61 protein-coding genes and 1 pseudogene (2 of these 62 cut by a window edge) are annotated in these 54167 nt (G+C 70.4%); 24 read left to right on the forward strand and 38 right to left on the reverse strand.

Annotated elements, in window-relative coordinates; translation table 11 throughout:
• Positions 1-316 carry the 5' end (the start) of a dihydrofolate reductase family protein gene (locus tag FE633_RS22290; protein ID WP_138046924.1) on the reverse strand. It extends 332 nt beyond the left edge of the window, so only the first 316 of its 648 coding nucleotides appear in the window; it begins with the start codon at positions 314-316; its stop codon lies off the left edge, out of view.
• 236 nt (positions 317-552) lie between these two features.
• On the opposite strand from FE633_RS22290, the gene FE633_RS49820 reads away from it, so the two are divergent.
• Both FE633_RS49820 and FE633_RS22300 read left to right on the forward strand, forming a co-directional pair.
• Positions 553-864, forward strand: coding sequence for a hypothetical protein (locus FE633_RS49820; protein WP_171060070.1), 312 nt, complete (start codon positions 553-555; stop codon positions 862-864).
• A 32-nt stretch (positions 865-896) separates the two neighbouring features.
• Complete coding sequence (locus FE633_RS22300) at positions 897-1460, forward strand: snapalysin family zinc-dependent metalloprotease (protein ID WP_425473205.1); 564 nt, start codon at positions 897-899, stop codon at positions 1458-1460.
• A gap of 136 nt (positions 1461-1596) precedes the next feature.
• On the opposite strand, the gene FE633_RS22305 is transcribed toward FE633_RS22300, so the two are convergent.
• The 3 genes from FE633_RS22305 to FE633_RS47380 form a co-directional block, all read right to left on the reverse strand.
• Entirely contained in the window at positions 1597-2412 is an 816-nt protein-coding gene (locus FE633_RS22305) for a VOC family protein (protein ID WP_138046925.1), read from the reverse strand.
• A 34-nt stretch (positions 2413-2446) separates the two neighbouring features.
• Positions 2447-2593 (reverse strand): hypothetical protein, encoded by a 147-nt coding sequence (locus FE633_RS47375; RefSeq protein ID WP_171060071.1) that lies wholly within the window; start codon positions 2591-2593, stop codon positions 2447-2449.
• 230 nt (positions 2594-2823) lie between these two features.
• Positions 2824-3000 (reverse strand): hypothetical protein, encoded by a 177-nt coding sequence (locus tag FE633_RS47380; protein ID WP_171060072.1) that lies wholly within the window; start codon positions 2998-3000, stop codon positions 2824-2826.
• Positions 3001-3134: 134 nt separating this feature from the next.
• Between FE633_RS47380 and FE633_RS22310 the strand changes: the two genes are divergently transcribed.
• The gene (locus FE633_RS22310; RefSeq protein WP_138046926.1) at positions 3135-4691 is read left to right on the forward strand and encodes an FAD-dependent oxidoreductase; all 1557 of its coding nucleotides are present in this window, start codon (positions 3135-3137) and stop codon (positions 4689-4691) included.
• Positions 4692-4747: 56 nt separating this feature from the next.
• Here the strand turns inward: FE633_RS22310 and FE633_RS22315 are convergent, their stop codons facing one another.
• Entirely contained in the window at positions 4748-5107 is a 360-nt protein-coding gene (locus FE633_RS22315) for an ArsR/SmtB family transcription factor (RefSeq protein WP_171060073.1), read from the reverse strand.
• Between the two features lie 61 nt (positions 5108-5168).
• Here FE633_RS22315 and FE633_RS22320 point away from each other — a divergent pair, with 61 nt between their 5' ends.
• The gene (locus FE633_RS22320) at positions 5169-6305 is read left to right on the forward strand and encodes a cation diffusion facilitator family transporter (RefSeq protein WP_138046927.1); all 1137 of its coding nucleotides are present in this window, start codon (positions 5169-5171) and stop codon (positions 6303-6305) included.
• A 15-nt stretch (positions 6306-6320) separates the two neighbouring features.
• Here FE633_RS22320 and FE633_RS22325 read toward each other — a convergent pair whose 3' ends face one another.
• Together FE633_RS22325 and FE633_RS22330 are read right to left on the reverse strand one after the other, a co-directional pair.
• The gene (locus FE633_RS22325) at positions 6321-6878 is read right to left on the reverse strand and encodes a YbaK/EbsC family protein (RefSeq protein WP_138046928.1); all 558 of its coding nucleotides are present in this window, start codon (positions 6876-6878) and stop codon (positions 6321-6323) included.
• A 43-nt stretch (positions 6879-6921) separates the two neighbouring features.
• On the reverse strand, positions 6922-7527 hold the full coding sequence (locus tag FE633_RS22330; RefSeq protein ID WP_171060074.1) for a helix-turn-helix domain-containing protein: 606 nt from the start codon (positions 7525-7527) through the stop codon (positions 6922-6924).
• Between the two features lie 59 nt (positions 7528-7586).
• On the opposite strand from FE633_RS22330, the gene FE633_RS22335 reads away from it, so the two are divergent.
• On the forward strand, positions 7587-8438 hold the full coding sequence (locus FE633_RS22335) for a DMT family transporter (protein ID WP_138046930.1): 852 nt from the start codon (positions 7587-7589) through the stop codon (positions 8436-8438).
• Positions 8439-8471: 33 nt separating this feature from the next.
• Here FE633_RS22335 and FE633_RS22340 read toward each other — a convergent pair whose 3' ends face one another.
• The gene (locus FE633_RS22340) at positions 8472-9296 is read right to left on the reverse strand and encodes an acyltransferase (protein ID WP_138046931.1); all 825 of its coding nucleotides are present in this window, start codon (positions 9294-9296) and stop codon (positions 8472-8474) included.
• An 86-nt stretch (positions 9297-9382) separates the two neighbouring features.
• On the opposite strand from FE633_RS22340, the gene FE633_RS22345 reads away from it, so the two are divergent.
• A complete protein-coding gene (locus FE633_RS22345; protein ID WP_119106085.1) occupies positions 9383-9916 on the forward strand; it encodes a gamma carbonic anhydrase family protein in 534 nt (177 codons plus the stop codon).
• A gap of 1 nt (position 9917) precedes the next feature.
• Here the strand turns inward: FE633_RS22345 and FE633_RS22350 are convergent, their stop codons facing one another.
• From FE633_RS22350 to FE633_RS22365, 4 genes are all read right to left on the reverse strand, one after another.
• On the reverse strand, positions 9918-10601 hold the full coding sequence (locus tag FE633_RS22350) for a DedA family protein (protein ID WP_138046932.1): 684 nt from the start codon (positions 10599-10601) through the stop codon (positions 9918-9920).
• 161 nt (positions 10602-10762) lie between these two features.
• Positions 10763-12400, reverse strand: a complete 1638-nt coding sequence (locus FE633_RS22355) for a carboxylesterase/lipase family protein (RefSeq protein ID WP_138046933.1) — start codon at positions 12398-12400, stop codon at positions 10763-10765.
• A gap of 478 nt (positions 12401-12878) precedes the next feature.
• Positions 12879-13100, reverse strand: a complete 222-nt coding sequence (locus FE633_RS22360) for a hypothetical protein (RefSeq protein WP_138046934.1) — start codon at positions 13098-13100, stop codon at positions 12879-12881.
• Positions 13101-13239: 139 nt separating this feature from the next.
• On the reverse strand, positions 13240-13677 hold the full coding sequence (locus FE633_RS22365) for a DUF4442 domain-containing protein (RefSeq protein WP_138047002.1): 438 nt from the start codon (positions 13675-13677) through the stop codon (positions 13240-13242).
• 87 nt (positions 13678-13764) lie between these two features.
• Between FE633_RS22365 and FE633_RS22370 the strand changes: the two genes are divergently transcribed.
• From FE633_RS22370 to FE633_RS22380, 3 genes are all read left to right on the forward strand, one after another.
• Entirely contained in the window at positions 13765-14781 is a 1017-nt protein-coding gene (locus FE633_RS22370; protein ID WP_138046935.1) for a DUF8017 domain-containing protein, read from the forward strand.
• A 65-nt stretch (positions 14782-14846) separates the two neighbouring features.
• Positions 14847-15872, forward strand: coding sequence for a DUF8017 domain-containing protein (locus FE633_RS22375; RefSeq protein ID WP_138046936.1), 1026 nt, complete (start codon positions 14847-14849; stop codon positions 15870-15872).
• Positions 15873-15955: 83 nt separating this feature from the next.
• The gene (locus FE633_RS22380; protein WP_246113768.1) at positions 15956-17260 is read left to right on the forward strand and encodes an MFS transporter; all 1305 of its coding nucleotides are present in this window, start codon (positions 15956-15958) and stop codon (positions 17258-17260) included.
• Between the two features lie 8 nt (positions 17261-17268).
• On the opposite strand, the gene FE633_RS22385 is transcribed toward FE633_RS22380, so the two are convergent.
• The 4 genes from FE633_RS22385 to FE633_RS22400 all read right to left on the reverse strand — a co-directional run bounded on the left by FE633_RS22385 (position 17269) and on the right by FE633_RS22400 (position 21026).
• Positions 17269-18114, reverse strand: coding sequence for a spermidine synthase (locus FE633_RS22385; protein WP_138046938.1), 846 nt, complete (start codon positions 18112-18114; stop codon positions 17269-17271).
• Positions 18115-18204: 90 nt separating this feature from the next.
• Positions 18205-18762: a DinB family protein gene (locus FE633_RS22390; RefSeq protein ID WP_138046939.1), complete on the reverse strand. Its 558-nt coding sequence runs from the start codon at positions 18760-18762 to the stop codon at positions 18205-18207.
• A gap of 104 nt (positions 18763-18866) precedes the next feature.
• Positions 18867-20045 carry an elongation factor Tu gene (gene tuf, locus FE633_RS22395; protein ID WP_138046940.1) on the reverse strand — a complete coding sequence of 393 codons (1179 nt, stop codon included), beginning with the start codon at positions 20043-20045 and terminating at the stop codon, positions 18867-18869.
• A gap of 294 nt (positions 20046-20339) precedes the next feature.
• The gene (locus FE633_RS22400; RefSeq protein WP_246113769.1) at positions 20340-21026 is read right to left on the reverse strand and encodes a DNA alkylation repair protein; all 687 of its coding nucleotides are present in this window, start codon (positions 21024-21026) and stop codon (positions 20340-20342) included.
• A gap of 154 nt (positions 21027-21180) precedes the next feature.
• Between FE633_RS22400 and FE633_RS22405 the strand changes: the two genes are divergently transcribed.
• Entirely contained in the window at positions 21181-21954 is a 774-nt protein-coding gene (locus tag FE633_RS22405) for a TVP38/TMEM64 family protein (protein WP_138046942.1), read from the forward strand.
• Positions 21955-21991: 37 nt separating this feature from the next.
• Here the strand turns inward: FE633_RS22405 and FE633_RS22410 are convergent, their stop codons facing one another.
• Positions 21992-23161 carry a thiolase family protein gene (locus FE633_RS22410; RefSeq protein WP_138046943.1) on the reverse strand — a complete coding sequence of 390 codons (1170 nt, stop codon included), beginning with the start codon at positions 23159-23161 and terminating at the stop codon, positions 21992-21994.
• A gap of 140 nt (positions 23162-23301) precedes the next feature.
• Between FE633_RS22410 and FE633_RS22415 the strand changes: the two genes are divergently transcribed.
• On the forward strand, positions 23302-23796 hold the full coding sequence (locus FE633_RS22415; protein ID WP_138046944.1) for a winged helix-turn-helix transcriptional regulator: 495 nt from the start codon (positions 23302-23304) through the stop codon (positions 23794-23796).
• Here the strand turns inward: FE633_RS22415 and FE633_RS22420 are convergent.
• The 3 genes from FE633_RS22420 to FE633_RS22430 are packed head-to-tail and all read right to left on the reverse strand — an operon-like array spanning position 23778 to position 26703.
• The gene (locus tag FE633_RS22420; protein WP_138046945.1) at positions 23778-24545 is read right to left on the reverse strand and encodes a cupin domain-containing protein; all 768 of its coding nucleotides are present in this window, start codon (positions 24543-24545) and stop codon (positions 23778-23780) included. The genes FE633_RS22415 and FE633_RS22420 overlap by 19 nt on opposite strands.
• Positions 24497-25450, reverse strand: coding sequence for a DUF6807 domain-containing protein (locus tag FE633_RS22425; RefSeq protein WP_138046946.1), 954 nt, complete (start codon positions 25448-25450; stop codon positions 24497-24499). Before FE633_RS22425 ends, FE633_RS22420 begins: the two co-directional genes overlap by 49 nt.
• Positions 25447-26703, reverse strand: a complete 1257-nt coding sequence (locus FE633_RS22430; RefSeq protein WP_138046947.1) for a Gfo/Idh/MocA family protein — start codon at positions 26701-26703, stop codon at positions 25447-25449. The genes FE633_RS22425 and FE633_RS22430 overlap by 4 nt, the downstream gene beginning before the upstream one ends.
• Positions 26704-27023: 320 nt before the next feature.
• Here FE633_RS22430 and FE633_RS22435 point away from each other — a divergent pair, with 320 nt between their 5' ends.
• Positions 27024-27899 carry an undecaprenyl-diphosphate phosphatase gene (locus tag FE633_RS22435; RefSeq protein ID WP_138046948.1) on the forward strand — a complete coding sequence of 292 codons (876 nt, stop codon included), beginning with the start codon at positions 27024-27026 and terminating at the stop codon, positions 27897-27899.
• A gap of 190 nt (positions 27900-28089) precedes the next feature.
• Here the strand turns inward: FE633_RS22435 and FE633_RS22440 are convergent, their stop codons facing one another.
• Positions 28090-28650: a carboxymuconolactone decarboxylase family protein gene (locus FE633_RS22440; protein WP_138047003.1), complete on the reverse strand. Its 561-nt coding sequence runs from the start codon at positions 28648-28650 to the stop codon at positions 28090-28092.
• A 217-nt stretch (positions 28651-28867) separates the two neighbouring features.
• On the opposite strand from FE633_RS22440, the gene FE633_RS22445 reads away from it, so the two are divergent.
• Entirely contained in the window at positions 28868-29047 is a 180-nt protein-coding gene (locus FE633_RS22445; RefSeq protein WP_119105591.1) for a hypothetical protein, read from the forward strand.
• A 125-nt stretch (positions 29048-29172) separates the two neighbouring features.
• On the opposite strand, the gene FE633_RS22450 is transcribed toward FE633_RS22445, so the two are convergent.
• On the reverse strand, positions 29173-29913 hold the full coding sequence (locus FE633_RS22450; protein WP_138046949.1) for an SDR family NAD(P)-dependent oxidoreductase: 741 nt from the start codon (positions 29911-29913) through the stop codon (positions 29173-29175).
• A 181-nt stretch (positions 29914-30094) separates the two neighbouring features.
• On the opposite strand from FE633_RS22450, the gene FE633_RS22455 reads away from it, so the two are divergent.
• The 3 genes from FE633_RS22455 to lnt all read left to right on the forward strand — a co-directional run bounded on the left by FE633_RS22455 (position 30095) and on the right by lnt (position 33620).
• Complete coding sequence (locus FE633_RS22455; RefSeq protein ID WP_246113770.1) at positions 30095-31348, forward strand: MFS transporter; 1254 nt, start codon at positions 30095-30097, stop codon at positions 31346-31348.
• A 52-nt stretch (positions 31349-31400) separates the two neighbouring features.
• Entirely contained in the window at positions 31401-31886 is a 486-nt protein-coding gene (locus FE633_RS22460) for a nuclear transport factor 2 family protein (protein ID WP_138046950.1), read from the forward strand.
• An 81-nt stretch (positions 31887-31967) separates the two neighbouring features.
• Entirely contained in the window at positions 31968-33620 is a 1653-nt protein-coding gene (gene lnt / locus FE633_RS22465; protein WP_138046951.1) for an apolipoprotein N-acyltransferase, read from the forward strand.
• On the opposite strand, the gene FE633_RS22470 is transcribed toward lnt, so the two are convergent.
• Together FE633_RS22470 and FE633_RS48565 are read right to left on the reverse strand one after the other, a co-directional pair.
• Positions 33544-34449 carry a Gfo/Idh/MocA family protein gene (locus tag FE633_RS22470; protein WP_138046952.1) on the reverse strand — a complete coding sequence of 302 codons (906 nt, stop codon included), beginning with the start codon at positions 34447-34449 and terminating at the stop codon, positions 33544-33546. The two genes, lnt and FE633_RS22470, sit on opposite strands and share 77 nt — an antisense overlap.
• A gap of 102 nt (positions 34450-34551) precedes the next feature.
• A pseudogene (locus FE633_RS48565) lies at positions 34552-34925 on the reverse strand (monooxygenase); the annotation flags it as partial.
• 86 nt (positions 34926-35011) lie between these two features.
• Between FE633_RS48565 and FE633_RS22480 the strand changes: the two are divergent.
• Positions 35012-35521, forward strand: a complete 510-nt coding sequence (locus FE633_RS22480) for a DinB family protein (RefSeq protein ID WP_138046953.1) — start codon at positions 35012-35014, stop codon at positions 35519-35521.
• Positions 35522-36134: 613 nt separating this feature from the next.
• Here the strand turns inward: FE633_RS22480 and FE633_RS22490 are convergent.
• The 7 genes from FE633_RS22490 to FE633_RS22520 form a co-directional block, all read right to left on the reverse strand.
• Positions 36135-36635, reverse strand: coding sequence for a hypothetical protein (locus FE633_RS22490; protein WP_138046955.1), 501 nt, complete (start codon positions 36633-36635; stop codon positions 36135-36137).
• 201 nt (positions 36636-36836) lie between these two features.
• Positions 36837-37520, reverse strand: a complete 684-nt coding sequence (locus FE633_RS22495) for a uracil-DNA glycosylase (RefSeq protein ID WP_138046956.1) — start codon at positions 37518-37520, stop codon at positions 36837-36839.
• A 131-nt stretch (positions 37521-37651) separates the two neighbouring features.
• Positions 37652-39229, reverse strand: coding sequence for an ABC transporter substrate-binding protein (locus tag FE633_RS22500; protein WP_138046957.1), 1578 nt, complete (start codon positions 39227-39229; stop codon positions 37652-37654).
• Between the two features lie 214 nt (positions 39230-39443).
• A complete protein-coding gene (locus tag FE633_RS22505) occupies positions 39444-40202 on the reverse strand; it encodes an SDR family oxidoreductase (protein ID WP_138046958.1) in 759 nt (252 codons plus the stop codon).
• A gap of 17 nt (positions 40203-40219) precedes the next feature.
• Positions 40220-40981 carry a 3-oxoacyl-ACP reductase FabG gene (fabG, locus tag FE633_RS22510; RefSeq protein WP_138046959.1) on the reverse strand — a complete coding sequence of 254 codons (762 nt, stop codon included), beginning with the start codon at positions 40979-40981 and terminating at the stop codon, positions 40220-40222.
• Between the two features lie 139 nt (positions 40982-41120).
• Positions 41121-41504 (reverse strand): DUF3037 domain-containing protein, encoded by a 384-nt coding sequence (locus FE633_RS22515; RefSeq protein ID WP_138046960.1) that lies wholly within the window; start codon positions 41502-41504, stop codon positions 41121-41123.
• Positions 41501-42313 carry a HipA family kinase gene (locus FE633_RS22520; protein WP_138046961.1) on the reverse strand — a complete coding sequence of 271 codons (813 nt, stop codon included), beginning with the start codon at positions 42311-42313 and terminating at the stop codon, positions 41501-41503. Before FE633_RS22520 ends, FE633_RS22515 begins: the two co-directional genes overlap by 4 nt.
• A gap of 253 nt (positions 42314-42566) precedes the next feature.
• Here FE633_RS22520 and FE633_RS22525 point away from each other — a divergent pair, with 253 nt between their 5' ends.
• On the forward strand, positions 42567-43037 hold the full coding sequence (locus tag FE633_RS22525; RefSeq protein ID WP_138046962.1) for a Rieske (2Fe-2S) protein: 471 nt from the start codon (positions 42567-42569) through the stop codon (positions 43035-43037).
• Here FE633_RS22525 and FE633_RS22530 read toward each other — a convergent pair.
• Positions 43030-43674 (reverse strand): cysteine hydrolase family protein, encoded by a 645-nt coding sequence (locus tag FE633_RS22530; protein ID WP_138046963.1) that lies wholly within the window; start codon positions 43672-43674, stop codon positions 43030-43032. The two genes, FE633_RS22525 and FE633_RS22530, sit on opposite strands and share 8 nt — an antisense overlap.
• Before the next feature lie 145 nt (positions 43675-43819).
• On the opposite strand from FE633_RS22530, the gene FE633_RS22535 reads away from it, so the two are divergent.
• The gene (locus FE633_RS22535; RefSeq protein WP_138046964.1) at positions 43820-44287 is read left to right on the forward strand and encodes a pyridoxamine 5'-phosphate oxidase family protein; all 468 of its coding nucleotides are present in this window, start codon (positions 43820-43822) and stop codon (positions 44285-44287) included.
• Between the two features lie 14 nt (positions 44288-44301).
• On the opposite strand, the gene FE633_RS22540 is transcribed toward FE633_RS22535, so the two are convergent.
• Complete coding sequence (locus FE633_RS22540; RefSeq protein WP_138046965.1) at positions 44302-45204, reverse strand: LysR family transcriptional regulator; 903 nt, start codon at positions 45202-45204, stop codon at positions 44302-44304.
• 74 nt (positions 45205-45278) lie between these two features.
• Between FE633_RS22540 and FE633_RS22545 the strand changes: the two genes are divergently transcribed.
• On the forward strand, positions 45279-46349 hold the full coding sequence (locus tag FE633_RS22545; RefSeq protein ID WP_246113771.1) for a DMT family transporter: 1071 nt from the start codon (positions 45279-45281) through the stop codon (positions 46347-46349).
• On the opposite strand, the gene FE633_RS22550 is transcribed toward FE633_RS22545, so the two are convergent.
• Entirely contained in the window at positions 46340-47671 is a 1332-nt protein-coding gene (locus FE633_RS22550) for an aminotransferase class I/II-fold pyridoxal phosphate-dependent enzyme (protein WP_138046966.1), read from the reverse strand. The two genes, FE633_RS22545 and FE633_RS22550, sit on opposite strands and share 10 nt — an antisense overlap.
• A 73-nt stretch (positions 47672-47744) precedes the next feature.
• On the opposite strand from FE633_RS22550, the gene FE633_RS22555 reads away from it, so the two are divergent.
• Both FE633_RS22555 and FE633_RS22560 read left to right on the forward strand, forming a co-directional pair.
• Entirely contained in the window at positions 47745-48419 is a 675-nt protein-coding gene (locus FE633_RS22555; RefSeq protein ID WP_138046967.1) for a pyridoxamine 5'-phosphate oxidase family protein, read from the forward strand.
• Positions 48419-49051, forward strand: coding sequence for an FMN-binding negative transcriptional regulator (locus FE633_RS22560; protein WP_138046968.1), 633 nt, complete (start codon positions 48419-48421; stop codon positions 49049-49051). Before FE633_RS22555 ends, FE633_RS22560 begins: the two co-directional genes overlap by 1 nt.
• 106 nt (positions 49052-49157) lie before the next feature.
• Here the strand turns inward: FE633_RS22560 and FE633_RS22565 are convergent, their stop codons facing one another.
• The 3 genes from FE633_RS22565 to FE633_RS22575 form a co-directional block, all read right to left on the reverse strand.
• Entirely contained in the window at positions 49158-50183 is a 1026-nt protein-coding gene (locus FE633_RS22565; protein ID WP_138046969.1) for a DMT family transporter, read from the reverse strand.
• A gap of 254 nt (positions 50184-50437) precedes the next feature.
• On the reverse strand, positions 50438-51448 hold the full coding sequence (locus FE633_RS22570; protein ID WP_138046970.1) for an EamA family transporter: 1011 nt from the start codon (positions 51446-51448) through the stop codon (positions 50438-50440).
• Between the two features lie 154 nt (positions 51449-51602).
• On the reverse strand, positions 51603-52136 hold the full coding sequence (locus tag FE633_RS22575) for a Clp protease N-terminal domain-containing protein (RefSeq protein WP_138046971.1): 534 nt from the start codon (positions 52134-52136) through the stop codon (positions 51603-51605).
• Between the two features lie 319 nt (positions 52137-52455).
• Between FE633_RS22575 and FE633_RS22580 the strand changes: the two genes are divergently transcribed.
• On the forward strand, positions 52456-52884 hold the full coding sequence (locus FE633_RS22580; protein ID WP_138046972.1) for a type II toxin-antitoxin system Rv0910 family toxin: 429 nt from the start codon (positions 52456-52458) through the stop codon (positions 52882-52884).
• A gap of 109 nt (positions 52885-52993) precedes the next feature.
• Here the strand turns inward: FE633_RS22580 and FE633_RS22585 are convergent, their stop codons facing one another.
• The gene (locus FE633_RS22585; protein ID WP_138046973.1) at positions 52994-53617 is read right to left on the reverse strand and encodes a PadR family transcriptional regulator; all 624 of its coding nucleotides are present in this window, start codon (positions 53615-53617) and stop codon (positions 52994-52996) included.
• A gap of 188 nt (positions 53618-53805) precedes the next feature.
• On the opposite strand from FE633_RS22585, the gene FE633_RS22595 reads away from it, so the two are divergent.
• On the forward strand, positions 53806-54167 hold the start of the coding sequence (locus FE633_RS22595) for a PhzF family phenazine biosynthesis protein (protein WP_138046974.1). 448 nt of this gene lie beyond the right edge of the window; the window shows 362 of its 810 coding nt (coding positions 1-362); the start codon lies at positions 53806-53808; the stop codon falls past the right edge of the window.

Below are 54167 nucleotides of genomic sequence, written 5' to 3' on the forward strand. Positions count from 1 at the left end.
AGGTCGGTGTGTGGAACGGCGGGTTGGGCCCCCACCACCCCTTCCACTCCGGGTCCTCGTGCCATCCGGGCGGGCCGAACTTCCCGGCGCCCATGATCTCGGCGCCGATCCCGGGCGTGAACTGCCGCGCGAAAGCGTCGTCGACGCCGCCGGTCCCGCCGGGCCGGCCGATCATCTTGTGCCAAAACCCGGTGGCGAACATCCACTCGTGCAGCCCTTCGCCGGCGTGGCCGAACGGCGCGTCATGGCTCTGACCCTCACCGGTGCCGAAGCCGTCGAGCGAGATGGAGAAGTTGTGGACGCGGGCGAGTGACATGGCTGGCGACTCCTTTTCCTTCTGCTGATCGAGCTTCTTCCTTCTGCTGGTCGAGCTTCGTCGGATCAGCTCGGCCATGAAGCAATGATGGCCGCCCCGACGTCATGAAGGCGAACTCCTGGCGCAGCGGGCCACAGAGATCCTGGGGCGAGTGGACGCCGCATCTGTCGAGCTGGCCGCCCGCGTGTCCTGGCATCACAGCCCCGAGTACCGGTGGCGGCCAGGGCGGGCATGCCGTGACGGCGCAGGATGCGGTGGGCGGTGGAGGCGGCGACGCCGGTGCGGGCGGCCAGCCGCACAGGTCCGATGCGGTGCTCGTGGCTCAGGCGGACGACCTGCTGTCCGATTGGCGACCTCCTCGGTCAGTTCGCCGTGGGCCGTGGAAACTGCGATCAGGCACCATCGCCATTGAGTGCGATGTGCAGGTCGAAGACCTCAAGGTTCTTGCCGTCGGCGGCCTCCAGCCCGACCAGCTGATGTCCAGAACGGCGGACGGATTGGAAGGGGCAGGGGAGGGGCAGATGACGCTCATCATGTCATGGACATGATGAGCACCTCTTCCCCCCACAGGAGGATCATCGTGACACTCAGAAACGCCGCGCGGGCGCTGATCACCATGCTGGTGGTGGCGCTGTCGTGGACCATCGGTCAGGCCACGGCCACGGCCGCGCCCGCGTCTCCGGCCGCCACCGCCGCGGTCGTCTTAACGTACGACACGGAGGGGGCCGCGGAGTTCGTCGACGCGGTCCGCAGCGGTGCGGAGGTCTGGAACGAGAACGTGGCCAACGTCCAACTGGAGCCGGTGGCCGCGGGTGACGAGGCCAACATCGAGATCCTCGCGGACGACGGCTGGCCGCGCGCCCAAACCACCCGCCTGGGCAACGGCACCGTGTGGATGGGGCGGCAGGCGGTGAACGAGGGCCACCACACCATCCGCATCGCCGCGCACGAACTCGGCCACATCCTCGGGTTGCCCGACGTGAAACCGGGCCCGTGCAGCAGCCTCATGTCCGGTTCCTCGGCCGGCGTCGACTGCACCAACCCCGTCCCGGACGCCGCCGAACGGGCCGCCGTCGAAGACAACTTCGCCGCCATCGGCAACAGCCCGGCGTACGCCTACGAGCCGCGGATGTACCGGGACTGACCGTTCCGTTCCTCGCGGTCCCAGCAGGTTCACAGCACTCCAAGGTGCCCTGCCCCCTCGCGCCCGGTGTGCGCCGGGGGCAGGGCATTGTGTGCGCGTGCGGTGCGGGCGGCTGCCGTGCCGCGGGCCGACCGCGTCAGCGGTCCCTGCGCGAGGTCACGGTGAACTGGGCCCCGTCGGAGTCACGGAGTACCGCCTCCGTCGGGGGCTTTTCCGTGGGGGATGTGCCGACCCGGACGACGGTGCCGCCGTGCGCCTCCGCTGCGCGAACGCAGGCCTCGACGTCCGTGACCGCGAAGTGAACCTGCCAGTGCGGTCGGATCGTGGGGTCGGGCGCCGCCCCCACGGCGCCGGAATGTATCCGGGCCACCACGTCTCCGGCGCTGCGCAGGACCACGTCGTCCCCGTCGTAGTGGACCTCGCAGCAGCCGGGACGCGAGGTGGCCCACTCCAGGACCTCGCCGTAGAACATCGCGGCGTCGAAGGCGTCGCGGGTGAGCAGCCGCAAGAAGGCCGGCGCCGCGCGGCGCCAGGTCTCCCAGCCGGCGACGAGCTGCCCCTCCCATATGCCGAAGACGGCCCCGTCGCGGTCGGCCAGGAGAGCCGCCCGTCCCGGCGGGAACGCGATCGGGCCGACCGCTGCCGTGCCCCCGCGTTCCTGCACCCGGGCCACGGCCTCGTCCGCGCTGGACACGGCGAAGTAGGGGGTCCAGGCGACGTCCATCTGCCACATGGAGGCCACGGCCGCGATACCCGCGACCGGCACGTCGTTCGCGTACGCGATCCTGAACCGGTCCCCCATCTTGGCCGGCCGGAATTTCCATCCCAGTACCGCGTGGTAGAAATCCTCCGCCGTCTCCTGGTCGCGTGCCGTCAGACTGACCCAGCACGGGGCTCCGAATACCGAGTGGCTCGAGATGACGTCGTCTTGGACTGTTGTATCGCGGTTCATGACGGTACCGTCCTGGTCTCGCTGACCGACGTGCTCAGCCGCCGGTGCCGCATCGCTCCCAGACGCGGTGCTCGCGCGGCACCCGGGTGAGCTGTTCCAGAGCGGTTTCGGCACTCGCCCAGCCACCGACGACCTTCCCGTATCGGAGGGCCTCCGACCGCATCGACCGCACGAGGAGCACGCGCGGATCCGTGGGTTCCTTCGGTTACAGCATCCCCCGCCTCGGCGTCCCGCGCTCCGCAGGCGTCGTTCACCGGCCCTCGGTCACCGGCCTTCAGTGGGTTCTTCTCGCTCATGAAGAGCTTCCAACCGTGGTCGGGGTGGTGTGCGACGCCTGAGTACCCCCGACGCGATCTTTGAACCGTCGGCACGGCTGGGACGATTGTCAGTACCTTCGTGCTCGGCTACGGCTCAGTCCGTGCCCCGGATGATGTTGCTCTCGGGGTCCATGAACTCCTGCTCGCCACCGTCGTCCCGGCGGGGACCACGCACGAAGGGAACATCGAGCACCCCGTCTCCGGTCCCGCGCTCCTCGATGACCGGCTCGACGACGACCGGCTCGATGTCTGTGCTGGTGCCGGGTTCCATGGGGGCACCTCCTACGTCTTTCCAGATTGCCGTACCGAGTTACCCGAAGGCCGCCACCGAAACGGCCCACGCGTTCCACGGCCCCCCGAGCAGGGCGGATGCTTCGTCCGCCGGTTCCCGGGGACTCGGTGCGCATGACCGAGAACGCAGGCATTCGGGGCTCGTACTGGATGGACACGGCACCGGGCGAGCCGTACCCGGCGCTCGACACGGACCTGACCGTCGACGTGGCCGTGGTCGGCGCGGGTATCGCCGGGATCAGCACGGCCTGGGAACTGGCCCGCGACGGGCGGAGCGTCGCTCTCCTGGAGGCTGATCGCGTCGCCGCGGGCGTCACCGGCCACACGACCGCCAAGCTCTCCGCCCAGCACACGCTGATCTACGACCGGCTGCGCCGCACCCGGGGCGCGGAGGCGGCACACCTGTACGCGCGCTCGCAGACCGATGCCATCGAGCACGCCGCGGCCCTCGTCGACGAGCTGCGCATCGACTGCGACTGGGAGCGGACGAGCGCCTTCACGTACACCCGGGACCCTGTACGGGTCCCCGAGATCCGCGCCGAGGCGGAGGCCGCCCGCGACGCCGGGCTGCCCGCGGAGTTCGTGACCGAGACCGACCTCCCTTACTCCATTGCGGGCGCGGTACGTGTCACCCAGCAGGCCCAGTTCCACCCCCGCAAGTACCTGCTGGCCCTGGTCGAGGAACTGCGGGCCCAAGGCGCGCACATCCACGAGCGCACACGCATCGTCGGCCTCGAACAGCTCGAACAGGTCGACGCGTGCCGTCTGACGGCCGAGACCGGGGCGCGGGTGACCGCCGGCGATGTCGTGATCGCCACGCACTACCCGGTCTTCGACCGGGCACTGCTGTTCACCCGGCTCTCGCCGCGCCGCGAACTCGTCGTCGCGGCGCCCCTTCCGGCCGACCGCGACCCCTCCGGCATGTACATCACGCCGGAGGAGGACACCCGCTCGGTGCGTACGGCCCCCTACCAGGACGGCGAACGGCTGCTGATCGTCACCGGCGAGCACTTCACGCCCGGCACCGGCGACACCGACAAGCGGTTCGCGCGCCTCGCCGACTGGGCCGAGGAACACTTCCCGGGCATCACGCTCACCCACCGGTGGGCCACACAGGACAACGACTCCACCGACACGGTGCCGCTCGTCGGTCATCTCCCTCCGGCCTCGCGCCACGCGTACGTGGCGACGGGGTTCGGCGGATGGGGAATGAGCGGCGGCATCATGGCCGGCCGACTGCTGTCCGGGCTCATCACGGGCGACCGCCCGCCGTGGGCCGAACTGTACGATCCACGGCGCCTGCGTTCCGTGCTCCGGGAGGCTCCGGCCTTCCTCAAGCACCAGGCGAAGGTGGCCCGGCACTTCGTGGGCGACCGGCTGCCGTCGCCGTACGCCGACTCGTTGGCCGACATCGCGCCCGGCACCGGCTCCGTCGTCCGCCACGCCGGACAGCGCTGCGCCGTCTACCGCGACGAGGACGGTCAGGCGCATGCCGTGTCCGCGCGGTGTACGCACATGGGATGTCTGGTCGCCTTCAACTCGGCGGAACACGCCTGGGAGTGCCCGTGCCACGGCTCCCGTTTCGGAACCGACGGTGAGGTGCTGCAGGGCCCGGCGACACGGCCGCTGGAGCGGCGCGAGCTGCGTGAGGGCGAGCCGCTGGAGGACTGACCGGAGCGCGGGCGGACCGCAGCGTGGGCGGCTGGGAACGAGGGCGTATGGACCGCTCAGTCGTGTGGCGGCCGGTCGCTCAGCCGGTGGTCGGCGAGGTTGAGCGCCTCGTCCACGACCCGGCGCAGATGACCGTCCCGCAGGGAGTAGATCACCCGGCGGCCCTCCTTGCGGGTGTTCACGAGCCCCGCGAGACGCAGCCGCGCCAGGTGCTGGCTGACGGCCGGGCGGGCCGCGCCGCACCGCTCCGTGAGGGTCGTGACGTCGGCCTCGTCGTCGGCCAGGGCGTGCAGCAGGACGAGGCGGGTGCGGTCGCCGAGGAGGGCGAGGAGCTCGGCGGCGAGAGCGAACTGCTCCTCGCCCGGGGTACGCGGATGCGCATCGTGCGCAGGTGACAGGTGCATGCGTGCGCTCATACGCACATAATGGCCCTATGGACCTACCGAGTCCACTGCCGCGCACGGAAAGGTGACGCTTGTGAGCACCGAGCACCATGGGCACGCCCACCACCAGCACCAGCCCGGCCACAGCCACAGCCACAGCCACAGCCACGACAGACGCGAGCACAGCCACAACCACAGCCACAGTCACGACCAGCGCGCACACCGCGCGCACCGCGCGCGCCCCTCGCGTCTGCGCCACCGGCTGCGCCACCTCCTCACGCCCCACTCCCACGAAGCCGCCGACAAGGTCGACGCCGCCCTGGAGTCCTCCGCCCGCGGCATCCGGGCCCTGTGGATCTCGCTGGCCGTGCTCGGCGTGACCGCCGCGGCGCAGGCAGGGGTGGTCGTGATCTCCGGTTCGGTCGCACTGCTGGGCGACACCGTGCACAACGCCGCGGACGCGCTCACCGCCGTACCTCTCGGCATCGCCTTCGTCCTGGGTCGGCGCGCGGCGACGCGGCGGTTCACGTACGGCTACGGGCGGGCCGAGGATCTGGCGGGCCTCGTGATCGTGCTGACGATCGCCGCGTCCGCCGTGTTCGCGGGCTGGACGGCGATCGACCGCCTGCTCGATCCGCGCCCGGTGGCCCACATTCCGGTCGTCGCGGCGGCGGCCGTCATCGGATTCGCGGGCAACGAGTCGGTGGCCCGCTATCGCATCCGCGTCGGCCGCGAGATCGGCTCGGCCGCCCTCGTCGCGGACGGTCTGCACGCGCGCACGGACGGGTTCACCTCGCTCGCCGTCCTGCTGGGCGCGGGCGGGGCGGCACTCGGCTGGCAACTCGCCGACCCGATCGTGGGGCTGGCGATCACGGCGGCTCTGCTGCTGGTGCTCCGTGACGCCGCGCGCGAGGTCTTCCGCCGGGTGATGGACGCGATCGACCCGGCGCTGGTGGACACGGCCGAGCGTGCGCTGCGCGAGGTGCCGGGCGTGCAGGGTGTCGGCGAGCTGCGGCTGCGCTGGATCGGCCACCGGCTGCGTGCCGAGGTCGCGCTGGTCGTCGACGGCGAATCGAGCGTGCGGCATGCCCATCGCATCGCGGTCGAGGCCGAACACGCCCTGCTGCACGCCGTTCCCGGGCTCACCGCGGCCCTGGTCCACGCCGACCCGTCACCCGCCCCCGGGGAAACGGACCCCCACCTCGCCCTGGCCCATCACGCGGCGGCCTGACCCGGCCCTACGAGGTCAGGCGACGCCGAGCCCCTCCAGCACCACGGCGTTCGGCAACTCCGCGAACGCCTTCCCCGGGACCAGCAGCTTCCCGCGCCGACGGCCGCTGCCGACCAGGACGTACGGCAGATCGACCACCGCCGAGTCCACCAGCACCGGCCACGTGGCGGGCAGCCCGATCGGCGTGATCCCGCCGTACTCCATGCCGGTCTCGCCGGTTGCCGTGTCCATCGCCGCGAACGACGCCTTGCGGGCGCCGAGTTGGCGCCGGACCACGCCGTTCACATCGACTCGGGTGCCGGAGAGTACGACGCACGCGACCAGAGTGGTCTCCCCGCCGCGCTTGCCCGCGACGACGACACAGTTGGCGGACTGTTCGAGGAGTTCCTCGCCGTAGTGCTGGACGAACGTGGCGGTGTCGGCCCATTGCGGCTCGGTGTCGACGTACACGATCTGCTCTGCGGGGACGCTGCCGCGCCACTGGCGTACCGCGTCGGCGACGGGGCGGGTCAGTGCGTCCAGGCAGTCGGGAGCCGGCGTGGCGTTGTCGAAGTGTCCGATGGGAGCGCGCATGACCGCACGCTAACAGCCCTGCGAGCGCGCCTCGACGTGCGTCTCAGTGCACGGCCGGGACCGACACCGTCATGACCATCTCCAGCCGTACGTCGCCCGAATTGGCGTACGTATGGGGGACGTTGGCCTCGAAGGAGGCACTCGCTCCCGCCGGGACCCGGTGCTCCGTGCCGTCGACGGTGAGCGTCAGCTCACCCGCCGTGACGTGGAGGAGTTCGACCGTGCCGGCCGGGTGCGGGTCCGAGGAGCTGCCCTCGCCCGGCATGAGCAGCCAGTCCCACATCTCCAGCGGTCCGGGGGCCTCGGTCCCCGCGAGGAGCCGGTTGTAGCTGCCGGCGTCGGTGTGCCAGAGCCGGACGGCCTGCCCGGCCGGGATGATCCGCACCTTCGGGCCCTGCTCGTAGTCCAGCAGCGTGGTGATGCTGACGCCGAGTGCGTCGCCGATCTTGACGACGGTGCCCAGGCTGGGGTTGGTCCGGGCCTGCTCGATCTGGATGAGCATGCCGCGGCTGACCCCCGCGCGGGCGGCCAGCGCCTCCAGGGTGAAGCCGCGCTCGGTGCGCCAGCGCTTGACGTTGCGCGCCAGGGACTGGGTCAGCAGGTCGAGGTCCGACACATTCCGTCCAATATTCTGAATGACAGAGTTCATTGCATTGCACTACGGTGTGGTGCACCTGATCGTTCACCGCACTGTACTGCGAGGCCTCCATGACAGCACTCTTCGCCCTGGCCACGAGCCTCCTGTGGGGGCTGGCCGACTTCGGCGGCGGGCTGCTGACACGACGTACGCCGGCGCTGACGGTGGTGGTCGTCTCGCAGTCGATCGCCACTGTCGTGCTCGGTGCGATCGTCGTGGCGACGGGGGCCTGGAGCGAGACGGGCCCACAGCTGTGGTTCGCGGTGGCGGCGGGGCTCGTCGGACCCGTCGCGATGCTCGCCTTCTACAAGGCACTCGCCCTCGGCCCGATGGGCGTCGTCTCGCCGCTGGGCTCCCTCGGCGTCGCCGTCCCGGTGGCGGTGGGCCTCGTCCTCGGCGAGCGCCCGGGGCTGCTGCAGTTCGCGGGGATCGCGGTCGCCGTCGTGGGAGTCGTGCTCGCGGGCGGCCCGCAGTTCAAGGGCGCCCCCGTGCAGCGGCAGGCCGTCCTGCTCACGCTGCTCGCGGCGTTCGGCTTCGGCGCGGTGATGGCCCTGATCGCCGAGGCGTCGACCACCCTCACCGGTCTCTTCCTCGCCCTGTTCGTACAGCGCGTCACGAATGTGGCGGCGGGCGGCGCGGCCCTGCATGTCGCCGTGCGGCGCGGCACCGAGGCTCCGCCGAAGATCGCCTGGGGCTCGCTCCCGGCCCTCGCCTTCGTCGGCCTCGCCGATGTCGCGGCCAACGGCACCTACGCGCTGGCCGCCCAGAACGGCCCGGTCACGGTGGCCGCCGTACTCGCCTCCCTCTACCCGGTGGTCACGGCGCTGGCGGCGCGCGGCTTCCTCAGCGAGCGGCTGCGGGGGCTCCAGGCGGCGGGTGCGGGTCTGGCCCTCGTCGGCACGGTGCTGCTCGCCACGGGCTGAGACACCGGCTCCGAGTGAGACTCGGGCGCCGCGTCAGGACTCGGCGCGTACGTCCTCGGGGGCACGCTCCGTCCCCAGTGCGGCAAGACGGGCGGCGCCCTCGGCGTCGAGCTCGCCCAGCGCCAGCAACTGCTCCGGGGTGACTCCGTCGGGGATCGGCACCGGTGCCGGTGTACGCAGCGGCGGCTGCCAGCCGTCGTCGGGCGACCAGCGCCGCACGACGCGGGCCGGGGCTCCGGCCACCACCGCGTGGTCCGACACCACACCGCGGACCACCGCACCGGCCGCCACCACGACGTTCCGCCCGATCCGCGCCCCCGGCAGGATCACCGCGCCCGTCCCGATCCAGCAGCCCGAGCCGATCTCCACCGCCTCCATCCGCGGCCACTGCTTGCCGATCGGCTCGTGGGGATCGTCGTACGAGTGGTTCGTGGACGTCACGTACGCATACGGACCGAAGTAGCAGTCGCTGCCGATCGTGACTGTCGTGTCGGCGATGACGTGGCTGCCGCGGCCCAGCACGACACCGTCGCCGATGCGCAGGATGGGGTCCGGGCCGAGGTCGAGGTCGGGCATCAACCCGGCGGTCAGGGTGACCTGTTCGGCGATGATGCAGTGCGAGCCGAGGTGGATCCACGGCTCACCGAAGACCGTGCCCTGCGGGAAGGCGAGCCTGGTACCTGTTCCTATCGCGCCGAAGCGCAGCCGCCCGGGATCGTCGGCGGTCACGGCGCCCATCCGTTGCGCCCAGGCCCAGCCCGCGTGCACGACGCGCTGGGACAGCCGGCGCCGCCATGATGAGAACGTGTTCTTGCGCTTGGGCACCCGCTCACCGTACTCAGCGTGAGGTGTGCCCATGAGGTCGTACGGCTGTGATCTTCGCCCCACCCGGGCCTTGCCCGGATGGCTTACGGTGCCGGTACCGACGAGACAAGGAGTAGGCGATGACGCACAAGGCGCTGATCGCGGGCGTGGGCGGCAAGGATCCGAAGGTGGATCAGGAGGCGTTCACCGCCCCGACGTCCGTGGTGCTCGGCGAGGTGACGCTGCACGCGGGCGCGAGCGTCTGGTACGGCGCGGTGCTGCGGGCCGACTGCGGACCGATCGTCATAGGCGCCGACAGCAATGTCCAGGACAATTGCTCACTCCATGTCGACCCGGGCTTCCCGATCACCATCGGCGAGCGCGTCTCGATCGGCCACAACGCCGTCGTGCACGGCGCCACGGTCGAGGACGACTGCCTGATCGGAATGGGTGCCACGGTGCTCAACGGGGCAGTGATCGGCGCCGGTTCGCTGGTCGCCGCGCAGGCGCTGGTGCCGCAGGGCATGCGCGTGCCCCCGGGCTCGCTCGTCGCGGGCGTACCCGCCAAGGTGAAGCGGGAGCTGACCGCCGAGGAGCGCGAGGGCATCTCGCTGAACGGCACGCTGTACGTGGAAATGGCCAGGGCGCACCAGGCCGCCCACGAGGAGCGGTGACTCAGTCGGCGGCCGGGACGGTCTCCGGCTCGGCCCCGGTCGCCGCCTTCTCCGTCGCCGTCTCGGCCGTCGTGGTCTGGGCGGTCGCCTTCTTGGCCTTGCGCTTGAGGACCAGCATGGAGACCAGCCCGATGAGCACGGCCGCCACCAGGCCGAGCCAGGAGAAGCGCTTGAGCCAGGACTCGGCGACGACGCCGACGTAGTAGATGACGGCCGTGGTGCCGCCCGCCCAGAGGATCCCGCCGAAGACGTTGGCGATCAGGAACTTCCAGTACGGCATGCGCAGGACACCGGCGAGCGGGCCCGCGAAGATCCGCAGCAGGGCGACGAAGCGGCCGAAGAACACGGCCCACATGCCCCACTTCTCGAAGGACCGTTCCGCGGTGGCGACATGGCCCTCGCTGAAGTGCTTGGGGAACTTGCCGCCGAGCCAGGCCAGCAGCGGACGTCCGCCCTTGCGGCCGATGGCGTAGCCGATGGAGTCCCCGATGATCGCGCCCGCGCTGGCGCACGCGCCGAGGATGAAGGGGTCGATCTCGCCGTGCTGGGAGGCGAGCAGTGCAGAGGAGACCAGGATGATCTCGCCGGGCAGCGGGATGCCCAGGCTCTCCAGACCGATGACCACGCCCACCAGCGCGTAGATGCTGACCGCAGGCACGGTCTCGAGCCATTCCTGGACGTGCAACGCCGTTTCCTCCCCATCCGACGAACCCGCGTTCCCGGCGCACGCTCTCCGAAGAACGCACGCCGGGGCAGACTACCTGTTCACTGGGACGGCAGCGCAGTCCCAAAGGTTGCACTGGTGCTCACAGTGAACAGTCGTCCTCCGCAGGATCGGCCCCCCGTTCACCGGGTCGAGGGAGCGTCCCAGAGGTCGCACTGGTGCTCACGGCTGACGGTCGCGCTCTGGCTGTTCCCGCCCTGTGAGGGGGTGCGCAGGGAGAGCACCTTCTCCTGCCCGTCCGGCATCGCCGGCTGCCCGTCGGCGCGCGGCACACCGTCCCGGATGAACGACCCCCAGTACTGGATCATCTGCCGCGAGAGCACCCGCTGCTCGGCGTTCAGCGGGGACTCCAGACCGAAGTGCTTGAAGAGGTACTGCACCTCGTTCACATGGGTCGCTCCGAAGTCGAAGTCCGTGCCGAGGTTCCGCAACGAGGCGAAGGGCGGCGACGTGCGGTCGGCGAACTCGTACGCGTAGACCGGGCCGCGGTCCTCGAGCACGTCGTCGAGCCGGAGCGCCGGGCAGGCCATCAGTTGGTCCCCGAAGGCGGTGGCGTACGCGAGGGTCGGCGACGCGTAGTCCGACAGCGGGTACCGCTGGAGTACCCGGTCGGCCCGCTCCGCGCCGAATGCGGATCGCACCACATCGGGATACCGCTCGGCCGTGAGCGGCTTCCCGTTCGCGTCGAACTGGGCGAAGGCGAACATCCGCCCCTCGTCCTGATTGGCTCCGTCGAGTACGGGGACACGGGCGGCCGCACCGTTCGCGTACGCCTCGAAGGGCTGCACGGGCAGGAAGTCGCCGCCGACCACGGGTTCCCAGGGGAAGCCGGCCTGGGCGGCGAGGACTTCCTTGGCGGACTTGCCGCGCAGACAGGCGACGCTCGTGCACCCCAGCTTCTCCATGAAGGCCGCGCCCTGAGTCACCGCCTCCTTGTGCGTGCGGGCCGCGCAGTCCTCATACGCTCCGCTTTGGACGATCCCCGCGCGGTACAGGCCCTGTGACATCGGCGAAGCCATCTGGGTGCAGACCGAACGGCCGCCCGCGGACTCGCCCGCGATGGTGACGCGGCCCGGATCGCCGCCGAAGCGGCCGACGTTGGCACGCACCCAGCGCAGGGCCGCCCGCTGGTCGAGCATTCCGAAGTTGCCCGACACACCGTCGCGCGCCTCGCGGTCGAGCCCGGCCGCGGCGAGGAAACCCATCGCGCCGAGGCGGTAGTTGACGGTCACCACGACCGTGCCGGTCTGCCGCGCGAAGGTGTCGGGCACGATGTCCTCGCCCGCGCCCGCGGTCAGCCCGCCACCATGCAGCCAGACCATGACCGGACGCCGTCCGGCGCCTTCGGGGACGTACACATTGAGGTCGAGGCAGTCCTCGGTGTGGCTGGGCTCTTCGTAGCCCGGGTCCCAACTCTTCGTCTGGACACAGCGGTTGCCGAAGTCCCGCGCGGCGCGCACGCCGTGCCACTTCTCGACGGGCCGTGGGGCGCGCCAGCGGAGGTCGCCGACGGGCGGTTGGGCATAGGGGATGCCCAGGAACTGCCGCCCTTCGGCGGTGGTCTCACCGCGGACCCAGCCCTGCTCGGTCCGGACGAGGGGCGGGTCCTGAGCGGCCGAGGCAGGGGACGCCGCGGTGGATGTGGGCGCGGCAGCGAGGAGGGTGGCGGCCAGTGCGGTCAGCACAACGGCGAGGCGGCGCATCACGCCTGAACCTCTTGGCAGACGCGGGGCCGATCGCCGGGACACGGTGTCGGGCATGAGCCGTCACTCCTTGGGTGCGCGGGCACGTCGTTGGGGAGCGCATGTACACGTGTCACCGGCAAGTTGGCGTTCGACCCTTGAACGTGTCGTTGCGCCAAGCGAATTGATGTGCCGTCAGGTGTCACGGGTACGCAGCGGAAAACTAGATCCGGCGGTGACTCGTGTCAATGAAGTGAACAAAAGACCGGCCGAACTCCCACAGGAAACGAAGGAAACCCGCCACCGGCGAGTCTCGCGCGGCGCCCCGGAGAGGACCCGGGGCGCCGGCGCCGCGGCGGCCGCTTTCTTACACCGCGGAGATGCCCTCCAGGCCGGACCCGGCAAGGGGGCAGTCCGGTGACTGTAGCGACCTTGGCGAGCGAACGGTTCCGGCCGCTACGGAAGCCATCGACAGTACCGGAAAGCCGTTCCGCGCGTGCCTCACCCTCGTGGTCGGCGAGTGCGGAGCCGACTGCTGTCGCCGGAACCCGGTCTTCTAGTCGCGCACGTCCATGCGGCTGATTCCTCCAGAGCCGCCCGTGTGATGCAGGGCCCGGGCGCGGCGTCTCGCGTCGCGGATGCCCCGGGTGGCGGCCGATTCGATGCGATGAGCTTCGGCACTCGTTCCGAGTCGTCGGCGCTCACGTCGCACCAACACGCCCGTGGCCCAGGCAAGGACCCCGAACAGAGCCGCCCCGACGAACAGCATGATCACCATCACCAGCCCCTCCCCCCGAGGCTCTCGGAGCCGCGATGCCCCATCATCCGGGCTCAACCGGCCCTGATCAAGAGGCGCCATCGGCCACTCCGCGTCAACGAGCCCGCCGGCAGTCGGCAAGCAGGGCCGACTGCCCGGCTCAGCCGTTCGGGCGCAGGGTCCAGGTGACCGTCATCTCGCCGGTCACGGCGCCGTCCTCCCGCTGGATGGCGACGGTCACGGGAAACTCGGGGCGCTTGCCCTCGTCGAGTTCGGCGACGACGTCGGCGATGGGGCGGCCGAGCGTCGCGGTGGCCGTGACGGGCCCCCTGGCGATCTTCTTGAACGCGATCTCGGCGGTGACGGGAAGCGGTACGGCGCGCGCGAGCTGGTCCCCGAACGCGGCGAGGACGATCGCCCCGCTCGCCGACTCGCCCAGCGTGAACATCGCTCCGGCGTGCGGCCCGCCGACGTGGTTGTGGTACTCGCTCTGGTCCGGCAGGGCGAGGACGGCTTTCTCCGGCGTGGTCTCGAGGTATTCGAGTTTCAGGGTCCGGACCATCGGCACCGTGGCGGCGAGCATCTCGCCGATCGACATCTGGTCTGCGCTCATGACCGGAATGTTACCCACGAGTAGCCACTCCTGACCAGAGCCGACGAGGTGATCGCAGTATCGTTGCCGCGCATGTGGCCAGGAGAACAGCCGCCAGGGGGCGCACAGAATCCGCAGCAGCAGCCGAACGCCGGGGGCGCTCAGCAGCCCAACCCGTATCAGCAGCCCGGATACCAGCAGCCGAATCCGTATCAGCAGGGCCCGCACCAGCAAAATCCTTACCAGCAGGGCCAGTTCCAGCAGGGCCCGCAGGCCGACGGCCACTGGAACGCTCCCACGGTCCCGGCGGGCGCGTCCGTGCCGCCGCCGGGCGGCGGGCGCACGAAGCTCATCGCGATCGTCGCGGCGGCCGTCGTCGTGGTCGCATCGGGTGTGACCGGATTCGTGCTGCTCGGCGGCGACAAGGACGACCAGGCCGTTCCGAAGCCCACCAAGTCCAGGGCGCAGCCGACCGGTTCGGGGAACCCGCGCGACTCCGACGGGGAGCAGCCGACCGTCGCGGGCTGGAAGACCGTGGTGAACCCCAAGGTCGGCATCGCCTTCGACGTGCCGACGGACTGGGCACTCGAGTCGCCCGACTGGGTCTCGTACGTCTCCGAGGACGACGATCCGGAGGACAAGCCCCTGGCCGCCATGGCCGCTCCGGCGTACCTCAAGTCGAAGTGGTGCGGGACGGACGAGGACAAGGACGGCAGCGTGGACTACACGCCGCTGGCGGGCGCGGGCACCCGGGGCAACAAGGGCGCCAAGAGCACCGAGGAAGTCGCACGCGCCGACTCCAAGTCCTGGGTCTACGGGGCCTACACACAACCGGAGAAGGCGAACATCGACTCCGGCGCGGTGGAGTCGTACACGACGAAGTCCGGCATCACGGGCAGTCTGGGCACCGCGTGGTCCACCGGTGTGAAGAAATCGGGTAAGTGCGACAGCGACGGGAAGGCGACGGTGTTCGGCTTCAAGAACGCCGAAGGAAGGTTCGTCTCGTGGGCGTTCCAGGGCGTCAAGGGCGTGTCCGACGAGGTACCGGACGCCACGGTGCGGAAAATCCTCAGCACCGTGCGCCTGTATGAGGGCCCGTCGGGGTCCTGATCCGGTACGTCACCGGCAAGGGGCAGTGACAAAACCGTGTCCCTACGCCGCTAGGGTTGGCGCCCATGTGGCCAGGACAGCAGCCGCCCGGGGGCGAGCAGAACCCGCAGGACCCGAATCAGAATCCGTATCAGCAGCCGGGGTACCAACAGCCGAATCCGTATCAGCAGCCCGGATTTCAGCAGCCGAACCCCTATGCGCAGCAGCCCGGTCAGCAGGGCTGGGCTACGCCTGCGGACCCGCTGGGCGCCCCGCAGGCGCCGCAGGGTGGCGGTGACAACAAGAGGACGAAGATCGTCGCGATCGTCGCTGCCTCGGCCGTCGTCGTCGCGGCCGGTGTCACCGGGTTCCTGGTCCTGGGCGGCGACAAGGACGACACGGCCAAGGACCCCGACAAGAAGGGCCCGGCCGCCACGGCCCCCGCGTCCAAGAAGCCGAGCGCGTCCGCGTCCGGCGACGAGGACAACCCGCGCGGCAGCAGCAGCGAGAAGCCGACCGTTCCCGGCTGGAAGGTCGTGGTCAACCCGCGGTTCGGCACCAAGTTCGACGTTCCCGCCGAGTGGGAACTCGACACCGCTGACACCAGCGTCGGCTTCGAATGGGAAGAGAAGGGCAAGACGGACCGGACCACCGTGACGGCTCCCGCCTATCTCAAGTCCAAGTGGTGCACGGACGACGACGACAAGGACGGCCGCGACGAGGACACCGCCCTGGTGACCGCGGGAACGCGTGGCGAGAACGGCGCCAAGAACACGACTGAGGCGGCCGAGACCCGGGTGCCGTGGTGGATCTTCGGCGGCTACACCCAGCCGGACAAGAAGAGCGTCAAGTTCTCCAAGCCGAAGGCGTACACCACGGCTTCAGGCCTGAAGGGCAGCGTCGCCACCTCGTGGTCCGAGAACACGCCGCAGAACGGCAAGTGCGACAGTGAGGGCAAGGCCATCACCTTCGCGTTCAAGAACGGTGCGGGCGATTTCGTGACCTGGAACCTGTTCGGCGCCAAGGGCGTCGACGAGGAGATTCCGGAGGCGACCATCCAGAAGATCCTGGCCACGGTACGCCTCACCGACAGCGCTCCCACGGATTCCTAGCCTCCGGGAACAAGCCGCGACCGCCCCTCGCTACGGCGCAAAGGGGACTGGTGACCCGGGTCGGCGACGACGATAGTTCCCCGGTGACCAGTCCCTCCGCCGTGCCGAGACTTCCGCGCCGCCCTGACTGGGCGGGCCGGAACTACACGCTGCTGACCGCCGCCGCGGTCGTGACGAACCTGGGCAGCCACGGCGCACTGATCGCGGCGGCGTTCGCCGTGCTCGACGCGGGCGGCGACGGCGGTGACGTGGGCCTGGTCGCCGCGGCCCGTACGCTCCCGCTGGTGCTGTTCCTGCTGATCGGCGGCGCGGTCGCAGACCGGCTGCCGAGGCACCGCGTGATGGTCACCGCCAACGCCCTCAACTGCCTCTCGCAGGCGGCCTTCGCGGTCCTCGTGATCGCGGGTGAGCCCCGGCTCTGGCAGATGATGCTCCTGACCGCGCTCGGCGGCACCGGGCAGGCGTTCTTCAACCCCGCTGCCGAGGGCATGCTGATGTCCTCCGTCAGCGGCGAACAGGTCGGCCGTGCCTTCGCGTTGTTCCGGCTGGCGACGCAGGGGGCCGGCCTCGGCGGGGCGGCGCTCGGCGGGGCGATGGTCGCCGCGATCGGTCCGGGCTGGGTACTCGCCGTGGACGCGGTGGCGTTCGCGGTCGCGGGGGCGCTGCGGGTCTTCCTCGACGTGAGCCACATGCCGCCGCGCGCGCCGGGCGGCGGCCTGCTCGCCGATCTCCGGGACGGCTGGCGAGAGGTGATCGGCCGCCCCTGGCTGTGGTCCATCGTCGCGCAGTTCTCCGTAGTGGTGGCCGTCGTCGCCACCGCAGAGGCGGTGTACGGTCCGCTGGTCGCCCGGGACAGCCTCGGCGGGGCCGGTCCATGGGGGCTGGCCCTGGGCATGTTCGGCGCCGGCAACGTCGGCGGCGCCCTGCTGATGATGCGGTGGAAGCCACGCCGGCTGCTGCTCGCGGGCACCCTCTGCGTCTTCCCCCTGGCCGCACCGTCGGCCGGACTCGCGATACCGCTGTCGGTGGCCGGCCTGTGCGTGGTGATGTTCCTGAGCGGCGTGGCCCTGGAGGTCTTCGGGGTTTCCTGGATGACCGCGCTGCATCAGGAGATCCCCGAGGACAAGCTCTCCCGTGTCTCGGCCTACGACTGGTTCGGCTCCGTCTCGATGGTGCCGCTCGCCACGGCTCTCGCGGGCCCGGCGGAGGAGGCCTTCGGACGTACGGAGTCCCTGTGGGGGTGCGCCGCGCTGGTCGTCGTGGTGACGGCGGCCGTGCTGTGCGTGCCCGACGTGCGGAATCTGACGCGCCGTACGAAGGAAGTGGTGCAAGCGGTGCCGACGAAGAATGAGCCGGTGGGATCGGAGGAGCGGGTCGGCCGTTCCTGAACGATGGGTCAGCCGATACTGAACGCGCCGTCCGGAGGCTCCGGCGACGGGACTGCGTTCTCGTCCCGTACGGGCTCGGCGTCTCCCAGGAAGGCGCGCAGCGCCGCGCCGTGCTCGACCCGGGCCGGGAACGCGTCGGAGGCGGTGCGGCGGGCGAGGGTGCCCGTGTCGACGGCGTGGTGGGAGGCGACGAGGATCGCGTTGCCGAAGCGGCGGCCGCGCAGGATGCCCGGCTCGGCGATCAGCGCGAGCTCCTCGAACACCGTGGAGAACGTGGCGAGTTGGGAGCGCAGGAAGGCGAAGGGCGCGGCGTCGGCGAGGTTCGCCAGGTAGACGCCGTCGCCGCGCAGGACCCGTTCGGCCTCGCGGGCGTACGCCACCGACGTCAGGTGTGCCGGGACGCGTGAGCCGCCGAAGACATCGGCGATCAGGACGTCGACGGAGTCGGAGGCGGCGGTTTCGAGCCAGGCCCGGGCATCGGCGCCGTGCAGCGTGATCCCCGCGTCGTCGGGAACGGGCACATGCTCGGCCACGAGGGCCAGCAGCCCCCGGTCGGCCTCTATGACGTCCTGACGGGATCCCGGCCGAGTGGCGGCGAGATACCGGGGCAGGGTGAGCGCGCCGCCGCCGAGGTGCAGCACGTCCAGCGGGCGCCCCGGCTCCGTGAGGGTGTCCAGGACGTGTCCCAGCCTCCGCGCGTACTCGAACTCCAGGTGCGTCGGCGCGTCCAGATCGACGTACGACTGCGGCGCCCCGTCGACCGTCAGCAGCCAGGCCCGCTTCCGGTCGACGTCCGGCATCAGCTTGGCGGTCCCGTGATCCACGACCCGCGTCACGGGTATCGGCTCGTCCACGGTTCCATTGTGCCGTTCCGGCCGGGCCGGCAGGGCAGGTCCCGTCCTGTCACCGCCCCGGTGACAGGGCACGTGGCGGACCGGCCCGCCTCACAGGCCTGTCGCTCCGTCGATGCGCTCGCGGAGGAGATCGGCGTGCCCGTTGTGCCGGGCGTATTCCTCGATCATGTGAATGAGGACCCAGCGCAACGACACCGGCCCGCGCCAGGAGTCCTCTCCCACGACTTCGAGATCGGGTGCGTCGGCGACGAGGGCTTCGGAGAAGGCCACCTCCGCACGCCAGGCCTCCCAGGCCTCGGCGACGACCGCGCGATCGGCCTCCGCACCGTCGAAGTCACCGTCCGGGCGCACCGGCGAGGAGAAGCGCGCGGGCGCGTCCTGCCCGGCCATGACCTGCCGGAACCAGCGGCGCTCCACATCGGCGAGGTGCCGCACCAGTCCGAGCAGCGAGAGCGTGGAGGGTTCCACGGACCGCCGGGCCAACTCCAACTCCGCTTCCAGACCTGAGCACTTCAGTTCCAGCGTCGCGCGCTGGGCGCCGAGCATGTCGACGAGCATGGTGCGCTCGTCCACGACGGCCGAGGTACTGAAGCGACGGTCCTGCTCGGCGGCGATGAACATTTCGGCTCTTCTGCGCGGCGTGGTCATGCCCGCCATCATCGCCCCGGCCGGGAGGCGGGCGTGGGCGGGTTGCCCGCCTCCCGTACCGGACCCCTGTACCGGACGAGAGGCGGGCCCCCGGTCGATGTCGCTCAGTCGACCGAGGTCACCGTGCCCGCGCCGACCGTGCGGCCGCCCTCGCGGATCGCGAAGCCGAGGCCCGACTCGAGCGGGACGTCACGCCCCAGCTCCACCGTCATGGTGACGGTGTCGCCGGGCCGCGCGACCGCCCGCTCGCCCAGGTCGACGTCGCCGACCACGTCCGCGGTGCGGATGTAGAACTGCGGCCGGTACCCGGTGGACACCGGCGTCGTACGGCCGCCCTCGCGCGCCGACAGGACGTACACCCGGGCCGAGAAGCGGCGACTGGGTACGACGCTGCCGGGCGCCGCGACGACATGGCCGCGGCGCACCGTGTCACGTGCGACACCGCGCAGCAGCAGCGCCACGTTGTCCCCCGCCTGCGCCTCCGCCATGGGCTTTCCGAAGGTCTCCAGGCCGGTGACCACCGTGTCGACACCGGCGCCGAGCACTTCGACCCGGTCTCCGACCTTGATCGTGCCGCGCTCGACCGCGCCGGTGACGACGGTGCCGCGGCCTGTGATGGTGAGCACGTTCTCGACGGGCAGCAGGAACGGCGCGTCGAGATAGCGCTCGGGCATCGGGACGTACGTGTCCACGGCGTCGAGCAGCGCGTCGATCGCCCCGGTCCAACGAGGGTCCCCTTCAAGGGCCTTGAGCCCGGAGACCCGTACGACCGGTACGGAGTCACCGCCGTAGCCGTGTGCGGAGAGCAGTTCGCGGACCTCCAGCTCGACGAGGTCGGTGAGCTCCTCGTCACCCGCGTCGGCCTTGTTGAGAGCCACCACGATGTGGTCGACACCCACCTGCCGGGCGAGCAGCACGTGCTCGGCTGTCTGCGGCATGATCCCGTCGAGCGCGGAGACGACGAGGATCGCCCCGTCGAGCTGCGCGGCCCCGGTGACCATGTTCTTGACGTAGTCGGCGTGGCCCGGCATGTCGACGTGCGCGTAGTGCCGGGTGTCTGTCTCGTACTCGACGTGCGCGATGTTGATGGTGATGCCGCGCGCCGCCTCCTCCGGCGCCCGGTCGATGCGGTCGAACGCGACGTACTGGGTCGTGCCGCCGGCGCCGCGCTCGGCGAGGACCTTGGTGATGGCGGCGGTCAGGGTGGTCTTGCCGTGGTCGACATGGCCCATCGTGCCGATGTTCAGATGCGGTTTCGTGCGGACGTAAGCCGTTTTGGACATGGCGGTACCTCGAAGCCTTCCGGTACTGGGTGATGCTCCCGGCGATGCGGGACGGGGACCCCGAGGAACTTGCCGACCCTCCCCCTGCGGGGTCCGCCGGACGATCCGGAGAGGGTCAGCTTCGGGCGCCGTCGACGGCGGCCACGGTGATCAGGACGGCAGCCTTCGGGGCATCCGCGACCGCGGATGCTGCGAGGAGGAAGGCGTGCCGGGGCATGAGGCGATCATTGCGGACACATCGGCCCACGTCGAATGGTTTTCGGCGGCCGGGAGCCGGGTGTTTCCCCTGGTGCGTCAGGAGCCGATGTTCTTGAGGGCCTCACGCACCGACAGCGGCGAGAGCCGCTCCCGGGCCACGAACTCGCGCACGGCCCGCGGGTCCGTCTTGGCGTACTCGCGCAGGCACCAGCCGATCGCCTTGCGGACGAAGAAGTCGGTGTGCCCGGACTGGCGCAGGCAGTACGCGAAGAGCCGCTCCGTGTCGGTCGCGTCCTTGTAGCGCAGCTGGTGGAGGAGCGCGGTGCGGGCGACCCACAGATCGTCGTCCTCGATCCACGCGTCCATGTCCGTCCTGAGCGTGGGGTCGGCGGCGACGAGGCCTCCCACCACGTGGCAGGCGAGCAGGTCGACGGTGTCCCACCATGGGACGGTGCTGACGAGGTGCCGGGCGACCGGCAGGAAATCGGAGGAGCAGCGCTTCACATGGCGGCGCAGGTAGTCGACGGCGAAGTAGTGGTACTCGCGCTCGGGCAGCCGCCAGCAGCGCAGCGCGACCGCGGTGCAGTCCGCCTGGTCGGGGCGTGCCGTGCCGTCGAGGACGGTCCGGGACAGGACACGGCGCTCGGGCGTGGTCAGGCCCAGGAAGGGCGCGACGTCCTTCATGTAAGCGCGCAGGGTCACGGCGCGTGCCGGATCGGCCGCGGCGGCGTAGGTGGTGGTGAGCCGCTCCAGCAGGGTGTCCGCGAGGGCACTGGGCGGCACTGCCGGAGAGTCGCGCGCTGTCGCCGGGCGCTCGCGCGATGCCTCCGGACGACGGCGCGGTCCCTCTTGACGGCCACCCGGTGTTCGTGAGCCTGTGACGCCCATGAGACGAACCATACGGCGATCACACATATTTGTCGGTTAGTGTCACCGGATGCCCGATGCCACCACCCGCTCTGGGGGCACCGCAACGGCCACTCCCCCGGCCGTCTCCACAGAGTTCGCCACAGCTGAGTTCGCCACCGCGCCGACGGGTCTTGCCGCGCGCTGCACGAGAGTCGTGCTCTCGCCGTGGTCCCGGCTGTCCCTGCTCGTGACGCTGCTCGTGGCCGCCGCCGCGACCGTGCTGCTCTTCCAGCCGCAGAAGCTGCTGGCCGACGGCTGGCCACCGGCGCTGAACGGTGCCGCCGCGGCCGTGGTGTTCGCGGTGGCGTACGGGCTGTGCACGGTCGCGTTCGTGCCGCGGCCGCTCCTCAACCTCGCGGCGGGCGCTCTCTTCGGCTCGGAGCTGGGAATCGGGGCCGCGCTCGCCGGCACGGTGCTCGGTGCCGGGGTCGCCTTCGGGCTCGGCCGGATGCTCGGGCAGGACGCGCTGCGGCCACTGCTGCGCGGGCGCTGGCTGAAGGTGGCCGACGGCCAGCTCAGCCGCCACGGGTTCCGCTCGATGATGGCTCTGCGGCTGTTCCCCGGAGTGCCGTTCTGGGGCGCGAACTACTGCGCGTCCGTCTCCCGCATGGGCTGGCTTCCCTTCCTCCTCGCCACGGGACTCGGCTCGATCCCGAACACGGCCGCGTACGTCGTGGCCGGCGCCCGCGCCTCGGCGCCGACGTCGCCCGCCTTCCTGATCGCCATGGCCTGCATCGCCCTCCCGGCCCTGGCCGGAGCGGCCATCGCCTGGCGCAAGCGCCACCATTTCCGCGGCCGCTGACTGAGAAAACCGGTCACGAAGGGCAGGCCTGTCCGCTCTACAGCCCCTCCAGCACCATCGCGTTGGCCAAGCCGCCCGCCTCGCACATCGTCTGGAGGGCGTAGCGGGCACCGCGCAGGCGCATCGCGTGGACGAGAGTGGTCGTCAGACGGGTGCCGCTCGCGCCGAGGGGGTGTCCGAGTGCGATCGCGCCGCCGTGGACGTTGACCTTGGCGAGGTCGGCGCCCGTCTCCTGCTGCCAGGCGAGTACGACACTGGAGAAAGCCTCGTTGACCTCGAAGAGGTCGATCTCGTCCAGGGTCAGCGACGCCTTGCGGAGCACCTTCTCGGTGGCGGGGACGACGCCCGTGAGCATGAGCAGCGGATCGGATCCGGTGACGGCGAAACTGTGCAGCCGGGCCAGCGGGCGCAGACCGAGGCGGGCCGCGGTCTCGCTCGACGTGATCAGCACGGCAGACGCCCCGTCGTTGATGGGGCTGGCGTTGCCCGCGGTGACGTTCCACTCGATCTGCGGGAAGCGCTCGGCGAAGCCGGAGTCGTAGTAGGCGGGCTTGAGTCCGGCGAGGGTCTCGGTGGTGCTGGCGGGCCGGACGCACTCGTCGCGGCTCACCCCGTCCAACGGGGCGACCTCCGGGTCGAAGAGCCCGCCTTCCCAGGCCGCGGCCGCCTTCCGGTGCGAGTCAACCGCGAACGCGTCCATCTGCTCCCGTGAGATCGACCACTTGGCCGCGATCAGCTCGGCACTGATGCCCTGCGGCACCAGGCCCTCCGGATAGCGCTCGGCGACTCCGGGCCCGAAGGGGTCCTTGCCCGGCGGCACGTTCGACCACATCGGCACGCGGCTCATCGACTCCACCCCGCAGGCCACGACCAGGTCGTACGCGCCCGACATGACGCCCTGCGCCGCGAAGTGCACCGCCTGCTGGGACGAACCGCACTGACGGTCCACCGTCGTCGCGGGCACCGTCTCGGGGAAACCGGCCGAGAGCAAGGCGTAACGGGTGGTGTTCATGGCCTGCTCGCCGACCTGGTCGACCGTGCCGCCGATGACGTCGTCGATCAGCGCCGGGTCGACTCCGGAGCGCTCGACGAGCGAGCGCAGCGTATGGGCGAGGAGCTCCACGGGATGGACATGGGCGAGGGAGCCGTTGGACTTGCCCTTGCCGATGGGGGTGCGTACGGCTTCGACGATGACTGCGTCACGCATGTGGGGCCTCCTTGGCCGCCGACTACCGAGCGACCACCGCCCGACTGGTGAGCGACTAGAGAGCGACTAGTGAGTAGGAAATTCAAACTCACCATAGCTCGGCGAGTTGGAAAAGCAAACCCTCGCCTAGACTGGGCCCCATGGCCGCCTCCAAGGACCCCCGCCCCTGCTCGATCGCCGATGCCCTGGCACTGGTCGGCGAGAAGTACTCCCTGCTCGTCCTGCGCGAGGTGTGCCTCGGCAACGGACGCTTCGATCAGCTGGTCCGCAACATCGGTGCCCCGCGCGACGTCCTGGCCACGCGCCTGCGGCGCCTCGTCGACGCCGGCATCCTGGAGAAGTCGGCCTACAGCGAGCGCCCGCAGCGCTTCGAGTACCGGCCCACGACCGCGGGCCTCGAACTGGAGCCGGTCCTGCTGACACTCATGGCGTGGGGCGACCGCCATCTCCGGAAAGACGACGATCGCCCCATGGTGATCGAGCACATCTGCGGCCACGAGCTGCTCCCGGCCGTCACCTGCTCCGTCTGCGGCGACACGGTCCGGCACGAGGACCTGACCGCCCACCCGCAGGCCCCGGGCTGGACGGTGGCGGGCCCCGCCGAGGCGAAGCCTCCTCAGACGGTCCCCTCGTAGACATCAAGCCGCCCACACATCCCGAACTTGCCGTACGTGGACGGCTGTTCGGTCCGTACGACGGCGTCGGCGAGGTGGGACACATCGCCCCGTTCGAGCCGATCGAGCTGATCGTCCGTGGCCGCGGCGGCCGCCCGCGCCCCGCGCTGCCAGCGCTCTCGCCATTCGGCGAGCCGGGGACGCACCAGCGCGGCCGCCGCCCGGTGGAACGCGGCGAGCGGCTCCGGCCCGTCCGCGTCGCGCAGCGCCCGATAGCCCTCGAGAGCAAGGTCGCGCCGGGTGCGCGCGATCCGCTCCCGCTCCGCCTCGGGCGCGTCCGCCGGGATGGCGGTGGCGGCCGCGTAGGTCTCCGGGTCGGTGAGGTACTTCGGAGGCAGCGTGAGGACCGCGTCCCCCGCCTCCGGCAGGCCGTTGTTCTGCATGAGGACGGTGATGCGCAGGTCGTCCTCGTTGACGAGCCGGTGGATGGTGCCGGGCGTGAACCAGGCGACCGTGCCGGGCGCGAGAGGCGCGACCTCGTATCCGGACGTCGTCAGGGTCTGCACCGCGCCACGCCCGCCGGTGACGACGTACGCCTCCGAACAGGTCAGGTGCAGATGAGGCGTGCCACCGCACACCCCGTCCGCGGCGGGCCAGTCGTAGACCGAGAGGTGCGAGAGGGCGACGGCACCGGGGAGTCCGGTGAAGCCCGGGGCGGCGCTCACCACGGGTGCCCCGCCAGGTACTTGGCGATCTCCTCGCGCTCCCATGCGCCGTCGGCGACGACGACGCGATAGCGACGGGTGAGGGTGTCGCCGGGGGCGAGTTCCAGCTCGTCGAAGAAGGCGAACGACGGGGCGACGGCCGCGAACGGCTCGTTGCGTACGAACCAGTGGGCCGGGTGCGCGCCACCCTTGCCGGTGTGGTCGTTCTCCGGGGCATGCGCGAAGACAAGAGTCGCGTACCCGTCGGTGACGTCGTGCTCGCCCGAGTAGGCGAGCCAGGGCGCCTGCTGCCCCATCAGCTCGGGGCCTTCGCCGTCGGGCCCGACGATCCGCCCGTCCCGGAACGCTCGCGGACCGCGCCAGAACAGCCCCGTGTATCCGGCCATCTCCCGGCCGGCCGTCGTCGGACTGCCGAACAGCAGGGGTTCGTCGCGCCGGTTGGTGACGGCCGTCGTCCAGGTCAGCGCCCAGGACCCGGACGCCGGGTCCACGTCGTGCACCTCGATACGGCGCTCCTCCTCGGCCCACAGCGTGCCGTCGTACGGGTGCCAGGTGAGCCGCTCGGCGATGACCGCGCGGCCACTGCCGGTGCCGTCGGCACTGTCCGCGCTCACCTCGTCGAACGTGACATGCGCCATCGACCCGACGCGCTCCGGGAGTTCGAGGTAGCCCTGTCCGTGCACATACGAGTTGCCGCCCCACAGGTTCGCCCCGGACAGGTGCGAGGCGGTCATCTGGAGGCCCTTGTGCCAGCGGTGGTCGTTGGGCCGGTAGTCCGTGACAACGTTGCCCGTCAGCGTCCTGAGCGGATGCAGATACGGCTTCGGTGCCTCCCAGGCCGCCTCGGGGCCGTAGACGTAGCTCAACAGCTCGACGCCGGTGGTGGGTTCGGTGATCGTGATGCGGTCGCCGTGAGCATGGACGATGCGCAGGCCGTCGGGTGCGGTCATGCCGGTACCTCCTCCTGGTGCGTCGCCGGTGCCCAGCCGGGGGCGCCGCCGTGCAGGGCGGTGTAGTAGGGGTCGCCGGGGCCGATCTCGCCGGCCCGTACGGTCGTGTCCGTGAACGCCGACTTGTACAGCGCGGTGATCAGCTCCAGGCTGGTGCGCCCGTCGGCGCCACTGCTGCGCGGACGTTCGCCCGCGCGCATGCTCGCGACCAGGTCGCGCAGCTGCGCCAGGTGCGAACTCGGCACGTTGGCGCCGAAGTCCTGCCAGGCGGCCACGTCCTCGGCCGGTGCGTCCGGCGTGGGGGTGACGCGCCAGTTGTCGTTGGTGTGGCCGTAGAGGTGGGTGAGTTCGACCGTCGCCCGCTCGCAGTCGATGCGGATCCGGCTGACCTCGTCCGGGCTGAGGACACTGTTCACCACGGTCGCCAGCGCCCCGCTCTCGAAACGTACGAGCGCGGTCGAGACGTCCTCGGTCTGTACGTCGTGCACCAGGCGTCCGGCCATGGCCCGTACCTCGGCCCACGGGCCGAGCAGGTCGAGGAGCAGATCCATCTGATGGATGCCGTGTCCCATGGCGGGTCCGCCGCCCTCGGTGTGCCACTTCCCGCGCCAGGGCACGGCGTAGTAGGCGGCGTTGCGGTACCAGGTGGTCTGACAGTGCGCCACGAGAGGACGCCCCATGGCCTCTTCGGCGATCAGGCGCCGTACGTGTCGCGCGCCCGAGCCGAAGCGGTGCTGGAAGACGATCGAGGCGTACGGACCGCCCGCGAGACCCTCCTCGGCCTCCACCGCGTCGAAGTCGGCGAGCGAGGGCACCGGCGGCTTCTCGCACCACACCCAGGCACCGGCGCGCAGCGCGGCGACGGTCTGCGCGCGGTGGAGGGTCGGCGGGGTGCAGACGGAGACGAGATCCGGACGCTGTTCGGCCAGCATCCGGTCGAGATCGGTGTAGGCGTGCGGGACGCCGCCTTCCGCGCAGAACCGCTTCGCCGCTTCGGCGTCGATATCGACCGCCGCGACGATCTCCACCTCTCCCTCGGCGGCGAGCGCGGCGAACGCGGGCAGATGGCTACCGCCGGCGATGGCTCCGGTGCCGATGATCGCGACCTTGATTCGGCGGCCGTCGAGCGGGGCGGCGGAGCGGCTCTCGTGCGGGGTCCTCTCGCTGGTGGTCACGCTGGTCGTCTTGCTGGTCGTCGTGCTCGTGGTCTCGCTGCTGGGCTCGCTGGCGGTTGCGTCGCGGGGGGTACGCATCTACGTGATCAGCACTCCATCGGACGTGACATCGGGTCTGGCGGACGCCTGTCGACCCCGGCGGCCACCGGCGGACAGCAAGCGCTTTCGCTCCTCGCGGAAACGTAAGCGGCCAAGTCGCGGCAGGTCAACACCCCGACACCGTTGCCGCGGGGTGCGCCGGGGAGTCCCTGTCCGCGATACGGAGGCCCTCTCGTCGCGCCGCCACCGGGGGGCGCTACGCTGCCCCGGGCGCGCCTGATCACCCCATACGACAACACGGCGCGTTCGTCCGCCCCTTCGCTCCACTCCCGCCCTCGGCACTTGGATCACGTACTTTCATGTCTTGGTTTGAATCCCTCGTCCTCGGACTCGTCCAGGGACTGACCGAGTTCCTGCCCATCTCCTCCAGCGCGCACCTGCGGCTGACCGCGGCGTTCGCCGGCTGGGAGGACCCGGGGGCGGCCTTCACGGCGATCACCCAGATCGGTACGGAGACCGCGGTGCTGATCTACTTCCGCAAGGACATCGCGCGGATCATCTCGGCGTGGTTCCGCTCGCTCACGAACAAGGCGATGCGGCACGACCACGACGCCCAGATGGGCTGGCTCGTGATCATCGGCTCGATCCCGATCGGCGTCCTGGGCGTCACGCTCAAGGATCAGATCGAGGGGCCGTTCCGCGATCTGCGCATCACCGCGACGACGCTGATCGTGATGGGCATCATCCTGGGCGTCGCGGACCGTCTCGCGGCACGCGACGAGACGGGCGGCAAGCACCGGGTGGCGAAGGAGCGCAAGACGCTTCAGGACCTGACCGTCAGGGACGGCCTGATCTACGGCGTCTGCCAGGCCATGGCCCTCATCCCCGGTGTCTCCCGCTCCGGCGCCACCATCAGCGGCGGTCTGCTGATGGGCTACACCCGCGAGGCGGCCGCCCGCTACTCCTTCCTCCTCGCCATCCCGGCGGTGCTGGCGTCCGGCCTCTTCGAACTGAAGGACGCGAGCGAGGGCGGGCACGTCTCCTGGGGCCCGACGGTCTTCGCGACGATCATCGCTTTTGTGGTGGGTTACGCGGTTATCGCATGGTTCATGAAGTTCATCACCACGAAGTCCTTCATGCCCTTCGTCTACTACCGCGTCGCCCTGGGGGTGCTCATCATTGTGCTGGTCAGCATGGGTGCGCTGAGTCCTCATGCGGCGGAATCGGCGGGCTGACGGCTGCCCTCTGCCCCGGGATACGTCCCCGGACGCGCCCCCGGACACAACGGAGCCGCCCGCCTGATCCCCCGCGGCGGGCGGCCCGTGCTCGATGTTCAGAACCGAACGAACTGAACGAGAACCACCGTAGTGCGGCGAGGGCTCAGGGGCACCTCAATAAAGGGCCCGCGACAGAACTCGGTCCACCTCAGCCCTCGGGAAACGCCCGCGCCCAGGGCTCCCGCTCGATCTCCAGGCCGTTGGCCACGTACGCGATCGTGCGGTACCAGCCCGCCAGGACCAGGAACTCGAGGGCCTCGGGTTCGTCGAGATGTTCCCGCAGATCGGTCCACGCCGCGTCGGACAGACGGGACGTGGCATGGAGTTCGTCGACGGCTTGGAGGAGGGCCGTCTGACGAGGCGCCCAGGCCTGGTCGGTCGGGGCACCGCTCACGGTGAGTTCGACCTGCTGCGGAGTCAGGCCGACGGACTCCGCGTACGTCGCCATGTGGACACCCCATTCGTACGCGCAGCCGCAGCGTGCCGCGACCCGGGCGATGACCAACTCCCGGTCGGCATCGGGCAGCCGGCCGTGGACGAGCAGACCCGCTCCGAGCGTACGGAGGCGGGAGGCGAGGTCGGGGTGGCGTTCGAGGACTTTGAAGAGCATCAGGGGTTCGCGCGCGACGCCCGGTGGCATCCAACGACGTAACGCACGTTCGGTTTCGGGGTCGTAGGGCGGTGTGACGCCGTCGACGCGCTGCTTCATGTCTCCCATGGCTCCCGACTGTTGCGCTTCGGAAATCGAAGCGCAAGAGCGAAAACGCAAGGAAACCACCAGGGGTTGTGTCGCAATGTGCGCATGTGCGGTGCGGGGCCGCCGAGTTGGTCACGAAACCCGCCGGGCGCCTTTCGTGACCAACCACATACTGGATGGGTAGTCGTTCGGTGGCGTGCTGTCAGTCCTTGGCCCTACGCTGGTTGGTATGTCCCCCAATTCCTTGACCCCTGGTTCCGTGCGGTCCGCTGCCGCGGTGAATGAGCAGATTCGCGCGTTGTGGATACGTTCGGGCGGCATGCTGTCGGCGCAGGAGCGGGCGGAGTACGAGCTGTTGGTCGTGGAGTGGGCAGCGGCCGTACGTGACGAGGTCATCGAGGCTGCCTGAGCGAGGCCATCTACGCTGCCTGAACTCCCCGGCGGCAGAGGGCCCGAGGGCCCCGGAGGCCGAGACCCCCGGAGGCCGAGAGCTCTGGAGGCCGAGAGCCCTGGAGGCCGAGAGCCCCGGCTCCCTCACCGCCCTCCGGCCACCCGCAGCACCGCCCCCGTCGCATACGACGCCTCCGGTGACAGCAACCACGCGATGGCCGCGGCGATTTCCTCGGAGGCGCCGGGGCGGCGCAGCGGGATCGAGGGGGCCAACCGGGCCGGGCGGTCCGCGTCACCCATCGTCGCGTGCATCTCGGTTTCGATGACGCCCGGGGCCACCGCGTTGACGCGGATGCCGTCCGGGCCGAGCTCCTTCGCGAGGCCCACCGTCAGCGTGTCGACCGCTGCCTTGGTCGCCGCGTAGTGTACGTACTCTCCGGGACCGCCGAGCGTGGCCGCCGCCGACGACAGATTGACGATCACGCCGGCGCCCCGAGGCACCATGTCCCGTGCGGCCCGGCGTGAACACAGCAGCGTGCCCAGGAGGTTGACCTCCACGACGCGCCGCAGATCGGCACTGTCCGTGTCGGCGAGCCGACCGAGCGGGCCCGTCACTCCGGCGTTGTTGACCAGTCCCGTCACCGGCCCGAGCCGTTCCGCCGCCGTGTCGAAGAGCCGATCGACGTCGCCCTCGTCGGAGGTGTCGACGCGCACGGTGACACAGCGGGCCCCCGCCTCACGTACGGCGGCCGCGGTCCGCTCGGCAGCCGCGTCGTCGCGTGCGTACCCCAGGACCAGGTCGTGCCCGTCCGCCGCCAGCCGTTGGCACGTCGCTCGACCGATTCCTCGGCTACCACCCGTGACGACCGTGACGGGACGAGACATGCGCGCTCCTTCGTGATCCATGCGACGGGCGGGCCGCCTACCCCGGGATTGTCCTTACTGATCGCTACTGATCGCTCCCGGATCCCCACCGGATCCCCACCCACGGCCTTTGGTATACCATCCAGTCGGCAAGGCCGCGGCCTCCAACAAGCGGTCGCAGCCGTTTCTCTTCTCTCGGAGCATGACGTTGTCAAGTTCTGGTCAGCACGAGACATCGACGTCGAACGAAGCGGCACACCCCACTCCCCCGGCCACACCCGCGAACGGATGGCCGGCGGTTCTGGCCGTCGCCTTCTCGGTCTTCATCGTGACCGCCACCGAGACGATGCCCATCGGTCTGCTCCCCGAAATGGCGGCCGACCTGAGGGTATCGGAAGGAACGGTCGGACTGACCGTCACCTTGTACGGACTGTTCGCCGGGCTGCTCGCTCCGCTCCTCACCGCGGCCACCCGCCGACTCGACCGCGGGAGGCTGCTGCTGGTCATCCTGGCTGTCTTCCTCGCGGGCAACCTCCTCACCGCGACAGCAGTGGACTACGCATGGCTGATGCTCGTCAGACTGCTGATCGGATTCATCCACGGCGTTCTGTGGGCCATCGTCGCGAGCATCGCCGTACGGCTCGTGCCGCCAGCGCAGTCCGTGCGTGCCACGGCCGTCGTGTTCTCCGGGATATCCCTGGCCACCGTCATCGGCGTCCCCCTGGGCGCCATGGTCGGCCAGTGGCTGAGCTGGCGCGCCGCCTTCTGGGCTCTGACCGTGTGCGGCGCCGTCGCCCTCCTCGCCACCGCGGTACTGATGCCTTCGATGCCCTCTCGCGACGGCGTCCATCTCTCCGAGCTGCCACGCCTGTTGAAGAGGGGCGATCTGCGCACGACGGTCGCGGTGACGGCCATCGTCGTGATCGGCCACTACGCCGCCTACACGTATGTCACCCCCTTCCTGCTGCGCAACGTGGGCGTGGCCGCGGACACCGTCGGGGTGCTCCTCCTCTGTTTCGGCATCGCGGGTGTCGCGGGCAACTTCGTGGTGGGAGCCGTCATCGGACGCGGACCGACACTGCGTACGGTCATCATCGGCCTGATCGTCGGCACCGCTGGATCCATGGCCCTGCTGCTCGCGGCGGGCAGCTGGCAGCCTGGGGCGATCGCGTTCCTCCTCAGCTGGGGGTTCGCCTACTCGGCCCTGCCGGTCGCACTGCAGACCCTGGTCCTGCGAAGTGCGCCGCACGCGCGAGAAGCGGCGACCTCCCTCTATGTCCTGTCGTTCAATGTCTCGATCTCACTGGGCGCGCTCTTCGGCTCGCTCGCCCTCGACCGCTCGGGGCCGTCACTGGTCATGCTCACCGGTGTCGCCTTCTGCGCTGCCGCCCTTCCCCTGGCCGCATTCCTGCATGGCCGGACGGATTCGGCCGAATGGACGCCACGCGGGCAGTGAATATCGCTGCACGCCCCTTGGCGCGGCCCGCCCGGTGGCCAACACTGAGCCGATGACGCAGCGCGTGGAACTCGCGACGGTGATGGACCGGCTCGCGGTCGACGGACTGATCACCGAGTACGCGGTGACGGTGGACGACGGTGACTGGGAGGCGTACCGGGGACTGTTCACACCGGACGGGCGCGCGGACTACCGGTCGGCGGGCGGAATCGAGGGGGATGCGGCGCAGGTCGCCGGGTGGCTCACGCAGACCATGGAGTTGTTCCCGATGCGGCAGCATCTGATCGTCAACCGCCGGGTGCGGTTCGGGCCACTGGAGCACGACACGGGCGATACGGCGCACGTGCGGGCGGACTACGTCAATCCGATGCGGTTCGCGGGACACGACGGCGAATCCTCCGCGCCCGACTTCGTGTGCGGCGGCCGGTACGAGTTCACTCTTCTGCGTACGGACAACGGCTGGCGCCTGCGCGAAGTGGTCGTCCACGAGAAGTGGCGCCAGGCCTCGCGGACACGTCAGGAGCCCGCCGCGACCTGAGCGGAGGCGCACTTACGGAGATCGTCCCGGGCGCGCACACTGGAGGTACGCACTGGCGCGGGAGGTCGAGGGAGCCGCTGCATGAAGCTGTCCGCCACAGATCTTCGACGACGTCTCGGCTCGCCCTGGTGGCGTGGCATCGCGGCCACACTCGCCGGTGCACTGCCCATGCTGAGCTTCCCGGAGCCGTCCCTGTGGTGGTTCGCGTACGTCGCTCTGGTCCCGTGGATCCTGCTGGCGCGCTCGGCACCGACAGGCAGGCGTGCGGCGTACGACGGCTGGCTGGGCGGGTTCGGCTTCATGCTGGCCGTGCACCACTGGCTGCTGCCGAACCTGCATGTCTTCACGCTGGTGATAGCGGCGCTGCTCGGGACGCTGTGGGCGCCATGGGGCTGGTTGACACGCCGGTTCCTGGCCGGAGTGCCCTCGCCCGGCAAGGTCGTGGCGGCGCTGTTCGTGCTGCCCTCGTGCTGGCTGATGGTCGAACTCGTGCGGTCCTGGGAGGGGCTGGGCGGGCCATGGGGTCTGCTGGGGGCAAGCCAGTGGCAGGTGGAGCCCGCGCTGCGGCTTGCCTCGGTCGGCGGAACGTGGCTGATCAGCTTCTTGGTCGTCATGGTGAACGTCGCGGTGGCCCTCCTCGTCGCGGTTCGCCCGTCGCGTGTCCCGGCCGTGGCGGGACTGGTGGCGACGGCCGCCGCCACCTCGGCGGCCTGGATGTGGTCGCCGCGCCCGGACACCGACAGCCAGGCGCGGATCGCCGTCGTACAGCCGGGCCCGATCACCGGCGGCGAGCCGCGGTTCGCACGCGAGGAGACGCTCACCCGGCAGCTGGCCGGGCAGGACCTGGACCTCGTCGTGTGGGGCGAGAGCAGCGTCGGCTTCGACCTCGCCGACCGGCCCGACCTCGCGGACCGGCTCGCCGCGCTCTCCCGTGACGTGGGCGCCGACATCCTGGTGAACGTGGACGCCCGCCGCTCCGACCGGCCCGGCATCTACAAGAGTTCGGTGCTCGTCGGCCCGCAGGGCCCCACCGGCGACCGCTACGACAAGATGCGGCTCGTCCCGTTCGGCGAGTACGTTCCGTTCCGCTCCGTGCTCGGCTGGGCCACCTCCGTCGGCGAGGCCGCGGACGAGGACCGCAGGCGCGGCACCGAACAGGTGGTCATGGACGTGGGGAACGGGCTGCGCGTGGGCCCGATGATCTGCTTCGAGTCGGCGTTCCCCGACATGAGCCGCCATCTGGCCCGGGACGGTGCAGACGTGCTGCTGGCGCAGTCGGCGACCTCGACATTCCAGCAGAGCTGGGCACCCGAGCAGCACGCCTCGCTGGCGGCGCTGCGGGCCGCCGAGACGGGCCGGCCGATGGTGCACTCGACGCTCACCGGCGTCTCCGCCGTCTACGGCCCGAGCGGCGAGCGGGTCGGCGACTGGCTCAGCACGAGCGCGAGCGCGTCGGCGGTGTACGACATTCCGCTGGCACACGGTGTCACCCCGTACGCACGGTTCGGCGACTGGCCGGTGTACGCGGCGCTGCTGGTCCTGACGGCCCTGGGTGCCACGGAGGGCGTACGGTCGCTGCGGCTGAGGCGGAACAGGCCGACCGGGCGTACCAGGCCGACCACGCCGGCCGGGCCGACCACGCCGACCAGGCGGACCCTCAGGCGGACCGCGTCTCCACCGCCTGAACGACCCTCTCGCACAGCTCGTGAGTCGCGAGTGCATCACGGGCGCTGAGGACCTTGCCCGCGCGTACGGCATCGAGGAAGGCGAGCACGGCCTGTTCGATGCCGCGCTGCCGGGCCACCGGCACCCAGTCGCCTCGGCGCCGCACGGTCGGCTGACCCTTGTGGTCGATGACCTCGGCGAGATTGACGACCTGCCGCTTGGTGTCCTGCCCCGACACCTCGAGAATCTCCTCGTTGGAGCCGCTCAGCCGGTTCATCACGCCGAGTGCCGTGAACCCCTCCCCGGAGAGCTGCAGCACGACGTGGTGCAGCAGTCCGCGCTCGACCCGGGCCCGCACGGTCACGTCGTCCACCGGGCCCGGCGCCAGGAACCGCAGCGTGTCCACGACATGGATGAAGTCGTCGAGGATCATCGGGCGAGGCTGTTCCGGCAGGCCGACGCGGTTCTTCTGCATCAGGATCAGCTCGCGCGGGTGGTCGGCGCACTGGGCGTACCCCGGTGCGAAGCGGCGGTTGAAGCCGACGGCCAGGCTGGTGTCCCGCTCCTCCGCGAGCCGCACCAGTCGTTCGCTGTCGGCGAGTTCATAGCTCATCGGCTTGTCGACATACGTCGCGACGCCCGCTTCGAGGAGCCGCGTCACGATCTCGGGGTGCGCGAGGGTGGGCGCGTGCACGAACGCCGCGTCGAGGTCCTGGGCGAGCAGTTCGGAGAGGTCGGTGTGGCGGCGCTCGGCGGGGATGTGGAGGCTGTCGGCGACCCTGGTCAGGGTGGCGGGAGTCCGTGTGTGCAGATGCAGCTCGACGCCCGGCTGCGTGGTGAGCACCGGCAGATACGCCTTCAGCGCGATGTCGCCGAGTCCGATGCAGCCGACCTTCACAGGGGGTCTCCTCTTCGGGGTGCCGATACACGTTCACAGGGCGCCTACGGGCGCCGGACTACAGGCCAAAACGGGGACCTGGGGGACCACAGTCCACGGGGGCTACGGGACCACGGGCCTCCGGCCAACGGAGGCCTCGCCCGAAGCATACGGCCGCTGCGGAGCCCGCCAGTCGGCTATGCCGTCGAAACTCCGCACAAGAAAAGCCGAGCCTGTTGTCCCGGAGGCACGGCGGCGATCGCGGCGTTGCGCAGGGCCGTCCTGGGACGGCTGCGCATCATCGCGAGACGAGCTACTCCGACGGCCTTGTGGACAGGGGCGGTCGCCCTGGCCAAGGGTCGGCGGCATGGCGTGCTCGGCGTCGCCAAGCAGCGCGACCCGGCCGCCGGGGAAGGCGGGCAGGGGCTCCGCGATGTGGTGGACGCGTGGCGCGGGACGTCCTCGGTGCATGCGGCGGCAAGAACGGCGGGGATCGGGACGACGACCCGCCAGGCTCGTGGAGGGATGCTGCGTCGCTGAAAATGCTGTGGTGGCGTTCCCCTGGTTCCGCAAGGATGCGGGGATGACAACTGAGCGCATACGCCCCTCCATCACCGGTGACGAACGGCCCATGCTGGAGCAGTGGCTCGACTTCCACCGCCAGACTCTGGCGATGAAGTGCGCGGGCCTGGACGACGCCCAGTTGAGGACGGCGTCCGTCGAGCCCTCGGAGCTGACGCTGCTCGGCCTCGTACGCCATATGGCCGACTGCGAGCGGAGCTGGTTCCGCCGGATTCTCGCGGACGACGACCCGGGGCCGATCTACTACAGCGACGAGGACCGGGACGGCGAGTTCCATCTCACCGAGACCGACACCTGGAAAGAGGCCCACGGCACCTGGCAGGCCGAGATCGAGATCGCCCGCCGCAACGCCGCGCGGTACGACCTGGACGACCTCGGCGTGGGCAAGGACCGGCAGGGCCGTACGTACAACCTGCGCTGGATCTACGTCCACATGATCGAGGAGTACGCGCGCCACAACGGTCACGCCGACCTGATCCGCGAGCGCATCGACGGGGTCACCGGCGACTGAGACGCCCCGGGCCGTTCACCCATGCGGGGCATACTCCGCTTGTCAGCTCCCCAAATCGAGCCGGACACAGCAAAGTTGCGCGGGTGCATCGAACGACGACCACCGCAACGCTCCTGGTCACCGTGGCTGTCTCGGCCGTCTCCGGCTGTGTGACCATCCAGCGCCCGCCCTCCCCCGGCGTGCCGGCCCCGCCCAGCCCTCCGTCGCAGGCACGCCCGGACGGGAGCGTAGAGCCACAGATCGTGCAGGCTCCGGCCCGCGAGGCGCTGGAACTGATCGGCCCGCCCCGCCGCCCTTCACCTCCGGTGACCCCACCCCGCCCGGCGACGTCCCCGCCCCCGACCACCCCCCAGCGCCGCACTCCCACGGCCCCACCGCAGTCCCAGAAGCCCCAACGCCCCGGGCCGCGCACGATCCCGGGCCCCCCGCCCCACACCGGCCCCACATCCACGGACGTATGCGCCCTGGGCCGAAAGTACGGCGGCTGGAGACCGGACAGCCCGGAGGCGCTCATCTGCGAGGACGCCCAGTTCCGTTGATCCCCACGGCCGGGTCCGCCACCCCGGAGCCCGTGGCCCTTTCCGCGCGGATCCACGGGCCGTGGCCGGCCTCCTCAACGGTCCGTGGCGGAGCCCGGCGACTCGCTCGGCGGGGCTTCGTTCAACTTCAGCTCCAGGCGCCCGATCGCCGCCCGGACCCCGTCGCCGTAGCCGTCGTCGGTCAGGGCGCCCACCGCGCCGCGGGCTTGGAGCAGGTGGTTGCGGGCGGCGTCGGTGCGGCCGAGTTTGGCGTAGTCGGCGGCGAGGTTCAGATGCAGCGACGGGTAGAAGGCGCGGAGCGCGAGCGACTGGCCTTGGTGGAGCTCGGTGCGTTCCTCGGCCGCCGACAGGGCGCGCAGGTCCCACGCGAGTTCGTCCGAGGGGTCGTCCTGCGCGTCGGCCATGTAGTGCGCGAGCGTGCACCGGTGGAGCGGGGCGCCGTCGTCGCCGATCTCCGACCACAGGTCCAGGAAGCGGCCCCGGGCCTCCTCGCGGTCACCGCCGTGGAGGAGCATGACGACCTGACCGATCCTGGTCATCACGGCGTCCGCCGCCTGTTCCTGTCGCTCCGCCACCGAGTCCTCCGCGCTTGTCCCGCCGACCGATCCCACCCGATCTCGACGCTAACGGCAGGCACTGACAATCCCGGTCAGGCGGCTCCGTACACCGCTGGGCCAGGCCGGTGACGGGCGGCCCGGCCCGGGACCACCGAGCCGGGCCCGGACGCGTCCACGCTCGCGTGCCCGGACGCGTCCATGCTCGCTCTCACGCTCGCGTCAGCCCAGATTCGGGATCCGCCAGTCGACCGGGGCGTGGCTCTGCCGGGCGATCGCCTCGTTGATCTGCGTGAACGGACGCGAGCCGAAGAACTTCTTGGCGGAGAGCGGTGAGGGGTGCGCGCCCTTGACCACGGCGTGCCGTCCCTCGTCGATCAGCGGGAGCTTCTTCTGGGCGTAGTTGCCCCACAGCACGAACACCGCCGGGTCGGGCCGGGCGGACACCGCCCGGATCACCGCGTCCGTGACCTTCTCCCAGCCCTTGCCCTTGTGCGAGTTTGCCTCACCGGCCCGGACCGTCAGCACCGCGTTGAGCAGCAGGACGCCCTGTTCGGCCCACGGCATCAGATAGCCGTTGTCCGGCACGGGGTGGCCGAGCTCCTCCTGCATCTCCTTGTAGATGTTGCGCAGCGAGGGCGGGGTCTTCACACCGGGGCGGACCGAGAAACACAGGCCATGGCCCTGGCCTTCGCCGTGGTACGGGTCCTGCCCGAGGATCAGCACCTTCACCCGCTCGTACGGCGTCGCGTCGAGCGCGGCGAAGACCTCCTCACGCGGAGGGTAGACGGGACCCTTCTCTCGCTCCTGCTCGACGAACTCGGTGAGCTCCTTGAAGTAGGGCTTCTGCAGCTCTTCGCCCAGGACGCCGCGCCAGGACTCGGGCAGCATGGCGGTGTCGGTCACGTGAACTTCCTCCGGTGTGCGCTCACTTCACGGCCGCAGAGCGCGCGGCCATGGGCGGCCGCGCCAGGCGCGGCCGCCGTCAGGGCACAGAACCTACAGGCGACCACTGACAGGCGGGCCCGAGGGCAGGGTTACCAGCTGGTCTTCCAGTACAGCTCCCACATTGTCATCATCGTCGCCGGGTCTATGGAGTTCTCGGCACCAGCGATCTCCTCGTTCGCGGCCGTGTGCTGCTTGCCCTGCCACAGCGGCAGCAGCCGGGCGTCGTCCACGAAGATCTGCTGAGCCTTCTCGAAATCCTTGGACACAGCACCACGGTCGCTCTGCCGACGCGACTCGGGCAGCAGCGTGTTCGTGATCTCGGGTGCCTCATACGGGGTGCCGAGCGCGTTCTGCTTGCCCACGAAGGGTGCGATGAAGTTGTCGGCGTCGGGGAAGTCGGGGTTCCAGCCGCGCCCGAACACCGGGTACTCGCCCTTCTGGTAGCCCGGTGCGTACGTCTTCCAAGGGCGGCTCTTGAGCTTGACGGTGAACAGGTCGGAGGCCTCGAGCTGGCGCTTCAGCTCCTCGAAGGCCGGCTTGGTCTGGGAGCCGTAGCGGTCGGTGGTGTACCAGAGCGTGAGCGGGACGCGTTCGGTGATGCCCGCTTCCTCGAGGATCTTCTTGGCCTTGTCCGCGCTGGGCTGTCCGAAGGTGTCGAAGAAGCCCGTGGTGTGGCCGACGAGCCCCTTGGGGATCATGGAGTACAGCGGCTCGACGGTGTCCTTGTAGACGTTGTGGGCGAGTGCCCCCCGGTCGATGACCTGGGCGACCGCCTTGCGGACCGCTAGCTTCCTGGACCACGGGTCCTTGGGATTGAACACCAGGTAGCTGATCTCGGTGGTCGGGCTCTCGATGAGCTGGAGCTTCTGCTCTTCTTCGTGGCCCTGGATATCCACGATGTCCGCGGCGCTGAGACCGCGGTAGACGACGTCGATCTGCTTGTTCTTGAGGGCCTTGACCAGCTTGGACGAGTCATGGAAGTAGCGGATGGTGACGGCGCTGTTCTTGCGGTCCGCGATGCCCTTGTATTTGCCGTTGCGGACGAGCTTCGCCTCTTTGCCGTCCTCGTAGGACTCCAGGGTGTACGGCCCCGAGCCGCTGATCTTGCCGTCCGTGCGGAGCGCGTCCGCGGGGTACTCCTCGGGGTCCACGATCGACATGGCAGGTGTGGACAGGACAAAGGGGAAGGTGGCGTCGGACTGGTTGAGGTGGAAGACGATCTCACGGTCGTTCTTCACCTCCACCCGGGCGAGACTGGTCAGCAGACCCGCGGGGCCGCCGTTGACGTTGATCTTCTTGATCCGGTCGATGGAGTACTTGACGGCCTGCGCGTCCAGCTTGTGTCCGTCGGAGAACTGCAGGCCCTCGCGCAGCTTGCAGCTGTACACCTTGCTCGCGCCGTCCGTGAACTCGCAGCTCTCGGCGGCGTCGGGCTCGGGCACGGACGCGCCGGTGGGGAAGTTCAGCAGGGATTGGTGGACATTGCGGAACAACTCCCACGAGCTGTCCCAGGAGGCCGCCGGATCCAGCGTGCTGGGCGCGCTGGTCGTTCCCACGACGATCGGCGCCCCGTCGTCGGAGGAGCCCGAGAAGAGACCGCATCCGGCGACCAGGGCTATGGACGTGATCGCCCCCAGCTGACGCAGGTATCTGTCCCGCTTGAACACGCGCACGCTCCTCGATCGGCCATACCACAAGGGTGGCCAGACGATACCGCAGTGCCCCGCCGGTCGAGCCAGAAAGGCCGGCGGGGCACTTGACATGCAGCGATGTCTTCTGTGTGAAATTTTTCGTTTACGGGTTCCTTATTGGGAAACTGTGCGGAACTTTTCCCGAACAATACGAATTTTCCTCAATCGAAGCCCGATGCGCGGACTCCGCTCAGCCGACCCCGGCGTTGAGAAAAATCCCGCCGTCGACGACGAGCGTCTGCCCGGTGATCCAGTCCGACTGCTCCGAGGTGAGGAACGCGGCGGCGCCCCCGATGTCCGACGGCACACCGAGCCGGCCGAGCGGGTAGGCCGCGGCCGCCTCCGCTTCGCGGCCCTCGTACAGAGCCTTGGCGAACTGGGTCTTGACCACGGCCGGGGCGATGGCGTTGGCCCGCACCTTGGGCGCGTACTCGTGCGCCAGCTGGAGGGTCAGGTTGATCATGGCGGCCTTGCTGATGCCGTACGCGCCGATGAGCGGCGAGGCCGAGACCCCGGCGACCGAGGAGATGTTGACGATCGCACCCCCGTTCTCGCCCTGCCAGGCCTTCCACGTCTGCTGGGCGAAGCCGAGCGCCGAGATCACATTGGTCTCGAAGACCTTGCGCGCGACATTGAGGTCCAGCTCGGCGATCGGCCCGAAGACCGGGTTCGTACCGGCGTTGTTGACCAGGAAGTCGACGCGGCCGAACGCCTCCATGGTGCGCTCGACGGCGGCGGCCTGGTGGGCCTCGTCGTGGGCTTTGCCCGCGACGCCGATGACGCGGTCGGCGCCGAGCTTCTCGACGGCTTCCTTCAGCGCTTCCTCGTTGCGGCCGGTGATGCACACACGGTCACCGCGGGCGACCAGCGCCTCGGCGACCCCGTATCCGATACCGCGGCTCGCGCCGGTGATGAGCGCGACCTTGCCCGAGAGTTCCACAGTGGTCATGTCCTTTTCCCCCTGGCCTAGTTGAGGGGTCCACCGGCAACGTACAGCACCTGGCCGGAGACGAATCCGGCGTCGTCGCCCGTGAAGAAGGCGATCGCGCCCGCGACGTCGTCCGGCCTGCCGACACGCTGCACCGGGATCTGGGTCGCGGCCGCGGCCTGGAACTCCTCGAAGCCCATGCCGACCCGGTCCGCGGTGGCCTTGGTCATCTCGGTGACGATGAAGCCGGGCGCGACGGCGTTCGCGGTGACGCCGAACTTGCCGAGCTCGTGGGCGAGCGTCTTGGTGAAGCCCTGCAGACCGGCCTTGGCGGCGGAGTAGTTGACCTGGCCGCGGTTGCCGAGCGCCGAGGACGAGGAGAGGTTGACGACCCGGCCGAACTTGGCGTCCACCATGTACTTCTGGACGGCGCGCGTCATCAGGAAGGCGCCGCGCAGATGCACGTTCATGACCGTGTCCCAGTCGGCGGCGCTCATCTTGAAGAGGAGGTTGTCGCGGAGCACGCCCGCGTTGTTCACCAGGATCGTCGGCGCGCCGAGCTCCTCGGCGATCCGCGTCACGGCGGCCTCGACCTGGGCCTCGTCGGACACGTCACAACCGACAGCGATCGCCTTGCCGCCGGCGGAGGTGATCTTCTCCACGGTGTCCTTGCACGCGGCCTCGTCGAGATCGATCACCGCGACGGCCCGTCCCTCGGCGGCCAGTCGTACGGCGGTCGCGGCGCCGATGCCACGCGCGGCACCCGTGACTACGGCGACGCGCTGCTCTGTGGTGGACATTGCTGGTTCTCCTCGCCCTTGAAAAGCCTGCGGCCCACGGTACGCCCTTCAGGTGAGCGACCGCTTAGTACCCTCAGCAGACGTGACGCTAGAAGCCCTGGCACGCGGTGTCAACGGCACAACGCGCAGGTGTGATCCATCACCGCACCAGCAGGTCGAGAAGCCGCTCAACCTCGGCCGCGGGATCCGCGGTGAGTCCAGTGTGCACAGGACCCGGCTGGACGACCGTCGAGCGGGGCGCGATCAGCCAGCGGAAGCGCCGTCCGGCATCGTCGCGCGCCGCCTGGCCCGCCGCCGCGCCCCCGGTGCAGACGCCCTCGACGGCTCGCAGCGCGGCCCGTACACCGGACACGTCCGCCTCCGGGTCGAGCGCCCGGAGTTTGACCTCGTCGAGATGCGTACGCGCGGCCACGAAGGACTGCGCGCGGCAGTACACGAGCACGCCCGCGTTGAAGCACTCCCCCCGTTCAATGCGCGGCATCACGCGCAGCAGCGCGTACTCGTAGACGTCACGCCCGCTCATTTCGCCCCCTCCTCGCGGATCTCGCGGGTCTCGCGGGTCTGGTGGATCTCGCTGAGTTCGCTGAGTTCGATGCGCTCGTGAATGGTGGCGGCACGCGCCACCAGCGGCCGCACGTACGCGCGCCGGAGCTCGTCGGCCGAGTCGAACCCCGGTTCGTCCGCCAGCCACGGATCGGGGATCTCGGCGGTCACCACGGCGAGCAGTTCCTCGGTGACCAGGGGCGCCAGCTCCGCGGCGGCGGAGTCGATGTCCGGGCCGAAGGGCGCGAGGGCATGGTCGGAGGCGTCGTAGGGCCTGGCGGCGGAGGCCTGTGCGCCGGGCCAGTTGTGGTGCCAGATCATGGTGGCGCCGTGGTCGATGAGCCACACTTCGCCTTGCCGGACAAGCATGTTGGGGTTCCGCCACGATCGGTCGACATTGTTGACCAGCGCGTCGAACCAGACGATCTTCCCGGCTTCTTCCGGGCTCACCCGATGCGCGAGGGCGTCGAAGCCGATCGCCCGCGAGAGGAAGTCCATCCCGAAGTTCAGCCCGCCGCTCGACTTGAGCAGCTCCTGCACTTCCTGGTCCGGTTCGCCGAGTCCGATGACCGGATCGAGCCCGATCGTGACCAGTCCGGGCACGCGCAGGCCCAGACGGCGGGCGAGTTCACCGCAGACGACCTCCGCGATGAGGGTCTTCCGCCCCTGTCCGGCGCCGCTGAACTTCATGACGTACGTTCCGAGATCGTCCGCTTCGACGAGCCCCGGCAGCGAGCCGCCCTCACGCAAGGGCGTGATGTAGCGGGTCGCGCTGACTTCCTTGAGCATCGCCCCAGGTTACTGGGGCGTTCCCCGTTCACCCTCCGCACCGAGCGGCGACCCACCTGATCACACAGGATGGCGTGATAGACACCAGCTCCGGCTGGATCTCGTTTTCATCAAGAAGTCACTGAACTCCTGAACGACCTGAACCACGCGGACGAAGAACCCGTACCCCCTGTTGGATCAACTGGATCAACGCACGCACGTCCGCACCAACGGACATCTGCACATCTGCACATCTGTGGAAGGGACCGCCACTATGTCCAGCGAATCGCTTCAGCCTGAGCCGGCGCTCTGTCGTCGCTCCCTCCTGGCGGCGCTCGGCGCGGCCGGTGTCGCCGCCACGCTGACCGCGTGCGGGAGCTCCGACGACAGCTCATCCGGCTCGTCGAGTTCGTCGAGCTCATCCGGCTCATCCGGCGGCTCATCCGGCGGCTCAAGCGGCGAAGCGCTGGCCAAGACCAGCGACATTCCGGAGGGTGGCGGCAAGGTCTTCGCCGACAAGGGCGTGGTCGTCACGCAGCCGACGGCAGGCGAGTTCAAGGCCTACTCGACGGTGTGCCCGCACGCGAAGCAGCGCGTGAACAAGGTCGCCAACGGCGTCATCACTTGCCCCGCCCACGGCAGCCAGTTCAGCGCCACGGACGGCGGGGTGAAGAAGGGGCCCGCGACCAGTGGGCTGACCGAGGAGAAGATCATGGTCGACGGAGACTCGATCATGCTCATGTGATCCCGCGCGGACGCTTGAAACAAGCCAGCACCTCGTCGGTGGTCGTGACGGTGGCCACCAGGGCGAGCGTGTTACGGACCATCGCGGGGGTGTAGTCGGAGGGCACCCCCGCGATGGCGTCCCTGGGCACGACGGCGGTGTAACCGCGGTTGACGGCGTCGAAAACGGCATTGGGGATGGCCACGTTGGCCGATACGCCGGTCACGATCAGTGTGCGGCAGCGCAGATTGCGCAGCAGCGCGTCGACGTCGGTGCCGGCGATCGGCGACAGGCCGTGCAGGCGGCGCACCACGAGATCCTCGTCCGCGACCTCGATGGGCGGTGCGACGCGCACGGCCGAGGTCCCCGACAGTTGCTGCACCGGCAGCCGTTCGGCCGCGCGGAACAGCCGGGCATTGTGGTTGGCACCGCGCCCGTCGGGGCGCCGCTCGGCGATGGCGTGGATCACCTGGACGCCACGCTCGTGGGCCGCGGCGACCAGCCGGGCCACTCGGATGAGCGCACCCGACGCCCTCGCCTCCTTGGCGAGTTCGGGCAGTGCGCTGTCCGGGCCGACGACGCCCTGCTGACACTCGACGGTCAGCAGGACCGTGGTCGCGGGGTCGAGCAGTTCGCTGAGCTCTTCGTACGACGGCATGGCTCCCCCTGTCGCTGGTGTGCTGCGGACCTGGTCGTCGATGGCCGGCGAGCGTAGCCACCATTGCGCGGGGGTGGAAGACGGCTCATGCTCTTTCTGACGCCGAGTCAGAAAAGTCTGACGCCGAGCCAGAAAGAGGGGACGTATGGCCGTCACTCAGCGCCGGGGGCGAAAGATCATGATGACGCCCGGCGAGCTGGACGAGTTCCTGACCACCCAGCGCACCTGCCGCGTCGCGACCGTCTCGGCAGACGGCGCCCCGCATCTGAGCACCCTCTGGTTCGCCTGGGACGGCATCTCGCTCTGGCTCTACTCGATCACCCGCAGCAAACGCTGGGCCGACCTGCGGCGCGACCCCCGTATCGCCGTCGTCGTCGACACGGGCGAGGAGTACGGCGAGCTTCGGGGCGCCGAACTCTCCGGCACCGTCGACTTCGTCGGCGAGGCACCCCGCACGGGCGAGCCCTGTCCCGAACTCGACGCGCCGGAGCGGCTGTTCGCCCGCAAGAACTTCGACATGGACGAGATGCCGCACGACGGCCGCCACGCGTGGATCCGGCTGACACCGGAGGCCGTGGCGTCGTGGGACTTCCGCAAGCTTGCCTCCTTTTGACGGCGGGTGGGCGGCTACTTGACGGCCGCCCCTGCCGTACGCAGCGCCTCGACCGCTGCCCGGATCGACGGGCGGCGGTCGGCGTCCGCGCGCCACACGGCGTACACATGCCGGCGGACGCGGTGGCGTACGGGGACGGTCCGTACGCCGGCCGGCAGCGGATCGCGTCCGAGTCGGGGCGCGACACACACACCCAACCCCGCCGCGACCAGCGCGAGCTGGGTGTGATGCTCCTCGGCGCGATGTGCGACGACCGGCTCGAAGCCCTTGGCGCGCAGGGTGAAGAGCAGCCACTCATGGCAGAACTCACCCTCGCCCCAGGTGATCCACTCGTCGTCCGCGAACTCCTCCAGATCCACCTCGGCCCGGCCGGCGAGCGGATGCCCGGCGGGCATCGCCACATCCGCGGCGTCGTCGAGGAGCGAGGCCTTGACGAGCCCCTCGGGCACGGGCAGCGGCTTGTTGTACCAGTCGAGAACGACGGCCAGGTCCAGGTCGCCGCGGATCACTCCGGCAACGGACTCCGCGGGCTCCAGCTCCCGTGAGCGGACCCGCAGGGCCGGATGGTCGGCGCACAGCGCGGCCAGCGCCGCGGGGAACAGCCCGCGCGCTGCGGTCGGAAACGCGGCGAGCCGCAACTCCCCGACCACCTGCCCGCGCTGCGCCTCCAGATCGGACTGAGCCAGCTCGACCTGCGACAGGATGCGCGCGGCATGGTCGGCAAGCAATCGTCCCGCGTCGGTGAGCCGTACACCCCGCCCGTTCCTGGCGACGAGCCGCTGCCCCACTTCCCGCTCCAGCTTGGACATCTGCTGGGAGACGGCCGAGGTCGTGACGTGCAACCCCTCGGCCGCCCCGCTCACCGAGCCATGCCGGGCGAGGGCGTCGAGGGTGCGCAGGCGCTCCAGGTTCAACATGTAAGCAATGCTACGAGATGGCGGACGAAAAATCTCGCTTGCGCTACGAGAATGTCTGCGTCATCGTGATCACCATGAGCGCCGCCGCCACACACCGCACCCCTCAGGCCCCGCCCGGGATCCCCGCACCGAAGCGCCGCCGTGCCTCCGGCCGCCGCACCTCCGACCGGCCCATCGTCCTCGACTGGCGCGTCCGCTTCGGTGTTCTCTCCCTGATCTGGGGCTTCAGCTTCCTGCTCATCAAGGTCGGCACACGGGGATACCCACCCTTCCAAGTCACCCTGGGCCGCCTGCTGTTCGGCACCCTGGTGCTCGTCGGCGCGATGGCCTGGAAGCGGGAGCGACTGCCGCGCGGGGCGCGGACCTGGGGGCATCTGGCGGTCGCGGCATTCCTCCTCAATGCCCTGCCGTTCTCACTGTTCGCGTACTCCGAGCTGACGATCCCCTCGACGCTGGCGGGGATATGCAACGCGACCTCGCCGCTGTGGGGCATGGCCCTGTCGCTGGTCGCCCTCTCCGAGGACCGGCCCACCCGGCGCCGGGTCGCCGGCCTCGGCATCGGCTTCCTCGGAGTGCTGACGGTGCTCGGTGCCTGGCAGGGCTTCCACGGCCTCGACGCCAAGGGAACGGCGATGGCCCTGCTGGCCTCGCTCAGCTACCCGATCGGCTGGATATACGTCCGCCGCACACTGGCAGGCTCCAGCCACTCCAACCTCTCACTGACCGGCGCCCAGTTGCTCCTCGCTACGGTCCAACTGACCTTCGTCACCCCGATGTTCACCTCACTGCCGGGTCGCCTCCCGGTGGTGCCGCTGCTCGCGATCGTCGCGCTGGGCGCGCTCGGCACCGGTCTCGCGGTCCTCCTCCAGTACGGTCTGGTCGCGGAGGTCGGTCCGACGACTGCGCAGATGGTCACCTACTTCATCCCGGTCATCGCCACCGCCGCGGGCGTCGCGATCCTCGGCGAGTCTCTGACCTGGTCGACACCGGTGGGCGCGGTCATCGTCCTGGCGGGTGCGGCACTCACACAGTCCAGGCCCAGTGCCTCCACGGCCAGGACTTCCGAGACCAAGGCTGCAGGGGCCAAGGCTGCCGGGACCAGGGTTTCCGAGGCCAACACCTCGGGCGGCACCGCTCACATATAACGGCGCGCGGGCGCCGGGTCCACGGCGGACGCGACCGCCTCCGCCAGCGGGGCGATGTCCTGCGGTGCGAGCGTCGAGACGGTGATCCGCAGGCCGGGCGGCGCACTCACCCTGAAGACGGCCCCCGGAGCGACGGCCCAGCCGGAGTGCAGCAGCCGCGCGACGGCCCCGGTCTCGTCCGGGACGGGCACCCACACATTCATCCCGCTGCGGCCATACGCCGCGACGCCGCGCTCGGCGAGCGCGCCGATCAACGCGTCACGCCGCTGTCCGTACGCCGCCGCCACCGCCCGAACGTCCACCGCACCGCTCGCCCACAACCGCACAACGGCCCGTTGCAGCAGCCGGCTCACCCACCCCGGCCCCAGCCGCTGCCGCCCCTGGACACGGTCGGCGGTGACGGGATCGCCGGTGAGCACGGCGAGCCGCAGGTCGGGACCGTACGCCTTGGCGACCGAGCGCACGAAGGCCCAATGCCGGGTGACACCGGCGAGCGGATGCAGAGGCAGATCGACGATGCGGTGGCCGTGGTCGTCCTCGATGAGCAGGGTCTGCGGATGCTCCTTCAGTACGGAACGCAGGGCACGCGCGCGCGTGGCGCTCACGGCTGCGCCGGTCGGGTTCTGCGCGCGGTCGGTGACGACCAACGCACGGGCCCCCGCCCGCAGCGCGCGCCGTACGTCGTCGGGCAGGGGGCCCTCTTCGTCGACACCCACCGGGACCGTCCGCAGCCCGAGCGCCGGGGCCAGGTCGAGCAGGCTGCGCCAGCCGGGATCCTCGACGGCGATCGCGTCCCCGGGCCTGAGGTGGGCGGCCAGCACGCGCTCGATGGCGTCGAGGGAACCCGAGGTGACGGTGACCGGCCCGTCCGGCACGCCGTCCGCGTCCAGGTCCGCGCGCGCCAGCCGCGCCAACTCCGGTTCCACGGCGGCCTCTCCGTAGAACACCGGCTCGCGGTCCGAGTGAGCCGCGGCCGCCGCGAACGCCTCGGCGAGTACGGGCAACAATGCCGGATCCGGGTTGCCGTCGGACAGGTTCCGGACCCCGGGCGGCACGTCCAGACGCGAGACCTCACGGGCCGTCGTGGCCGGCTTGGGGCGTACGCGGCTGCCGCGTCGGCCCGCGGTCTCGATGACCCCGCGCTCGCGCAGCGTGCGATACGCGGCCGCGACGGTATTGGGATTCACCCCCAGCCGCTCCGCCAACTCCCTCATGGGCGGCAGCAGTTGACCGGGCTCCAGCCCTCCGGAGCCCACCGCGCGCTCGACGCTCGCCGCAATCTCGGCTGCACGCTTCCCCTCGATCCGATACTCTCCTAGCACAAAGGAGATTATGCACTAGTGCAATATCGGGACGCAAGTGCAGACAAGAAGCCCAAGAGAGCTGGAGAGCACCATGACGGAGACGGCCCCGCGGCCCGCCGCCTACACCCCGACCGACCGCACCATCCCCACCCGCTCCCGTGAGCGCGCCTCGTACGACCGCGAGACGGTGCACTCGATCCTCGACGAGGGATACATGTGTCATCTGGGCTTCGTCCGCGACGGGGCGCCGGTCGTACTGCCCACGCTGTACGGCCGGGTCGGCGAGCGACTCTATGTGCACGGATCGACCGGTTCGCGCCCGCTGCGGATGGCCGGCCAGGCCGATCCCGGGCTCCCGGTCTGTCTCACCGTCACGCACGTGGACGGCCTGGTGCTGGCCCGCTCGGCCTTCCACCACTCGATCAACTACCGCTCCGTGGTGATACATGGCACCGCTCATCAGGTGACCGACCCCGAAGAGAAGCGCGAAGCCCTGGACGCAATCGTCGACCACGTAGTCCCCGGCCGCTCGTACGACTCCCGGCCCGCCAACGCCAAGGAACTGTCCGCCACCGCCGTACTCCGCCTCGACCTCGGCGAGGTCTCCGCCAAGTCGCGCACCGGCGGCCCGAACGACGAGCCCGAGGACCTCGGCCTGCCGCACTGGACCGGAGTCGTCCCGCTCCGCAAGGGATACGGCACCCCGGTCCCCGCCGACGACCTGGCCCCCGACGTCGAACTCCCCGACTACCTGACGACTCTGTGATGCTCATCCATCCCTGGGACGCGCCCCACGACGACACCGAGTGGCAACAGTGGCTCGCCGCCCACGACTTCGGGCAGCTCGCGGTGAACGGCCTGCCGGGCGATCCACCGCACGTCCAGCCCCTGCACTTCGCGTACGACTCGGGGCGCGGCGAGGTGATCGCACACCTCGCCCGCCCGAACCCGCTGTGGCCCGCCCTCGACGCGGACCCGGTCGTCACGCTGAGCGTGGTCGACGACTACGTGTACGTGCCCGGCCCCTGGCAGGCCCCGCCGGACGCGCCGCCGGAGCACGGCACGCCGACGAGCTTCTACACGGCGGTCCAACTCCGCTGCACCGCCCAGGTGGTGGACGACCCGGCCCAGAAGGCCGACCTCCTCAACCGCCAGCTCGGCCACTTCCAGCCGGAGGGCGGCTCCGCCCGGGCGACGGTCGGCGAGGCTCCGTACGGCCGCCTCCTCTCCGGGATCCGTGGCCTGCGCCTCCAAGTGACCGACGTACGGGCGAAGTTCAAGTACGCGAACCACAGGTCCGAAGAGGTCCAGGACCGCATCGTGGCCGGACTGGCCACGAGGGGCGGTCCCCGTGACGCGGCGGCACGTGACCACCTGCTGCGCCGACGCGGAGCATGACGCCGCGCCGGCGCGTGGGGCCGACACCGGGAGCCGGGAGGCGACCCCGGTCGCAGGGTGCCGGGGCGGGCTCGCAGAGCCGGCCCGCTCCGGCGTCACGCGTCCCTCAGGCCGGTACCCCTTCCGGCTCGGGCGCCTGCCGCGCGCTTCCCCCGCCTCCCCGCGCCTCCGCGAACGCGAGCCCGGCGACCGATCCGAGCATCAACAGCGTGCCCAAGAGCGTTGCCGCGCTCAGTCGTTCGCCGAGCAGTCCTACCGCCAGGACAGCCGCGCTCACCGGCTCCAGCAGCATGATCACGGAGACGGTGGCCGAGCGGACGACGGCCGCGCCCGCGAAGTACAGGGCGTACGCGAGGGCGGTGGGGATCGCCGCCACGAACGCCAACAGGCCGAGGACCAGGAGGGGTTCGGCGGTGTGCGGCACCAGACCCTCGGTGAGGCCGAACGGCAGCAGGCACAGGGTCGTGACGGCGAACGCCCCCAGGGTGGTGGCGGACGCGTCGGAACCGCCGTCACGCCCCCACCACCGGGTCAGCAGCGTCATCACGCTGTACCCGGCGGCGGACACGAGCGCGAGCGCGACGCCCCCGGGCCGCACCGTCGCACCCTCCCCGCCCAGCACGAGCACCGCGAGCCCGGCGAGCGCCCCGGCGACGGCGGCGGCACCACCGAGTCCGAGTCGCTCTCCCATGGTCAGTCGCGCCCCCAGCGCGATGAGCACGGGACCGGCGCCGAGCGTGACGACGGTGGCCACAGCCAGCCCGGTCACCTCGACCGCGGCGAAGTACGCGGTCTGGAAGGCGGCGAGTCCGAGTCCTGTGACGCCGATCCGCAGCAGCGTCGTACGACGACGCAGCGGTTGGACGGTGCGTGGCCGCAGCCGGGGGCGGGTCCACGTCCGGGTCCGGGTCCGGGTCCGGGTCTGGGTCCGGGTCCGGGTCCGCACCAGCCGGGCGGCGAGCAGCAGGACGAGTCCACCCGCGCAGCGCCAGAAGGACAGGGCGACGGGGCCCATGTCGCTCGTCCGGTAGACGAGCGAAGCGGCCGCGCCCGCGGTGCCCCAGGCGACACCGGCAACGGTCAGATAGAGAAGGCCTCGCCCGATGGGCAGGCCGGAAGCAGCATTCGACACGTGTTCTCTCCGCAGATACGCAGAAGTTCGGGAAGGATCCGCGTCGCGTGTCGTGCACGGAGTACATCAGGACACGTCAGAGCAGGTCAGAACACGTCAGAGCACATATGGGCACGTCAGCGCGGAAGATCCTCGGACTTCGTCCGCGGGCAGCACCGTTCGGCCCGACCGGCGGTCGGGCGTGGATTCCGGAGGGCCCGCCTCAGGCGGCGGGAGGGGGAAGAACGAGTGCCGTCGTATGCATGATCGGCAGCCTAGGCGGCGCTGCCCCGCGCCGACAACTCCCTTTCCGCGTCATCTCCACCACCCGCCACCGGCCCGTCCGGGACCTTGGCGGGCGTCGACGACTGCGCGATGAGGGCGCCGAGCAGCACCACCACGCCGCCGACGATCTGGGGCGCCGAAAGGTGTTCGCCGAGCAGGACCCAGGCGAGGACGGTCGCGATGACCGCTTCGAGGCAGGCCACGACACCCGCGACCTGAGGGGAGAGCCGGCGCACTGCAAGCACACCGGTGACATACGCGGCGACGGTGGCGACCAGCACGATCCAGGCCAGCAGGACCCCCGCGGCGACCGTCGTACCGTTCAGATCCGCGGCACCCCCGAGGACCGACCAGTCCATGCCCCACGGGCGTGCCACGACCGTCAGCACGAGCGCGCCGACGAGGAGGCCGTACGCGATGACACCGAGCGGGTCCGGGGCCTCCTCGCCCGCGTCGCTGCCCTGGTCGGACAGGACGAAGTAACCGACCTGGCAACAGGCCGCGCCGAGCGCGAGCAGCAGGCCGAGGAGGTCGAAGCCCAGCCCCGACCACACCTCGACGACGCAGGCGAGCCCGCCGACGGCCAGTACGACTCCCAGGGCGGCGGCGCGCGTCACCGGCCGCCGCTGTACGAACCGCACCCAGCCGAGGACCAGGGCCGGCGCGAGGTACTCGACGAGCAGCGCGACGCCGACGGGGATACGGGAGATCGCCGCGAAGTAGCAGGCCTGCACGCCGGCCACGGCGAGCAGGCCGAACCCGGCGAGCAGCGCGGGGCGCTTGAGCAGCAGTCCACGGTGGCGTACCGCCAGCGGGAGCATCACGAGGGCGGCGCCCGCGACACGCAACCACACCACGTGGAGCGGATCCAGGCCCGCCTCGATCAACGGCTTGGCCGCGACACCGGATCCCCCGAAGGCGACCGCCGACACGAGCGCGAGGCCCAGTCCGACGCTCCTCCCCCGGTTGCTCTGACTGCTCTCGGACGTATGCACCGGCACATGATGACAGGCGATGACATGAGCGTCACCATCAATGGCGCCTGTCTCAAGGACCGGAACGACCGGCGCACTGGAACAACCGGAGCAACCGGAGCAACCGGGACGGCCAAACGTGTCGACATGGGGAGCCGGCCCGTTGCGGGACCCCCTCGGCTCAGGCTTCGACGCCCCGCTCCACCGCGGCTTCCAGTCGCACCCGCAGCGCCCGCACGTCGACCCCCGCCCGCTCCAGCACCTCGACGGCCCGGGACTCGGAATCGGCGACGACGGCCGCGAACAGGTCGATACCGTCCGGGAGTTCACTGCCTCGCCGCTCGGCGAGCGCGCATGCCTTCTCCATGGCGCCGGCCGCCACCGGCGACCAGCCGTCCTCCCTTACGGCCCCCAGGGCGCCGGAGTCCTCGACGCCCCCCTGCCAGCGCAGCCCGTAGCCGATGCTGCGCTGTACGAGATATCCGAGCAGCCGTGCGACCTGCTGACCGCTGTCGAAGGCCGCGCGCACCTCGGGGTCGGACTCCAGAAGCGTATGCAGCAGATGGGCCGTGTCGATCTGCCGGTCCCCGTCCCGCAGGGCCCTTCTGCGCGCACCGGTGACCACCGCTGCCAGCGCCTCACTGATCCTGGCCTCGATGCTCGTACGGTTCAGGCCACGTTCGAGAGCCTGTTGCTGCGAAATGGGGAATTGCACATCCCTACCCCATCAGCCTCTTGGCGTCGGGTCATCCTCGGCTGGCAGCATTTTCGCGTCCAACACAGGGTGGGCAACCATGAGCGGAATCTCCTCCTTACGGATGACATCACGCCCTTGTTCCCCGCGCGGCGCGCGCCGCCTCGCCTTGCACGCCATGGGCGACCATGGGCCGCCACCCACGGCCGACGACGGGGTCAGGAGGACGTCTCGACACTTTCTGACGGTTCATCAGTATTGAATGTTCCAGGCCCTGCGGCTACGTTCCGCGACACCGTAGCTGCGCCAGGCGCAGCGCCCGAGGCGAAGAGGTGGTCGCATGGCCGAAGTCAGCGCGGAAGCACGCATCGAGGCGCCTGCCGAGAAGGTCTGGGCGCAGCTCACGGACTTCTCCTCCTACGGGGAGTGGAACTCCACCCACACCAGCTTCCCCAAGGGCGGCCCACAGACCCTCGAGGTCGGCGGCACCTTCGAGGAGCACATGAAGCTCATGGGCTTCCCCGCTGAAGTCGAGTGGACCATCGAGGAGCTGGAACCCGCTCGCACCCTGGCGATCCGCGGCAAGGGCCCCATGGCCGTGACAGTCGCCACCCGCTACACGCTCACCCCTGACGGCGAGGGCACGACGGTTCGTATCGACGGGGAGTTCACGGGCGCCGCCGTCTCGCTGATGGCGGGCAAGCTGAAGGACTCGGCGACGGCGGCCCTCGGTGAATCCCTGCGCAAGCTGGCTGGACTGGTGACATAGAGACACCTCCTCGCAGACTTAAGGGGGCACTTCGGTGTCGAAGTACCCCCTTGTGCGAGCCATCGGGCCATCGGGCCTTTTGACCGTCAGACCCTCAGCCCTCATCCCGTCAGTCCTCGTCGGCGAGGATCAGGTACATCTTCTTCCGGGCTTCGTTGATGACGGACAGCGCCTTCTCGCGCTGCTCCTTGCTGCCGGTCTTCCAGACCTGCCCGAACGCCTCCATCAGACCGAAGCCGGCCTGCCGGATGTCGTTCAGTGCCTCCCAGTCGACGCCACGCCCTGCCTCTTCCCAGGGCGCGTCGGGACCCTCGTCGGCCGCGGCGCGGCCGGGCTCGGTGAGCGAGAACAGCTTCTTGCCCCCCTCGGTCGCGCTGCTGATCAGACCTTCGTCCTCCAGCAGCTGAAGGGTGGGGTACACCGAGCCGGGGCTGGGCTTCCACGCCCCGCCGCTGCGCTCGGCGATCTCCTGGATCATCTCGTAGCCGTGCATGGGCCGGTCCTTCAGCAGAGCCAGGATCGACGCGCGTACGTCGCCGCGCCGCGCCCTGCCTCGTGGCCCGCCCCGGCCTCCACGTCCACCCCAGGGCCCCGGGCCGAAGCCCGGCCCGAAGGGACCGAAGGCGGCACGCCGCCCCTCGAAACCACCCTGCCCGTGAGGGCCGGGTCCGCCGTGGCGACGTCCAGGACCAGGTCCGAAGCCCGGTCCGAATTCCTCTCCATGGGAACGCATCGCAATCACTCCATTCGATCGTTGATCTGTCGCGATGCTTCAACGATATATCGGAACTGTTCGGCTGACAAGCCCCTGGCGAGCACGTGAGCGACGAGCAGGCGCGAGGCCCGTGCCGCGCCACCCAGGTCCACTCGCCCCGAATTGGCCTTGGTCTGCGAGGTCGGTCAGTGCCTAGCGTCTGCGGCATGCGGATTCGAATCGTCGACGCCTTCACCGACCGCCCCTTCTCCGGCAATCCGGCCGGCGTCGTCCTCCTCGACGCCTTTCCCGACGACACCTGGCTTCAGAACGTGGCCCTGGAGGTGAACCACGCGGAGACGGCGTTCGCCCACCGCCTCCCGGAAGGCGGCGAGGCCGACTGGGCGCTGCGCTGGTTCACCCCAGTCACCGAGGTCGCGATGTGCGGCCACGCGACACTCGCCACCGCGCACGTGCTGGCCTCCACGGGCGCCGCCACCGGCGCCGTACGGTTCGCGACCAAGAGCGGCGTGCTCATCGCCACCGCGAACGAGGACGGGTCCGTCACGCTGGACTTCCCGACCGCGCC

The organism is Streptomyces montanus, assembly GCF_005786655.1.
Lineage (GTDB): Bacteria > Actinomycetota > Actinomycetes > Streptomycetales > Streptomycetaceae > Streptomyces > Streptomyces sporangiiformans.

What these genes read in the sequence shown, in the direction of transcription:
- FE633_RS22305 (WP_138046925.1), bottom strand. Translation starts at nt 2,412, where the DNA reads ATGAACCGCGATACAACAGTCCAAGACGACGTCATCTCGAGCCACTCG.
- FE633_RS47380 (WP_171060072.1), bottom strand. Translation starts at nt 3,000, where the DNA reads ATGGAACCCGGCACCAGCACAGACATCGAGCCGGTCGTCGTCGAGCCG.
- FE633_RS22310 (WP_138046926.1), top strand. Translation starts at nt 3,135, where the DNA reads ATGACCGAGAACGCAGGCATTCGGGGCTCGTACTGGATGGACACGGCA.
- FE633_RS22315 (WP_171060073.1), bottom strand. Translation starts at nt 5,107, where the DNA reads ATGAGCGCACGCATGCACCTGTCACCTGCGCACGATGCGCATCCGCGT.
- FE633_RS22325 (WP_138046928.1), bottom strand. Translation starts at nt 6,878, where the DNA reads ATGCGCGCTCCCATCGGACACTTCGACAACGCCACGCCGGCTCCCGAC.
- FE633_RS22330 (WP_171060074.1), bottom strand. Translation starts at nt 7,527, where the DNA reads ATGAACTCTGTCATTCAGAATATTGGACGGAATGTGTCGGACCTCGAC.
- FE633_RS22335 (WP_138046930.1), top strand. Translation starts at nt 7,587, where the DNA reads ATGACAGCACTCTTCGCCCTGGCCACGAGCCTCCTGTGGGGGCTGGCC.
- FE633_RS22340 (WP_138046931.1), bottom strand. Translation starts at nt 9,296, where the DNA reads ATGGGCACACCTCACGCTGAGTACGGTGAGCGGGTGCCCAAGCGCAAG.
- FE633_RS22345 (WP_119106085.1), top strand. Translation starts at nt 9,383, where the DNA reads ATGACGCACAAGGCGCTGATCGCGGGCGTGGGCGGCAAGGATCCGAAG.
- FE633_RS22355 (WP_138046933.1), bottom strand. Translation starts at nt 12,400, where the DNA reads ATGCCCGACACCGTGTCCCGGCGATCGGCCCCGCGTCTGCCAAGAGGT.
- FE633_RS22360 (WP_138046934.1), bottom strand. Translation starts at nt 13,100, where the DNA reads ATGGTGATCATGCTGTTCGTCGGGGCGGCTCTGTTCGGGGTCCTTGCC.
- FE633_RS22365 (WP_138047002.1), bottom strand. Translation starts at nt 13,677, where the DNA reads ATGTCGATCGGCGAGATGCTCGCCGCCACGGTGCCGATGGTCCGGACC.
- FE633_RS22370 (WP_138046935.1), top strand. Translation starts at nt 13,765, where the DNA reads ATGTGGCCAGGAGAACAGCCGCCAGGGGGCGCACAGAATCCGCAGCAG.
- FE633_RS22375 (WP_138046936.1), top strand. Translation starts at nt 14,847, where the DNA reads ATGTGGCCAGGACAGCAGCCGCCCGGGGGCGAGCAGAACCCGCAGGAC.
- FE633_RS22390 (WP_138046939.1), bottom strand. Translation starts at nt 18,762, where the DNA reads ATGACCACGCCGCGCAGAAGAGCCGAAATGTTCATCGCCGCCGAGCAG.
- tuf (WP_138046940.1), bottom strand. Translation starts at nt 20,045, where the DNA reads ATGTCCAAAACGGCTTACGTCCGCACGAAACCGCATCTGAACATCGGC.
- FE633_RS22405 (WP_138046942.1), top strand. Translation starts at nt 21,181, where the DNA reads ATGCCCGATGCCACCACCCGCTCTGGGGGCACCGCAACGGCCACTCCC.
- FE633_RS22410 (WP_138046943.1), bottom strand. Translation starts at nt 23,161, where the DNA reads ATGCGTGACGCAGTCATCGTCGAAGCCGTACGCACCCCCATCGGCAAG.
- FE633_RS22415 (WP_138046944.1), top strand. Translation starts at nt 23,302, where the DNA reads ATGGCCGCCTCCAAGGACCCCCGCCCCTGCTCGATCGCCGATGCCCTG.
- FE633_RS22420 (WP_138046945.1), bottom strand. Translation starts at nt 24,545, where the DNA reads ATGGGAGCGCGAGGAGATCGCCAAGTACCTGGCGGGGCACCCGTGGTG.
- FE633_RS22425 (WP_138046946.1), bottom strand. Translation starts at nt 25,450, where the DNA reads ATGACCGCACCCGACGGCCTGCGCATCGTCCATGCTCACGGCGACCGC.
- FE633_RS22430 (WP_138046947.1), bottom strand. Translation starts at nt 26,703, where the DNA reads ATGCGTACCCCCCGCGACGCAACCGCCAGCGAGCCCAGCAGCGAGACC.
- FE633_RS22435 (WP_138046948.1), top strand. Translation starts at nt 27,024, where the DNA reads ATGTCTTGGTTTGAATCCCTCGTCCTCGGACTCGTCCAGGGACTGACC.
- FE633_RS22440 (WP_138047003.1), bottom strand. Translation starts at nt 28,650, where the DNA reads ATGAAGCAGCGCGTCGACGGCGTCACACCGCCCTACGACCCCGAAACC.
- FE633_RS22445 (WP_119105591.1), top strand. Translation starts at nt 28,868, where the DNA reads ATGTCCCCCAATTCCTTGACCCCTGGTTCCGTGCGGTCCGCTGCCGCG.
- FE633_RS22450 (WP_138046949.1), bottom strand. Translation starts at nt 29,913, where the DNA reads ATGTCTCGTCCCGTCACGGTCGTCACGGGTGGTAGCCGAGGAATCGGT.
- FE633_RS22455 (WP_246113770.1), top strand. Translation starts at nt 30,095, where the DNA reads ATGACGTTGTCAAGTTCTGGTCAGCACGAGACATCGACGTCGAACGAA.
- FE633_RS22460 (WP_138046950.1), top strand. Translation starts at nt 31,401, where the DNA reads ATGACGCAGCGCGTGGAACTCGCGACGGTGATGGACCGGCTCGCGGTC.
- lnt (WP_138046951.1), top strand. Translation starts at nt 31,968, where the DNA reads ATGAAGCTGTCCGCCACAGATCTTCGACGACGTCTCGGCTCGCCCTGG.
- FE633_RS22480 (WP_138046953.1), top strand. Translation starts at nt 35,012, where the DNA reads ATGACAACTGAGCGCATACGCCCCTCCATCACCGGTGACGAACGGCCC.
- FE633_RS22505 (WP_138046958.1), bottom strand. Translation starts at nt 40,202, where the DNA reads ATGACCACTGTGGAACTCTCGGGCAAGGTCGCGCTCATCACCGGCGCG.
- fabG (WP_138046959.1), bottom strand. Translation starts at nt 40,981, where the DNA reads ATGTCCACCACAGAGCAGCGCGTCGCCGTAGTCACGGGTGCCGCGCGT.
- FE633_RS22515 (WP_138046960.1), bottom strand. Translation starts at nt 41,504, where the DNA reads ATGAGCGGGCGTGACGTCTACGAGTACGCGCTGCTGCGCGTGATGCCG.
- FE633_RS22520 (WP_138046961.1), bottom strand. Translation starts at nt 42,313, where the DNA reads ATGCTCAAGGAAGTCAGCGCGACCCGCTACATCACGCCCTTGCGTGAG.
- FE633_RS22525 (WP_138046962.1), top strand. Translation starts at nt 42,567, where the DNA reads ATGTCCAGCGAATCGCTTCAGCCTGAGCCGGCGCTCTGTCGTCGCTCC.
- FE633_RS22530 (WP_138046963.1), bottom strand. Translation starts at nt 43,674, where the DNA reads ATGCCGTCGTACGAAGAGCTCAGCGAACTGCTCGACCCCGCGACCACG.
- FE633_RS22535 (WP_138046964.1), top strand. Translation starts at nt 43,820, where the DNA reads ATGGCCGTCACTCAGCGCCGGGGGCGAAAGATCATGATGACGCCCGGC.
- FE633_RS22540 (WP_138046965.1), bottom strand. Translation starts at nt 45,204, where the DNA reads ATGTTGAACCTGGAGCGCCTGCGCACCCTCGACGCCCTCGCCCGGCAT.
- FE633_RS22545 (WP_246113771.1), top strand. Translation starts at nt 45,279, where the DNA reads ATGAGCGCCGCCGCCACACACCGCACCCCTCAGGCCCCGCCCGGGATC.
- FE633_RS22555 (WP_138046967.1), top strand. Translation starts at nt 47,745, where the DNA reads ATGACGGAGACGGCCCCGCGGCCCGCCGCCTACACCCCGACCGACCGC.
- FE633_RS22560 (WP_138046968.1), top strand. Translation starts at nt 48,419, where the DNA reads ATGCTCATCCATCCCTGGGACGCGCCCCACGACGACACCGAGTGGCAA.
- FE633_RS22580 (WP_138046972.1), top strand. Translation starts at nt 52,456, where the DNA reads ATGGCCGAAGTCAGCGCGGAAGCACGCATCGAGGCGCCTGCCGAGAAG.
- FE633_RS22585 (WP_138046973.1), bottom strand. Translation starts at nt 53,617, where the DNA reads ATGCGTTCCCATGGAGAGGAATTCGGACCGGGCTTCGGACCTGGTCCT.